Annotated in this window: 51 protein-coding genes and 2 tRNA genes (2 of these 53 only partly in view); 20 read left to right on the forward strand and 33 right to left on the reverse strand. The window is 64.6% G+C overall.

The window, feature by feature from the left end:
* From odhB to AC3WJR_RS11595, 9 genes are all read right to left on the reverse strand, one after another.
* On the reverse strand, window positions 1-663 hold the 5' portion of the coding sequence (odhB, locus tag AC3WJR_RS11555) for a 2-oxoglutarate dehydrogenase complex dihydrolipoyllysine-residue succinyltransferase (protein ID WP_492725112.1). Its footprint begins 600 nt before the window's first position; only the first 663 of its 1,263 coding nucleotides appear in the window; its start codon is at window positions 661-663; the stop codon falls past the left edge of the window.
* Between the two features lie 131 nt (window positions 664-794).
* Window positions 795-3,728: a 2-oxoglutarate dehydrogenase E1 component gene (locus tag AC3WJR_RS11560; protein ID WP_492725114.1), complete on the reverse strand. Its 2,934-nt coding sequence runs from the start codon at window positions 3,726-3,728 to the stop codon at window positions 795-797.
* Between the two features lie 104 nt (window positions 3,729-3,832).
* Window positions 3,833-4,717, reverse strand: coding sequence for a succinate--CoA ligase subunit alpha (gene sucD, locus AC3WJR_RS11565; protein ID WP_492725116.1), 885 nt, complete (start codon window positions 4,715-4,717; stop codon window positions 3,833-3,835).
* 62 nt (window positions 4,718-4,779) lie between these two features.
* The gene (gene mdh / locus AC3WJR_RS11570) at window positions 4,780-5,742 is read right to left on the reverse strand and encodes a malate dehydrogenase (RefSeq protein ID WP_492725118.1); all 963 of its coding nucleotides are present in this window, start codon (window positions 5,740-5,742) and stop codon (window positions 4,780-4,782) included.
* Window positions 5,743-6,009: 267 nt separating this feature from the next.
* Window positions 6,010-7,119, reverse strand: a complete 1,110-nt coding sequence (gene zapE / locus AC3WJR_RS11575) for a cell division protein ZapE (RefSeq protein WP_492725120.1) — start codon at window positions 7,117-7,119, stop codon at window positions 6,010-6,012.
* Between the two features lie 7 nt (window positions 7,120-7,126).
* Window positions 7,127-7,597, reverse strand: coding sequence for a PaaI family thioesterase (locus AC3WJR_RS11580; RefSeq protein ID WP_492725122.1), 471 nt, complete (start codon window positions 7,595-7,597; stop codon window positions 7,127-7,129).
* Between the two features lie 57 nt (window positions 7,598-7,654).
* Window positions 7,655-8,440: a succinate dehydrogenase iron-sulfur subunit gene (locus tag AC3WJR_RS11585; protein WP_354281888.1), complete on the reverse strand. Its 786-nt coding sequence runs from the start codon at window positions 8,438-8,440 to the stop codon at window positions 7,655-7,657.
* 139 nt (window positions 8,441-8,579) lie between these two features.
* Window positions 8,580-9,152, reverse strand: a complete 573-nt coding sequence (locus tag AC3WJR_RS11590; RefSeq protein ID WP_354281886.1) for an ATP-dependent Clp protease proteolytic subunit — start codon at window positions 9,150-9,152, stop codon at window positions 8,580-8,582.
* A gap of 78 nt (window positions 9,153-9,230) precedes the next feature.
* Window positions 9,231-10,454: an alpha/beta hydrolase gene (locus tag AC3WJR_RS11595; RefSeq protein WP_492725125.1), complete on the reverse strand. Its 1,224-nt coding sequence runs from the start codon at window positions 10,452-10,454 to the stop codon at window positions 9,231-9,233.
* Window positions 10,455-10,711: 257 nt separating this feature from the next.
* On the opposite strand from AC3WJR_RS11595, the gene AC3WJR_RS11600 reads away from it, so the two are divergent.
* On the forward strand, window positions 10,712-12,784 hold the full coding sequence (locus AC3WJR_RS11600) for a catalase (protein WP_492725127.1): 2,073 nt from the start codon (window positions 10,712-10,714) through the stop codon (window positions 12,782-12,784).
* A 160-nt stretch (window positions 12,785-12,944) separates the two neighbouring features.
* Here AC3WJR_RS11600 and AC3WJR_RS11605 read toward each other — a convergent pair whose 3' ends face one another.
* Window positions 12,945-13,496, reverse strand: a complete 552-nt coding sequence (locus AC3WJR_RS11605; protein WP_492725129.1) for a TetR/AcrR family transcriptional regulator — start codon at window positions 13,494-13,496, stop codon at window positions 12,945-12,947.
* 69 nt (window positions 13,497-13,565) lie between these two features.
* Between AC3WJR_RS11605 and AC3WJR_RS11610 the strand changes: the two genes are divergently transcribed.
* Complete coding sequence (locus AC3WJR_RS11610) at window positions 13,566-14,255, forward strand: DUF1349 domain-containing protein (protein WP_492725131.1); 690 nt, start codon at window positions 13,566-13,568, stop codon at window positions 14,253-14,255.
* Window positions 14,255-14,836, forward strand: coding sequence for a sugar O-acetyltransferase (locus AC3WJR_RS11615; RefSeq protein WP_492725133.1), 582 nt, complete (start codon window positions 14,255-14,257; stop codon window positions 14,834-14,836). The genes AC3WJR_RS11610 and AC3WJR_RS11615 overlap by 1 nt, the downstream gene beginning before the upstream one ends.
* A 71-nt stretch (window positions 14,837-14,907) precedes the next feature.
* Here the strand turns inward: AC3WJR_RS11615 and AC3WJR_RS11620 are convergent, their stop codons facing one another.
* Window positions 14,908-16,872, reverse strand: coding sequence for an AsmA family protein (locus tag AC3WJR_RS11620; protein ID WP_492725135.1), 1,965 nt, complete (start codon window positions 16,870-16,872; stop codon window positions 14,908-14,910).
* Window positions 16,873-16,941: 69 nt separating this feature from the next.
* Window positions 16,942-18,123 carry a pyridoxal phosphate-dependent aminotransferase gene (locus AC3WJR_RS11625; protein ID WP_492725137.1) on the reverse strand — a complete coding sequence of 394 codons (1,182 nt, stop codon included), beginning with the start codon at window positions 18,121-18,123 and terminating at the stop codon, window positions 16,942-16,944.
* A gap of 663 nt (window positions 18,124-18,786) precedes the next feature.
* Here AC3WJR_RS11625 and rplJ point away from each other — a divergent pair.
* The 3 genes from rplJ to AC3WJR_RS11640 all read left to right on the forward strand — a co-directional run bounded on the left by rplJ (window position 18,787) and on the right by AC3WJR_RS11640 (window position 20,842).
* Complete coding sequence (gene rplJ, locus AC3WJR_RS11630) at window positions 18,787-19,320, forward strand: 50S ribosomal protein L10 (RefSeq protein WP_492726126.1); 534 nt, start codon at window positions 18,787-18,789, stop codon at window positions 19,318-19,320.
* Between the two features lie 70 nt (window positions 19,321-19,390).
* The gene (gene rplL / locus AC3WJR_RS11635) at window positions 19,391-19,768 is read left to right on the forward strand and encodes a 50S ribosomal protein L7/L12 (RefSeq protein ID WP_010217918.1); all 378 of its coding nucleotides are present in this window, start codon (window positions 19,391-19,393) and stop codon (window positions 19,766-19,768) included.
* A gap of 654 nt (window positions 19,769-20,422) precedes the next feature.
* Window positions 20,423-20,842 carry a hypothetical protein gene (locus AC3WJR_RS11640; protein ID WP_492725139.1) on the forward strand — a complete coding sequence of 140 codons (420 nt, stop codon included), beginning with the start codon at window positions 20,423-20,425 and terminating at the stop codon, window positions 20,840-20,842.
* Window positions 20,843-20,990: 148 nt separating this feature from the next.
* On the opposite strand, the gene AC3WJR_RS11645 is transcribed toward AC3WJR_RS11640, so the two are convergent.
* The 4 genes from AC3WJR_RS11645 to AC3WJR_RS11660 are packed head-to-tail and all read right to left on the reverse strand — an operon-like array spanning window position 20,991 to window position 23,851.
* Complete coding sequence (locus AC3WJR_RS11645) at window positions 20,991-21,815, reverse strand: hypothetical protein (RefSeq protein WP_492725141.1); 825 nt, start codon at window positions 21,813-21,815, stop codon at window positions 20,991-20,993.
* A complete protein-coding gene (locus AC3WJR_RS11650) occupies window positions 21,812-22,030 on the reverse strand; it encodes a helix-turn-helix domain-containing protein (RefSeq protein WP_131526802.1) in 219 nt (72 codons plus the stop codon). Before AC3WJR_RS11650 ends, AC3WJR_RS11645 begins: the two co-directional genes overlap by 4 nt.
* Window positions 22,030-22,554 carry a DUF2975 domain-containing protein gene (locus AC3WJR_RS11655; RefSeq protein ID WP_492725143.1) on the reverse strand — a complete coding sequence of 175 codons (525 nt, stop codon included), beginning with the start codon at window positions 22,552-22,554 and terminating at the stop codon, window positions 22,030-22,032. Before AC3WJR_RS11655 ends, AC3WJR_RS11650 begins: the two co-directional genes overlap by 1 nt.
* Window positions 22,555-22,606: 52 nt before the next feature.
* Window positions 22,607-23,851, reverse strand: coding sequence for a hypothetical protein (locus AC3WJR_RS11660; protein WP_492725145.1), 1,245 nt, complete (start codon window positions 23,849-23,851; stop codon window positions 22,607-22,609).
* A gap of 348 nt (window positions 23,852-24,199) precedes the next feature.
* Between AC3WJR_RS11660 and rpoB the strand changes: the two genes are divergently transcribed.
* The 3 genes from rpoB (at window position 24,200) to AC3WJR_RS11675 (ending at window position 33,460) form a co-directional block, all read left to right on the forward strand.
* Window positions 24,200-28,384, forward strand: coding sequence for a DNA-directed RNA polymerase subunit beta (rpoB, locus tag AC3WJR_RS11665; RefSeq protein ID WP_492725147.1), 4,185 nt, complete (start codon window positions 24,200-24,202; stop codon window positions 28,382-28,384).
* A gap of 129 nt (window positions 28,385-28,513) precedes the next feature.
* Window positions 28,514-32,806, forward strand: coding sequence for a DNA-directed RNA polymerase subunit beta' (gene rpoC / locus AC3WJR_RS11670; protein ID WP_354281862.1), 4,293 nt, complete (start codon window positions 28,514-28,516; stop codon window positions 32,804-32,806).
* 102 nt (window positions 32,807-32,908) lie between these two features.
* On the forward strand, window positions 32,909-33,460 hold the full coding sequence (locus AC3WJR_RS11675) for a pseudouridine synthase (protein WP_492725150.1): 552 nt from the start codon (window positions 32,909-32,911) through the stop codon (window positions 33,458-33,460).
* Between the two features lie 170 nt (window positions 33,461-33,630).
* Here the strand turns inward: AC3WJR_RS11675 and AC3WJR_RS11680 are convergent, their stop codons facing one another.
* From AC3WJR_RS11680 to AC3WJR_RS11695, 4 genes are all read right to left on the reverse strand, one after another.
* Window positions 33,631-34,410 (reverse strand): 3'(2'),5'-bisphosphate nucleotidase CysQ, encoded by a 780-nt coding sequence (locus tag AC3WJR_RS11680; protein WP_492725152.1) that lies wholly within the window; start codon window positions 34,408-34,410, stop codon window positions 33,631-33,633.
* Window positions 34,403-35,758 carry a TldD/PmbA family protein gene (locus AC3WJR_RS11685; protein WP_492725154.1) on the reverse strand — a complete coding sequence of 452 codons (1,356 nt, stop codon included), beginning with the start codon at window positions 35,756-35,758 and terminating at the stop codon, window positions 34,403-34,405. Before AC3WJR_RS11685 ends, AC3WJR_RS11680 begins: the two co-directional genes overlap by 8 nt.
* A 72-nt stretch (window positions 35,759-35,830) precedes the next feature.
* A complete protein-coding gene (ubiA, locus tag AC3WJR_RS11690) occupies window positions 35,831-36,757 on the reverse strand; it encodes a 4-hydroxybenzoate octaprenyltransferase (RefSeq protein WP_492725156.1) in 927 nt (308 codons plus the stop codon).
* Window positions 36,758-36,874: 117 nt separating this feature from the next.
* Window positions 36,875-37,189 (reverse strand): hypothetical protein, encoded by a 315-nt coding sequence (locus tag AC3WJR_RS11695; protein WP_354281852.1) that lies wholly within the window; start codon window positions 37,187-37,189, stop codon window positions 36,875-36,877.
* A gap of 341 nt (window positions 37,190-37,530) precedes the next feature.
* On the opposite strand from AC3WJR_RS11695, the gene AC3WJR_RS11700 reads away from it, so the two are divergent.
* Window positions 37,531-37,686: a hypothetical protein gene (locus AC3WJR_RS11700; protein ID WP_492725158.1), complete on the forward strand. Its 156-nt coding sequence runs from the start codon at window positions 37,531-37,533 to the stop codon at window positions 37,684-37,686.
* On the opposite strand, the gene AC3WJR_RS11705 is transcribed toward AC3WJR_RS11700, so the two are convergent.
* From AC3WJR_RS11705 to AC3WJR_RS11715, 3 genes are read right to left on the reverse strand one after another with little or no spacing between them, the layout of a single operon-like run.
* Window positions 37,673-38,074 carry a VOC family protein gene (locus AC3WJR_RS11705; protein ID WP_492725160.1) on the reverse strand — a complete coding sequence of 134 codons (402 nt, stop codon included), beginning with the start codon at window positions 38,072-38,074 and terminating at the stop codon, window positions 37,673-37,675. The genes AC3WJR_RS11700 and AC3WJR_RS11705 overlap by 14 nt on opposite strands.
* A 25-nt stretch (window positions 38,075-38,099) precedes the next feature.
* A complete protein-coding gene (locus AC3WJR_RS11710) occupies window positions 38,100-38,561 on the reverse strand; it encodes a hypothetical protein (RefSeq protein ID WP_492725162.1) in 462 nt (153 codons plus the stop codon).
* Window positions 38,558-39,238 (reverse strand): YoaK family protein, encoded by a 681-nt coding sequence (locus AC3WJR_RS11715; RefSeq protein WP_492725164.1) that lies wholly within the window; start codon window positions 39,236-39,238, stop codon window positions 38,558-38,560. The genes AC3WJR_RS11710 and AC3WJR_RS11715 overlap by 4 nt, the downstream gene beginning before the upstream one ends.
* Before the next feature lie 174 nt (window positions 39,239-39,412).
* Here AC3WJR_RS11715 and AC3WJR_RS11720 point away from each other — a divergent pair, with 174 nt between their 5' ends.
* Both AC3WJR_RS11720 and AC3WJR_RS11725 read left to right on the forward strand, forming a co-directional pair.
* Window positions 39,413-40,153 (forward strand): 16S rRNA (uracil(1498)-N(3))-methyltransferase, encoded by a 741-nt coding sequence (locus AC3WJR_RS11720; RefSeq protein ID WP_492725166.1) that lies wholly within the window; start codon window positions 39,413-39,415, stop codon window positions 40,151-40,153.
* 54 nt (window positions 40,154-40,207) lie between these two features.
* Window positions 40,208-41,581: a glutamate--cysteine ligase gene (locus AC3WJR_RS11725; RefSeq protein ID WP_492725170.1), complete on the forward strand. Its 1,374-nt coding sequence runs from the start codon at window positions 40,208-40,210 to the stop codon at window positions 41,579-41,581.
* Here AC3WJR_RS11725 and AC3WJR_RS11730 read toward each other — a convergent pair.
* Window positions 41,578-41,835 (reverse strand): hypothetical protein, encoded by a 258-nt coding sequence (locus AC3WJR_RS11730; protein WP_492725172.1) that lies wholly within the window; start codon window positions 41,833-41,835, stop codon window positions 41,578-41,580. The two genes, AC3WJR_RS11725 and AC3WJR_RS11730, sit on opposite strands and share 4 nt — an antisense overlap.
* A 117-nt stretch (window positions 41,836-41,952) precedes the next feature.
* Between AC3WJR_RS11730 and AC3WJR_RS11735 the strand changes: the two genes are divergently transcribed.
* A complete protein-coding gene (locus AC3WJR_RS11735; RefSeq protein ID WP_492725174.1) occupies window positions 41,953-42,660 on the forward strand; it encodes a PAS domain S-box protein in 708 nt (235 codons plus the stop codon).
* Between the two features lie 16 nt (window positions 42,661-42,676).
* On the opposite strand, the gene mmsB is transcribed toward AC3WJR_RS11735, so the two are convergent.
* From mmsB to AC3WJR_RS11760, 5 genes are all read right to left on the reverse strand, one after another.
* Window positions 42,677-43,555: a 3-hydroxyisobutyrate dehydrogenase gene (gene mmsB, locus AC3WJR_RS11740; protein WP_492725177.1), complete on the reverse strand. Its 879-nt coding sequence runs from the start codon at window positions 43,553-43,555 to the stop codon at window positions 42,677-42,679.
* A 132-nt stretch (window positions 43,556-43,687) separates the two neighbouring features.
* On the reverse strand, window positions 43,688-44,461 hold the full coding sequence (locus AC3WJR_RS11745; RefSeq protein WP_492725179.1) for an enoyl-CoA hydratase: 774 nt from the start codon (window positions 44,459-44,461) through the stop codon (window positions 43,688-43,690).
* Complete coding sequence (locus AC3WJR_RS11750) at window positions 44,458-45,501, reverse strand: enoyl-CoA hydratase/isomerase family protein (RefSeq protein WP_492725182.1); 1,044 nt, start codon at window positions 45,499-45,501, stop codon at window positions 44,458-44,460. Before AC3WJR_RS11750 ends, AC3WJR_RS11745 begins: the two co-directional genes overlap by 4 nt.
* Window positions 45,502-45,610: 109 nt before the next feature.
* A complete protein-coding gene (locus tag AC3WJR_RS11755) occupies window positions 45,611-46,756 on the reverse strand; it encodes an acyl-CoA dehydrogenase family protein (protein ID WP_492725184.1) in 1,146 nt (381 codons plus the stop codon).
* A 40-nt stretch (window positions 46,757-46,796) separates the two neighbouring features.
* Window positions 46,797-48,338, reverse strand: a complete 1,542-nt coding sequence (locus tag AC3WJR_RS11760) for a CoA-acylating methylmalonate-semialdehyde dehydrogenase (RefSeq protein WP_492725186.1) — start codon at window positions 48,336-48,338, stop codon at window positions 46,797-46,799.
* Between the two features lie 715 nt (window positions 48,339-49,053).
* Between AC3WJR_RS11760 and AC3WJR_RS11765 the strand changes: the two genes are divergently transcribed.
* Together AC3WJR_RS11765 and AC3WJR_RS11770 are read left to right on the forward strand one after the other, a co-directional pair.
* Window positions 49,054-49,127 (forward strand) — tRNA-Gly (locus AC3WJR_RS11765).
* A gap of 473 nt (window positions 49,128-49,600) precedes the next feature.
* A complete protein-coding gene (locus AC3WJR_RS11770) occupies window positions 49,601-50,281 on the forward strand; it encodes a hypothetical protein (RefSeq protein WP_492725188.1) in 681 nt (226 codons plus the stop codon).
* A 92-nt stretch (window positions 50,282-50,373) separates the two neighbouring features.
* Here the strand turns inward: AC3WJR_RS11770 and AC3WJR_RS11775 are convergent, their stop codons facing one another.
* On the reverse strand, window positions 50,374-50,925 hold the full coding sequence (locus tag AC3WJR_RS11775) for a dTDP-4-dehydrorhamnose reductase family protein (protein ID WP_492725190.1): 552 nt from the start codon (window positions 50,923-50,925) through the stop codon (window positions 50,374-50,376).
* Between the two features lie 243 nt (window positions 50,926-51,168).
* Window positions 51,169-51,255, reverse strand: a tRNA-Tyr gene (locus AC3WJR_RS11780).
* Window positions 51,256-51,444: 189 nt separating this feature from the next.
* Between AC3WJR_RS11780 and AC3WJR_RS11785 the strand changes: the two genes are divergently transcribed.
* Both AC3WJR_RS11785 and rlmB read left to right on the forward strand, forming a co-directional pair.
* A complete protein-coding gene (locus tag AC3WJR_RS11785) occupies window positions 51,445-53,067 on the forward strand; it encodes a M20/M25/M40 family metallo-hydrolase (protein ID WP_492725192.1) in 1,623 nt (540 codons plus the stop codon).
* Window positions 53,068-53,107: 40 nt separating this feature from the next.
* Window positions 53,108-53,854, forward strand: a complete 747-nt coding sequence (gene rlmB, locus AC3WJR_RS11790; RefSeq protein ID WP_492725194.1) for a 23S rRNA (guanosine(2251)-2'-O)-methyltransferase RlmB — start codon at window positions 53,108-53,110, stop codon at window positions 53,852-53,854.
* 166 nt (window positions 53,855-54,020) lie between these two features.
* On the opposite strand, the gene AC3WJR_RS11795 is transcribed toward rlmB, so the two are convergent.
* Complete coding sequence (locus tag AC3WJR_RS11795) at window positions 54,021-54,338, reverse strand: 2Fe-2S iron-sulfur cluster-binding protein (RefSeq protein WP_354281816.1); 318 nt, start codon at window positions 54,336-54,338, stop codon at window positions 54,021-54,023.
* An 81-nt stretch (window positions 54,339-54,419) separates the two neighbouring features.
* Here AC3WJR_RS11795 and AC3WJR_RS11800 point away from each other — a divergent pair, with 81 nt between their 5' ends.
* From AC3WJR_RS11800 to AC3WJR_RS11810, 3 genes are read left to right on the forward strand one after another with little or no spacing between them, the layout of a single operon-like run.
* Complete coding sequence (locus AC3WJR_RS11800) at window positions 54,420-55,043, forward strand: DNA-3-methyladenine glycosylase family protein (RefSeq protein WP_492725199.1); 624 nt, start codon at window positions 54,420-54,422, stop codon at window positions 55,041-55,043.
* Complete coding sequence (locus tag AC3WJR_RS11805) at window positions 55,043-55,393, forward strand: hypothetical protein (protein WP_492725203.1); 351 nt, start codon at window positions 55,043-55,045, stop codon at window positions 55,391-55,393. Before AC3WJR_RS11800 ends, AC3WJR_RS11805 begins: the two co-directional genes overlap by 1 nt.
* Window positions 55,390-56,259, forward strand: a complete 870-nt coding sequence (locus AC3WJR_RS11810) for an S-methyl-5'-thioadenosine phosphorylase (RefSeq protein ID WP_492725206.1) — start codon at window positions 55,390-55,392, stop codon at window positions 56,257-56,259. The genes AC3WJR_RS11805 and AC3WJR_RS11810 overlap by 4 nt, the downstream gene beginning before the upstream one ends.
* Window positions 56,260-56,498: 239 nt before the next feature.
* Here the strand turns inward: AC3WJR_RS11810 and AC3WJR_RS11815 are convergent, their stop codons facing one another.
* A protein-coding gene (locus AC3WJR_RS11815; protein ID WP_492725208.1) for an HpcH/HpaI aldolase/citrate lyase family protein crosses the window boundary here: on the reverse strand, window positions 56,499-56,675 show its final stretch. Its footprint extends 642 nt past the window's final position; only the last 177 of its 819 coding nucleotides appear in the window; the start codon falls outside the window, past its right edge; its stop codon occupies window positions 56,499-56,501.

A 56,675-nucleotide genomic window follows, 5' to 3' on the forward strand; every position in this document is an offset into this window, starting at 1 on the left:
GTTGAACGTCGTCAGCATCGCGGCGGTGTTCTGCGCTTCCTTGAGGCGCTTGGCGATCGTCTGGCGCAGGCGCGTCATGCGGACGCGCTCTTCCTTGCGCCCCGTCGACGCGGCGACCGAGGCCGCAACCGGCGGCGCAGCAGCGGCTGGCGCAGGCGCGGGGGTCGAAGCGGCGGCAGCGGCGACGTCGTCCTTGGTCAGGCGACCATCCTTGCCGGTGCCCTTGACGGTCGAGGGGTCGACACCATGCTCGAGCACCGCACGGCGCACCGACGGGCTGAGCGCGGCAGGGCCATCGCTCGACGAGGACGGAGCCTGTTGGCCGGCGGTCGCGGCGGGGTTCGACTGCTCGGCCGGTGCGCCTGCGGGCTCGGGCGAAGCGGTGACCGCAGGCTGGGGTGCCGGGGCCGAAGCCGCTGCGCCATCGCCCGAATCGATCGTCGCGAGCATCGCGCCGACCTGGACCGTCTCGCCGACCTTGACCGCATGTTCGCCCATGATCCCGGCGACCGGTGACGGCACCTCGACCGAGACCTTGTCGGTCTCGAGGCTGGCGATCGGCTCGTCTGCGGCGACCTTGTCGCCGGGCTGCTTGAGCCATTCGCCGAGCGTCGCCTCGGTGATCGATTCGCCGAGTACCGGTACTGTGACTTCGGTTGCCATATCAGCCTCTTTCTCTTCCCCGGCGAAGGCCGGGGCCCAGGTGCGCAACGCTTGCTGATCAAGCCCTGCGCGCAGTTACAAATGCCCCACCACGCCCCCCGGCTTGCGCCGGGGAAGCAGGGGGGATGAAATCAAACCTTCCGCGTGCGGCGGATTTCCTCGCGGACGCTGTGGCCGAGCGCATCGGCAACGAGCGCCGCCTGCTCGGTCTGGTGCCGCTTCATCAAGCCCGTCGCGGGCGAGGCCGAAGCCGCACGACCCGCATAGCGCGCGCGCGTGACCGGACCGCCGACCTCGGTGAGAACCTCCTCGATGAACGGCTCGACAAAGCTCCACGCGCCGTTGTTCTTCGGCTCTTCCTGCGCCCACACCACCGTCTCGAGGTTGGGCATCCGCTTCATGCGCTCGACCAGCGGCTCGCCCGGGAAGGGATAGAGCTGCTCGACCCGCACGATCGCGGTGTTGGTGTCGCCCGCTGCGTCGCGTGCCTCGATCAGGTCATAGGCGACCTTGCCCGAGCACAGCACGAGCCGCTTGACCTCGATGTCCGCGGGTGCGGACGGATCGCTCAGCAACCGCTTGAAGTGGCTGTCGCCGAGGAAGTCGTCGATCTGCGACACTGCCATCTTGTGCCGCAACAGCGACTTTGGCGTGAAGACGATCAGCGGCTTGCGGAACGAACGGTGCATCTGCCGGCGCAGCAGGTGGAAATAGTTGGCCGGCGTCGTGCAGTTCGCGACCTGCATATTGTCCTGCGCACACAGCTGGAGGAAGCGCTCGATGCGCGCGGAGCTATGCTCCGGCCCCTGCCCTTCGTAGCCGTGCGGCAGCAGCATCACGAGCCCGTTGGCGCGGAGCCACTTGGCTTCGCCGCTCGCGATGAACTGATCGATCATGATCTGCGCACCGTTCATGAAGTCGCCGAACTGCGCTTCCCACATGACAAGCGTCTTGGGGTCCGCGAGCGCGTAACCATACTCGAAGCCGAGCACGCCATATTCGCTCAAGGGACTGTCGAGCACCTCGAAGCGGCCGTGCGGGATCGTCTCGAGCGGGCGATACTTGTGCTCGTCGGTCTGGTCGACCCAGACGGCGTGGCGCTGCGAGAACGTCCCGCGGCCCGAATCCTGCCCCGACAGACGGACGCCATAGCCCTCCGACAACAGCGACCCGAACGCCAGCGCCTCGCCGGTCGCCCAGTCGAAGTTGCGCCCCGACTTGAACATCTCGCGCTTGGCATCGAGCACGCGGTTGAGCGTCTTGTGGACCGCCAGGCCCTCGGGGATCGTCGTCAGCGTGCGGCCGAGCGAGTCGAACAGCTTCTGCTCCATGCCCGTATTGACGTTGCGGCGCGCGGTCTCGGCATCGGCGGGGGCGTGAAGCCCCGACCAGCGCCCGGCGAACCAGTCCGCCTTGTTGGGCTTGTAGCTCGCGCCCGCCTCGAACTCGCCTTCGAGCAGCGTGGTGTACTGCTTGATGTTCTCGTCGATCCAGGCGGCGTCGATGACCTTCTGCTCGATCAGCTTCTTGCCATAGATTTCGCTGACCGGCGGGTGGTCCTTGATTTCCTTGTACATCAGCGGCTGGGTGAAGCCCGGCTCGTCGCCTTCGTTGTGACCGAAGCGGCGGTAGCACCACATGTCGATCACGATATCGCGGTGGAACTGCTGGCGGAATTCCATCGCCATCTTGGTCGCGAAGGTCACGGCCTCGGGGTCGTCACCGTTGACGTGGAAGATCGGCGCCTGGACGCCCTTGGCGACGTCCGACGGGTACGGCGACGAGCGCGCGAACTGCGGGCTGGTGGTGAAGCCGACCTGGTTGTTGATGATGAAGTGGACGCAGCCGCCGGTATTGTAGCCACGGATGCCGGAAAAGCCGAGGCACTCCCACACGATCCCCTGCCCCGCGAACGCCGCGTCGCCGTGGATCAGCACCGGGAGCGATGCCTTGTGCTCGGTCAGGTCGTTCGCGATCGTCTGGATCGCGCGGGTCTTGCCGAGCACGACCGGATCTTCGGCTTCGAGATGCGACGGGTTGGCAACCAGCGACATGTGGACGCTGATCCCGTCGAATTCGCGGTCGGTCGAAGTGCCGAGGTGATATTTCACGTCGCCCGAACCCGCGACGTCATCGGGATTGTCCGACCCACCGCCGAATTCGTGGAAGATGATGCGGAACGGCTTGGCCATCACGTTGGTGAGGACGTTGAGGCGCCCGCGATGCGCCATGCCGAAGACGATCTCCTTCACGCCGAGCGAGCCACCATATTTGATGACCGATTCGAGCGCGGGAATCATGCTCTCGCCACCGTCGAGCCCGAAGCGCTTGGTGCCGACATATTTCTTGCCGCAGAAGCGTTCCCACTGCTCGGCTTCGATCACCTTGTTGAGGATCGCTTTCTTCCCGAGGTCGGTGAACTCGATCGCCTTGTCCTTGCCTTCCATGCGCTCCTGCAGGAAGCGCCGTTCCTCGACGTCGGCGATGTGCATGTATTCCAAGCCGACATTGCCGCAATAATTGGCACGCAGCGTGTCGACGAGCTCGCGCACGGTCGCCCATTGCAGCCCCATCGTCCCGCCGAGATAGACCGGACGGTCGATGTCGGCATCCGAGAAGCCGTGATATTCGGTCTTGAGATCGGCAGGCATCTCGCGCTTGGAGAGACCCAGCGGATCGAGATTGGCGGCGAGATGGCCGCGCACGCGGTACGTGCGGATCAGCAGCATCGCGCGGATCGAATCGCCCGCCGCACGAATGATGTCATCCTGGCTGACCGCGGGGGCCGCCGCCGGAGCAGGCTTCGCGCCGCCCTTGGCGGGCTTGGGCGCGGGCTCCATCTGCGTCGGGTCGAGTGCGGCGGTAAGATCGTCGGTGGTCGACAGCGGCCATTTCGCCGACTGCCAGCTCGGGCCCGAGGACGTGCCTTCGAGGCCCTCGAAAAAGCCACGCCAGGCCGGCTCGACGCTGTCTGGGGAGGTGCGGAAACGCGCGTAGAGCGTCTCGATGAACGCGGGGCTGACGCCGCCTGCGATATCGCCGAAGTCCTGGTTCTCGTAGCCCATAGCGAGTCCTCGTCACCCCGGAACATTGGGGTCTTTAGTAGTGGGACACCGCCGCGTCCGACCGGACGCGGCGGCCCCGACCAACCGGCCGGGGCGACGTGCCTTTAACCCTTGAGCACTTCCAGCAAGGTCGTGCCCAGTTCGCTCGGCGAAGCAGAAACGCGAATACCCGCGCGCTCCATCGCCGCAATCTTGTCTTCCGCGCCGCCCTGGCCGCCCGAGACGATCGCACCGGCATGGCCCATGCGACGACCCGGAGGTGCCGTACGGCCCGCGATGAAGCCGGCCATCGGCTTCTTGCGGCCACGCTTGGCCTCGTCGATCAGGAACTGCGCAGCCTCTTCCTCGGCCGAGCCACCGATCTCGCCGATCATGATGATCGACTTGGTCGCGTCGTCCGCGAGGAACAGCTCGAGCACGTCGATGAAGTTCGTGCCATTGACCGGATCGCCACCGATGCCGACCGCGGTCGTCTGACCGAGACCAGCGTTCGATGTCTGGAACACCGCCTCATAGGTGAGCGTGCCTGAACGGCTGACAACGCCGACCGACCCCTGCTTGAAGATGCTGCCGGGCATGATGCCGATCTTGCACTCGCCGGGGGTCAGGACGCCGGGGCAGTTCGGGCCGATCAGGCGCGACCTGGAACCCGACAGCGCGCGCTTAACGCGAACCATGTCGAGCACCGGAATGCCCTCGGTGATCGTGACGATCAGCGGAACCTGCGCGTCGATCGCCTCAAGGATCGAGTCCGCCGCGAAGGGGGGCGGAACGTAGATCACGGATGCGGTCGCACCGGTCATCGCGACAGCCTCGGCCACCGTGTCATACACCGGCAAGTCGAGGTGAGTCGTGCCGCCCTTGCCGGGCGTGACGCCGCCGACCATCTTGGTGCCGTATTCCAGCGCCGCCTTGGTGTGGAAGCTGCCGGTTTCGCCGGTCATGCCCTGGGTGATAACCTTGGTGTTCTTGTCGACGAGGATGCTCATGCAGCACTCTTCCTAAATAAGAGAATGCGGGGATCGCGCTGTCGCGCGCCCCGCAGAGAATATCAGTTGAGCGACCCGTCGATCGCCTTGCACGCGACGAGGAGTTCCTTGACCGCATCCACCGACACGCTGAGGTTCTGCTTCGCTTCGTCGTCGAGCTTGATCTCGATGACTTCCTCGACGCCGCCCGCACCGATCACGACCGGGACACCGACATAGAGATTGTCGATGCCATATTGGCCGGTCAGGTGGGCTGCTGCCGGAAGGACGCGCTTCTGGTCGTACAGATAGGCTTCCGCCATCGCGATGCCGCTGGTGGCAGGCGCATAATAAGCCGAGCCGGTCTTGAGCAGTGCAACGATCTCGCCGCCGCCGCCGCGGGTGCGCTTGATGATCGCGTCGATCTTCTCCTGGGTCGAACGGCCCATCGCGACGAGGTCGGGTACCGGGATGCCCGAGACGGTCGAATAGGAAATGACCGGGACCATCGTGTCGCCATGGCCGCCGAGCACGAAGCTGGTGACGTCCTTGACCGAGACGTTGAACTCGTCCGCGAGGAAGTGGCTGAAGCGTGCCGAATCGAGCACGCCGGCCATGCCGACGACCTTGTTGTGCGGGAGGCCCGAGAATTCGCGCAGCGCCCACACCATCGCGTCGAGCGGGTTGGTGATGCAGATGACGAACGCGTCGGGTGCGTTGGCAGCGATGCCCTCGCCGACGGCCTTCATGACCTTCAGATTGATGCCGAGCAGGTCATCGCGGCTCATGCCGGGCTTGCGCGCAACGCCAGCGGTGACGATGATCACGTCCGCGCCTGCGATGTCCTTGTAATCGTTGGTGCCGGTGATGGTCGCGTCGAAGCCTTCGACGGGGCTGCACTGGCTGAGGTCGAGCGCCTTGCCCTGGGGAACGCCTTCGACGACATCGAACAACACGACATCCCCGAGGCCCTTGAGCGCTGCGAGATGGGCGAGCGTGCCGCCAATGTTGCCGGCGCCGATCAGCGCGATCTTCTTGCGAGCCATCCGGGATCCTTTTCGCTTAGGCCCGCCCAGGGCGTTAATAACTCAGGAGCGATCGGGCGAGCTCTGCCGGGCGTCGACTTAGGCGGGTTTTCGCATTTGGGCAACCCGTAAGACACAGACTTTCAGTTCTTATTGCAACTGGTTCGCAAGTGCAATAACGGTTTGCCTCGCTCCTGCGCGGGCAGAAGCCTAGAGCTACAGGGCGCGGCACCGGAAACCCCGGGTCCCCGCCTTCGCGGGGAAACAGTTCCTTACGACCCGCCGTCGTCAGTCCCCGCCATGTCCCGCAGCAAGATACCCTTCCGACCGCATCTCTTCCAGCCGGCTGATCGTCCGGTCGAACTCGAACCGCCCATCCCCGCTTTCATACAGGTCCTGCGGCTCGGCATCCGCAGCCGCGAGCAGCTTGACCTTCTGTTCGTACAGTGCGTCGATCAGCGCGACGAACCGCGCCGCCTCGTTGCGATTGTCCGGCCCGAGCTTGGGAATGCCGACCAAGATCACCGTATGATAGCGCCGCGCGATCGCGATATAGTCCGCGCTCCCGCGTGCCTCTTCACACAGCCGCTTGAAGCTGAACACCGCGACGCCCTTGAGCGCCTTGGGGACATGGACGCTGCGCCCCTGCACCACCAGATCCTCGGACGGGACATGCGCGCGGTCCTCGACCGGGAAATCGGTGAGGCGGAAGAAATCGCCCGAGAGCAATTTGGTCGCCTCGGGGCCATTGGGGACTAGCCACGTATCGATCGACCCCAGCCGGTCGCGGCGATAATCGACCGGCCCGTTGAGCGTGATCACGTCCATCCGCGCTTCGATCAACGCGATGAAGGGGAGGAAATGCTCGCGGTTCAGCCCGTTCTTGTAGAGATCGGCGGGCGGGCGGTTGGAGGTGGTGACGACCGTCACGCCCTCCTCCAGCAGCAACGTGAACAGCCGCGACAGGATCATCGCGTCGGGGCTGTTGGTCACCATCATCTCGTCGAACGCGAGCAGCCGCACCTCTTCCGCGATCGCCTTGGCGAGCGGCGGGATCGGGTCGCCCAATTCCTTGGCGCGCTCGACCGCGAGTCGCTGGTGAACCTCAAGCATAAATTCGGCGAAGTGGACGCGACGCTTGCACCGGATGTCGAGCGCATCGAAGAAAAGGTCCATCAGCATCGACTTGCCGCGCCCCACCCCGCCCCAGACGTACAGGCCACGCGGCGCCTTGGGCTTGCGGCCGAGCACACGCCACAGCATCGATCCACGCTTGGGCGTCGCTTCGAGTGCGGTGGCAAGATCGGCAAGACGGCGCGCCGCGGCGGCCTGTTCGGGGTCGGGCTTGAGTTCCCCCGAGGCGATCAGCGCGTCATAGCGCGCGAGGACATTGGTCATTCTGCAATTATACTCGTTCGGAGGCGCGATCGGGCGGCGGGGTCGATTTGCGCAATGTGCCCGTGAAGCTGGCGATGGTCGGCCTGTCGTCCTGGACGATCAGCCCGCGCAGGAAGAGCATGTTACGTGTTTCGCGCAACAGCTCGATCCGCGCTTCGAGCGGAATACCGATCGCGCCGCCGCCGATGAATTGCGCCGACAAGTCGAGCGTCACCGCCCCACCCGCCGACAGCACACCGAACCCGCGCGCCGCGGCGAACAATGCGACGTCCATGAAGCCGAGCAGCGCGCCACCGTGGACATCACCGCGCATATTGGAATGTTCGTGGCGCGGGCTCATCCGCACGCGGGCAATCTCGCCTTCAACCCTCACCTGCAACGGTTCGAGGAAGGCATTGTAGCGAGACGCATCGCGAAACTGCCACCGCTTCCATCCCGCCAGATCGGGATCGTCTTCGTAAGTAAAGGGTGCGGTCAAACGCGGCAGGTCCTCGTTTCCATCCCCGCCCGGACAATCCGGGCGGGGTGGCGATGGTCAGACGACGCGTTCGGCTTCCATCAGCTTGATCTCGGCGATCGCCTTGGCGGGGTTGAGACCCTTGGGGCAGACGTTCGCGCAGTTCATGATCGTGTGGCAGCGATACAGGCGGAACGGATCCTCGAGCTCGTCGAGTCGCTCGCCGGTCATCTCGTCGCGGCTGTCGGCGAGCCAGCGATAGGCTTGCAACAGGATCGCCGGGCCGAGGAACTTGTCGGAGTTCCACCAGTAGCTCGGGCAGGCGGTCGAGCAGCAGGCGCACAGGATGCACTCGTACAGACCGTCGAGCTTCTCGCGCTCGGCGGGCGACTGGAGCCGTTCCTTGCCCGCAGGCGGCGGCGTGACCGTCTGCAGCCACGGCTTGATCGACGAATATTGCGCGTAGAAGTGCGTGAAATCCGGAACGAGGTCCTTGATCACTTCCATGTGCGGCAGTGGCGTGATGCGGATGTCGCCCTTTACGTCCTCGATCGCGGTCGTGCAGGCGAGGCCGTTGCGACCGTCGATGTTCATCGAGCACGATCCGCAAATGCCTTCGCGGCACGACCGACGGAAGGTGAGCGACGAATCCTGCTCGCCCTTCATCTTGATCAGCGCATCGAGCACCATCGGGCCGCACGAGTCGAGATCGACCTCGAACGTGTCGTAATGCGGGTTCGCGTTCGCATCCGGATCGTACCGATAGATCTTGAATTTCTTGATTCGTGTCGCTTCAGGTGCCGCTTTATGAACCTTGCCACCCGACTTGGGCTTGGAGTTGGCGGGGAGGAAGAATTCGGCCATCGCTTGCTCGCGTTTTCCATCCAGGAGGGCGGGTTACCGCCGGGTTGTGCGGGTAGCCGTACACAAGCAAGGCCCGCCCCGCAAACCCTTGCGGCATCGAATTGCTGCAACTGCGATTGCGGGGGCCGGCATCATCCGATCAGATGACGTCGAGCACGAGCCCACGATCGCGCGCTTCCTCGGCCTCGATATACCAGTTGGACGGCGCCTTCTCGCGCAGTTCCTCAAACGTCACCTGGCTGTCGCGGACGATCGCCTGGAAGCCCTCTTCCTCGATCTCGATCGAATGCTCGACTTCGTGCAGCGCCGCCTTGATCGATGCAACGACCATCCGCAGCGGGCCGTTGAGATCGATCTGCTTGGTGATCTGCCGCTCGTGCAGCATCAGCCGGGTATGGCGCGTGAGAAAGCGGCGCGCGACCGGGAAGGCCGACATGAAAGTCGCGCCCGCGGAATAAACCGCGACCTTGCCGAGAAACAGGATCTCGCGCCCGTCATGATCCTCGAGCAGCCGGATATCATCCGCCATCGTCCGCGCGACTTCGGGGTCGCCCCCGAGCGTCGTCAGTGCGATGACGATCGTGCCTTCGGACGGGCAATTGCCGAGCTGCGCCCGGAAATTCTCGTACATCAACTGGTCCACGGTGCCCGACAGGCGGATGTGGGGATTGGCGAGCAGCGGATAGCGCGTAGGATCTGAGGTCTGGGTCATGGCCGCCGAAACCCGCATCCGAAGCCTACGGTTCCTCCCGATCATAATTAACCATGGTCCAGTACAATCATACCGGGTTCACGATGCGGCCAGCGCGGCCTTGCGCTTCCGGTCCGCCGCCCTCTGGCGGATTCCCTGCAACGTCATGATGTCGAGGATCGTCCAGGCGTGCCGTGCCAGGCGATATCGCAAAAGCTTTCGGCGATAGCGTCGTTCTGTCGGATTGAGCGCGACCGCCCGCGCCATGTGCGCCACGGCCGCTGCGCGTTCCCCGCGCTGCCACAGCATCGTCGCAAACCAGTTCCGCAAATGGCCGACGTCGGGCTCGGCATCCACCACTTCCCCGGCCACCGCGATCGCCTCCTCGCCTTCCCCCGCATCCACCAGGGCATTGGCGAACGGGACGAGATAGATCGGCAGACGATTCACCTTGATGGCGATCTGGCGATGGATCGCCAGCGCTTCGTCGTGATGGCCGGTCCGCGTCAGGATGCGCGCGAGGCTGAGCATGCCGAGGTCGGAATCAGGCTTCACCATCCGCGCCTTGCGGGCAAGCGCGATCGCGGTCCGTGGACGGACCGCCGGTTGCCGTTCCGCCAGCGTGCCCAGATAGACCGAACTGGTCGCGCGTCTCGCCCGGATCTCCGTCGCCATCGCGTGCGCGTCGAACCGGTCATAGAGCAGGTCCTCGAGCAACCCGCGCAGCAGGCTCACTTCGCCGAGGAACGTGCTGGCAGGGTGCAAACAATGCGCCACCGGTAAGAGGTGCGATCCGGTTTGCTCCGCGATCAGCAGCGCATGGCGGCGGTCGAGCGGCAAGTGCGGATCATAGACCAGCACGCTCGACGGGGCGGGGCGCAGTGGTACGGCCATCGTGCTCAACCAGCGGATGCGATGCGCGTCCTGCGACCAGCGATTGTCCCAACTCGCGATTGCCGGATCGATCGACCATTGCGGCGAAAGCGCCAGCACGGCATCGGCCCCGATTGCGTCGGCCAGCCGAACCGCGGCATATCCCCCCATGCTGGATCCATAGGCAACCCGGCGCACCGCACCGCTGGTCGCGGCGCGAACGACCGCGGCCGCCGCAAAGATGTCGTCATATTGATACCAGTCATTACCACGGCCGAGCACGTGGATCGCCGATATGCCGTTTGCCTGCAGGAAGCTTTCGCCAAAACCCTTGCGGTCGAACCCATCGCCGATACTGTGGTGATCGAACGTGATGACCCATCGGTCACATCCCTCGATCGCCACCTGCCGGACTAGCAGTGTGTCGCTACGATAAAGCTCGATCGGCACTCCATACCCCCCGCCTTGCCCCGGCCATTCCGGGGGGTCCTAGTCCATTTGAAGGCGCGGTGGAAAACCTTCCTTGATCGTCCGCCATCGGGAAATCGTTTGCCGGCAAGGTCATGCGCTGTTCGGCGCAGCGACGACCGGCAGCCTGCCGGCCTCCGATCGTTCCATCGGCCCATTACGATCTAGATCAACCATAATTAACGGAACCTACCCGCCCCGCGTTCGTCGTCTGCCCGAACCCCCAAGAAGGCTCCCACATGGCAGATTTCGACACGGTCACCGGCAACGGTGGCGAGACGCACCAGCAGGCGCAAGGCGATGCGCCGGTCCTGACGACAAACCACGGCGTGCCCGTTTCCGACAACCAGAACAGCCTCAAGAGCGGCTCGCGCGGCCCGACGCTGCTCGAGGACTTCGTCCTGCGCGAGAAGATCTTCCACTTCGACCACGAGCGGATCCCAGAGCGGATCGTCCACGCACGCGGTTCGGGCGCACACGGCTATTTCGAAGCGACCGACGATATTTCGGACCTGTCGCGCGCGGCAGTGTTCAAGAAGGGCGAGAAGACCGAGGTTTTCGTGCGCTTCTCGACCGTCGCGGGCGGTGCAGGCTCGGTCGACACCCCGCGCGACGTGCGCGGCTTTGCGGTCAAGTTCTACACGACCGAAGGCAATTGGGATCTCGTCGGCAACAACATCCCGGTGTTCTTCATCCAGGACGCGATCAAGTTCCCCGATCTGATCCATTCGGTGAAGATGGAAGCCGACCGCGCCTATCCGCAGGCCGGCAGCGCGCACGACACCTTCTGGGACTGGGCATCGCTGATGCCGGAAGCGACGCACATGCTGATGTGGGCGATGTCGGACCGTACCCTCCCCCGCTCGCTGCGGATGATGGAAGGCTTCGGCGTCCACACCTTCCGCCTCGTCAACGCCGAGGGCAACAGCAGCTTCGTCAAGTTCCACTGGAAGCCCAAGCTCGGCCTCCAGTCGACGATCTGGGACGAGACGCTCAAGCTTCAGGCCGCCGACAACGACTATCATCGCCGCGATCTGTTCGAGGCGATCGACACCGGCGATTTCCCCGAGTGGGAACTCGGCATCCAGGTGTTCGACCAGGCGTTTGCCGAAGCGCAGCCGTATGACGTGCTCGATTCGACCAAGCTGATCCCGGAAGAGGACGTCCCGGTCCGGATCATCGGGCGGATGGTGCTCGACCGCAACGTCGACAACTTCTTCGCCGAGACCGAGCAGGTCGCCTTCTTGCCGACCAACGTCGTGCCGGGGATCGATTTCTCGAACGATCCGCTGCTGCAGGGTCGCCTGTTCAGCTATCTCGACACACAGAAGTCGCGTCTGGGGACGACCAACTTCCACCAGATCCCGATCAACAGCCCGCGCTCGCCGGCCGGCAACTTCCAGCGCGACGGGATGATGCAAACCAAGGTCCCCAAGGGCCGCGCGAACTACGAGCCCAACAGCCTTGCCGCACACGGCGAGGATGGCGGACCGCGTGAGAGCGCGACCAAGGGCTATGTGACGACCAACGCCGCGACCGGCGACAACGAGACGGGCGACAAGCTCCGTGTCCGTTCGGAACTGTTCGCGGATCACTACAGCCAGGCACGGCTGTTCTTTAACTCGGCGACCGAAAACGAGCAGGCGCATATCGCGTCGTCGTTCGTATTCGAGCTGTCGAAGGTCGGCCTGCTCGATCAGGTCCCGCCGCGGATGGTCGCCAATCTGCGCAACGTCGATGAGGGTCTCGCGCAGCGTGTCGCGGACGGCCTCAACATCGATCTCCCTGAAAAGGCGAAGGCCGCGCGCGAGCCGGTCGACATGAAGCCTTCGGACGCCCTGTCGATCCAGAAGAACATGAAGGAGACGCTGGAAGGCCGCGTCGTCGGCATCCTGATCGCGGACGGCACCGATGCCGCCGAGCTCGACGCGCTGGTCGCGTCGATCAAGGACGCCAAGGGCAAGGCCGTGCTGGTCGCGCCCAAGGTCGGCGGCGCAACGCTGTCGGACGGCAGCAAGCGCAAGGCCGATGGCCAGCTCGCGGGTACGCCGTCGCAAATCTTCGACGCGGTCGCGATCGCGCTGTCGGCAGAGGGTTGCGCGATGCTGCTCAAGCAGGGCGCAGCGGTCCAGTTCGCAATGGACGCGTTCGGGCATCTCAAGGCGGTCGGTGCGAGCGCAGCGGCACAGCCGTTGCTCGACAAGGCCGGCGTCGAGAAGGACGAAGGCGTGACCGATCTGGGCGCGGGTTTCGTCAAGGCAGCAGCGAAGCGCTTCTTCGCGCGCGAGCCGAACGTGCGCGATCTCGCCTGATTGCTGAGGCGGTAGGGTAATGGGAAAGGCCCGGTGCGCTTTGCACCGGGCCTTTTTTGTGTTCTGCCGGAATGTCGGGCTGCGGGTATGGACCTAGATCGTAGGACTATGAAGCTATCGTTCCGCTCCCGCCGAACTGCGGATGGGGGGGGCCTCGTCTTCAGGCTGTAGCGATGCGTTCGACGATGATCCGGATTGCTTCCCGGTCAAGCGGCGCTCGGTCGATCGAATTATGAATGCCGATCCCTTCAACCAGGGCATCCAGCGCCCGTGCCGTCAGCGGATCGAAAAAGCGCTCCAGCGATCTGCGGCTGTTGTCCATCCACTGTTGCATCACAGCGCTGACCGCTGGGTGCCGCGCCGCAAAGGCATAAAGTTCGTAGCTCAGGAGCAATGTGCGTGGCTTCGCCCAGATCGTGCCTGCGATGATATCGATCACCGCATCGATCGCCGCGGAACGATCTTCAGCCGATTCCAGACGGGCACTGAAAAGCGCAGAGGACTGCGCCGCCAACTGGAGGAAAGCGGCGCCTATCAGCGCTTCCAACGACTCGAAATAATAGGTCACCGAGCCCAACGGCACGCCCGCCTCGCCCGCGATCCGGCGATGGGTCGTCGCTGCCACACCATAAGCGGCGATCACTTCCAACGTTGCGTCGACGATGCGCTGCCGCCGCGTCGGGTCGTTTTGCCTGCCTTTCCCGGTCGTCATCAATTCATCCGCTTGCGGTAATGTGTACGTATGTACATATGGGTCCAAACATAGATAGGCCTGTTGCACATGAGCGAGGATTTGGTGAACCGCAGAACAATCCTGGGTGGTGCAGCTGCACTGGTTGCCGCGAGTACGGCAGGCACGGCGCAGGCACAGCGTACGGGCAAGCCGGCGCTGGGGCGCCGAGACGGTCGCTGGCTCAACGAGCCTCGCGTCTGGTCGGTCGATCCCGCAGGCGACCTGTCGATGGTCACCGACAAAGGCACCGATTTCTGGCGAGAGACGCATTACGGCTTCACCCGCGACAGCGGGCATTTTCTCGGGTTCACCGCCCCCGCTGCGTTCACCGCGCAACTGCGCATCCGTGGCCAGTATCAAAAGTTATATGATCAGGCCGGGATCATGGTCCGGGTCGACGAACGGCGTTGGGTCAAAGCGGGAATCGAATTGTCGGATGGCCGTGCGATGCTGAGCAGCGTCCTCACGGACGGTAAATCCGACTGGGCGACTGGCCCCTACGAGCATGACGCGCAGGATTTCTGGATGCGCGCGACCGTTGCAAAGGGGGTGCTGCGCCTTCAGGTTTCCGCCGATGGCAAGACATGGCCGCTGGTACGGCTCGCACCGTTCCCGGTTGCCCCATCTTACCAGGTCGGACCGATGGCTTGCACGCCTGAACGGGATGGTTTGGCGATCCGCTTCTCGGACCTGCGGATCACCCCGCCGCTTGGCAAGGACCTGCACGACCTGAGCTGATGACGATGACCGAGAAGCAGAAGATGCTCGCCGGAGAGCTCTACACCGCGGACGATCCCGAGTTGGCCGCCGATGCGGCGCGGGCACGGGACTGGATGGCTCGGTACAACGCCGCATCGGCGGCCCCTTCGGACACTAGGTATGCGATGCTGACCGAAGGGCTCGGCTATGTCGGTGCGGGGGTTACGGTCCGGCCCCCGTTCCACTGCGATTACGGTTATAACGTCCATCTGGAAGACGGGGTTTTCCTCAATTACGGTTGCGTCGTTCTCGATGTCATGCCGGTGCGGATTGGCGCGGGCACGCAGATCGGACCCGGCGTGCAGATTCTCACGGCCGACCATCCTCGCGAAGCATCGGTCCGCGCCCAGATGCTTGAAATCGGTCGGCCGATTGTCATTGGGCGCAACGTCTGGATTGGCGGCGGCGCCATCATTCTGCCTGGCGTCACTATCGGTAATGACGCGATCATCGGTGCTGGCAGCGTCGTTACACGAGATGTTCCCGTGGCGGCGACCGTTGCCGGCAATCCTGCACGACGCTTGGCCTCGAGAATGATTCAAAAGCCGCCGACCGTATGACCGGTCCGCTGCGGGACGGACATCGACAGAAGGTAAAACCGTCCCGCCCCCTACCCCAGCACCCCCCGCCGCTATCGCAACGCCAGCGCCACAGCTGCCGAGCAATTGACCGTCGTCGGCGGACGACCCGCCGCCGAGGGGGGCGTCTTGGTAATCCCCAGCGCCTGCCCGATCGACCGCCCCAACACCCGCAGCACGCCGCCAGCGGTCGGCTTCTCCGTCGCTCCGAGCCCCGCGACGGTCACCGTCGGCGACCCCAGCGTGCCCCGGACGTGGATCGGGTCTGCGATCCGCAGCAGCGCATTGCTCTTGCTCGCCCCCGCCAGCGTCAGCTCGAGCCGCTCGCCGTCGAGAAGGATCCGCCCCGACCCGCGCCCGACCGAAGCCCCCGTATCGATCGCCAGCGGATTGGGCGTCAGCACGCCGCCGCTCGCGCGGAAATTGGCGACGAGGCAGCGCAGCGGCACCGTCTCGCTCGGGCCGTCGATCGCATGCGCGACCGCGCCGCTGAGATTCTGCCCGAGCACATCCGCGACCATCCGCTGGACATGCCCGTCGGTCGCGACGATCGCGGCCTTGCCGCTCGCATGCGCCATCGCCTCGCGGACCGTGTCGCCCTGCCCGGTCATCACGATATGCCCGCGCACCGGCCCCGAGATCATCTTCGGCTGCCCGACCAGCGCATCCAGCGTCAGCCCCGCCAGCCGCAGGTCGATCGCGAGCTTGGGGGTGCCGCTGCGGTGATCGACCTTGACCGTCCCCGTCATCCGCCCGCTCGCCAGCGTCGCGACGACGTTGCGCACCGTGATGACGCGGTGATCCAGCGTCAGCGATCCGGACAGGCTCTTGAACACCGTCCCCCCGCTCGACAGCAGCCGATGCGCGACGAAGACCAGACGCCCGTCGGTCTTGCCCATCTTCGACAGGTTGATCCGCGTCGGCGGGATCACGCGCGGCCCGATCGCCGCCTTGCGCGCGGCCGATCTGGCACGGCCCTCGGCGTCGGCGAGATCGTCGAAGTCGAACTGGCGCGCATCGACCTTCGCGTCGATATTGGTGCGCCCGCCGTCCTTGTGGATCGTCGCCACGCCGCTGAACAAGGACCGCCCCATGCTCCCGGCGATCTTGTCGACATACCAGTCGCGCCCGTCGTGGCGGATCTTGCCCGCGAGGTTGATCGGTTGCGACCCGAACAGCCCCGCCTCGATGATCCGGTCGAGGTTCTTGAGCGTCGGCGCCCGTGCGGTGATGTCCGCGCTGAAATGCCGCGTGTCGAGCACCCCGCGCATCTGCCCGTTGACCGCCATCCGCAGCGCAGGCGAGGCGAGCGTCGCCTTGAACGGATAGGGCGCGGTCGGGTCGATCCCGGTGATCTTGCCGCCGGTCAAATCGAGCGTGGCGGGGGTATCCTGGAACGTCCCCGTCGCGGCATAGCGCAGGCCGTTCCGCGCATCGACGCTGAGCGGCCCGCCGACGATCAGCCCGCGCTTCGCGTCGCTGATCACGACCTGGCTGTTGGTGATCGTCAGGTCGGACAGGCTCGGGCGGGTGTCGCCCTCACGCTTTGGCTTCTTGCGCGCGGGCTTCCAGTTCTCGCGCCCCGTCGCGTCGCGCACCAGCGCGATCCGTGCGCCGTCGATGCTGACCTTGTCCGGGCGAAACTTGCCGAGCAGCAGCGACAGCACCGGCACGCGCACGCTTGCGGTTGCCACGCGGACGAGATCGCCCGGCCCGACCCACGCCGGCTGCGCGATCCGCACGTCGTGGACCGACACCATCGGCGTGTACGAAAACACGCTGTCACGCGTCACCGATCCGACCTGCACCTTCGTGTCGAGCGCGACGGACAGCCGGTTTTCGATCGTCCCGCGCAACAGCCCGAACGGAAACGCCCCCAATGCGACGACCCCGACCACCACCAGCGCGCTCCCCACGACTGCGCTTACCAGCAACCGCGATCGCAGGCGCGACCGCGGCTTTGGCGTGGGAGAGATCGCAGGCTGCTCGGACGGGGCCGGAACGGGAGGATTGGTCACGCCGGATCAACCCGAAAACCGCCCGATGGTTTCACTCGCGTATCATTATGTGTCCAGCGCTAGCCTGCGTCAGGCAATTACCCGGTCGAGCGCGGTACAGAACGCCTTCATCTCCGCTGTCGACCCCACGGTCACCCGGCTGACCGTCGGCCAGATCGGCCACGACCGACCGATCTCGACGCTCTGCTTGCGGAACGCGACCTGCATGTCTTTGGCTTGCTTCGTCTTCCAGTCGACCATGAACATGTTGGCATTGGTCGGCTTGACGCTGATCCCCCGCGCCTTGAGATGATCGAGCGTCAGACCGCGCGCCGCCTCCATCTGCGTGCGCCGCGCGACGATCAGCGACGCCGCGCTCAGGCTGGCAGTGGCGCAGGCGATGCTCGTCACCGGCAACGCGCCCGACTGCATCCCGCCGTCATAGCGCATCATCTTGGCGATATTGGTCGGGTTAGTGACGATATAGCCCATCCGCAGCCCCGCCATGCCGAACAGTTTGGAGAAAGTGCGCAGCACGATCACGTCGGGATGTTTCACCGCCAGATAGGAGGCGACCGGCACGCCCGCGAAATGGGTGTACGCCTCGTCGATCAGCACCATCGACCCGGCGGGCTTGTTCGCGATCAGCCATTCGATGTCGGCAAGCGGGGTGATCGTGCCTGTCGGGTTGTTGGGGGTGCAGATGTAATAGAGCCCCGCGTTTGGATCGGCGGCGAGCATCGCCTTGACGTCATGGGTATACTCCGCGGTCAGCGGCACCGCCTTGACCGGCGCGCCGAGCCACGCCGCGGTGCGCCCGGCGAGCTCGAACGTCGGATCGGCGGTGACGAGCCCCCTGGTCGGCGAACAGAAGCTGACCACCGCGCGACACAAAGGGTCGCTCGATCCGGGCCAGGGCGCGACATGGCCGGCGGGAACGCCTTCCACCGTCACCACCGCCTTGATGAAATCGCCGCGCTGGTCCTGCGGCGAATAGCGGTTGCCCTGCTCGATCATCTGCGCCGCCGCGGCCGCCCCCGGCGCGAGCGGGCCGGTCCAGCATTCGTTCGCGCCGATCCGTACCCTGGGTGGCACTTCCGGAGCGGGTGCAGCAGCGACACCGCTTCCCGCCGCCCACGCCGGACGCCCGAGCGTCGTGGCGGTCGCACCGACCCCGAACACCGCAGCGATTCGCGCAAGATCACGCCGGGCAAACCCGCGGGTCAGCAAATCGTCGTCGGCTTCGTGGTTTAGAACAGCATATTGTGTCATCGGTCGGCCCCCCGTCGTGAACAAGTCCGTCCCGTCCTGGTCAGGCTCGCCGGCCCTTGGTGATAGAGTGTTCCGCACAACGGATGTGCGCGCTATTGGTCAAATGGCGCAGGCGCAAAGGATAGTGGGATTGTACTTTCCTTCCGTCATCCCCGCGCAGGCGATAGGAGGTTGGTCGTCACCCCGCGCCCTAAAGCTGCCGTCATGCTGAACTTGTTTCAGCATCCACCGCGCAACAGGGATAGTCCGGACTCGCGGAGGGCTGGATCCTGAAACGAGTTCAGGATGACGGATGGTTTTGTAGAACTGCCGCCGTCGCGGCAATGACGGCTAGCGGGCAACGCCATCACGCCCCCCGTTGACTTTCCCCCACATCCAGCTATCAGCGCCGCTCTCCCGACCCGAGTTCGCTTGGGGAAGGACCGTCCGAGACAGCAGGTGGCCGAATTCCGTCGGTCTTAATGCCCTGCCGAGACGGGGACAGGATTTCCGCCGATACCGGGTTCGCCCGCGTTCCGGCTTGCCGCCCTCCGCATCGCCCCCGTGGCGAATGAGCGGGCGTCGCTCCCATTCCCCATCGCTGGACACTTCCGGGGTGCATCTGCGCCCTGGTTCGTAACCGGTCGTGCCGTTCGCGGTGCGGCCAAAAAAGTGGAGAATGGCATGGATCGTGCTCAAAAGACCGAGCTCGTTGCAGAGCTGAACCGCACTTTTGCCGAAGTCGGCGTGGTGGTCGTCACCCGCAACCTCGGCATGACCGTTTCGCAGTCGACAAAGCTGCGCAACGCGATGCGGGATGCTGGCGCGAGCTACAAGGTCTCGAAGAACAAGCTTGCCAAGATCGCTCTGGACGGCACCGACTACACCCCGCTGGGCGACATGCTCACGGGTCCGGTCGGTCTCGCCAGTTCCATCGACCCCGTCGCGGCTGCCAAGGTGGCCGTGGAATTCGCGAAGACGAACGACAAGTTCGAAATCGTCGGTGGTGCGATGGGTGCGACCGTCCTCGACGTGGACGGCGTGAAGGCACTTGCGACGATGCCGTCGCTGGACGAACTGCGCGCGAAGATCGTGGGCCTCCTGGTTGCTCCTGCAACCAAGCTCGCGACGATTGCCCAGGCGCCTGCGGCTCAGCTCGCTCGTGTGCTTTCGGCCTATGCCGAAAAGGACGCCGAACAGGAAACGGCGGACGCCTGACATCTGTCGGGTATTCGAGATCTTTTGAACTGAAACCATGGGGCGATGCCCCTGTTACTGGAGACTACACATGGCAGACCTCAACGCGCTGGTTGACCAGCTTTCGGCCCTCACCGTCATCGAAGCAGCAGACCTGTCGAAGATGCTCGAAGAGAAGTGGGGCGTTTCGGCCGCAGCAGCAGTCGCAGCAGCTCCGGCAGCTGGCGGCGGCGCAGCAGCACCGGCTGCTGAAGAGCAGACCGAATTCGACGTCATCCTCACCGGCGACGGTGGCAAGAAGATCAACGTCATTAAGGAAGTCCGCGCGATCACCTCGCTCGGCCTGACCGAAGCGAAGACGCTGGTCGAGTCGGCTCCCAAGGCCGTTAAGGAAGGCGTTTCGAAGGACGAAGCAGCCAAGATCAAGGCGCAGCTCGAAGCAGCTGGCGCGACCGTCGAAGTCAAGTAAGGCAGGCGAAGGGCGGCGGGCAACCGACGCCCTTCCCTTCCGGACCTTGGTTCGAACCGAAAAGGGCGGCCCCTGCGAGGGGGTCGCCCTTTTTGCGTTTGGGGGGTGACGGGCCTGTGCGGGACGAGCCTCAAGCCCCCCCTTCAGGAGCGTCGGGTGAACAGCGCCCCGCGCTATTCAGGTCATGCCGGGGACATGGCCGACCCGAAGCTGGGTTGGGGTGGGGAAGTGCCTCGCAGAGAATAGCGCCCGCATTGCCCCGCGACCCAAACCCTGCCCTTCGAAGGGCCTGCCGACGCCGAATACTACACCATCCGTTCGGGCCTAGACGACAAAGCCGATGCCGCTAGGGAAAGCCTCGCGCAAGGGCACAGCGGCCGGCTCAAGCGCCAAGATTGCAGGCAACCGGACGCCAACGCGCTGCGGTAACATTACCAGCTAGCCGCTCGACGCCATCGCTGCACTGTGGGTCTGTTCCTTGCACGTCGCCATCCCGCCCCCATTCTAACAATTAATCACACGGCCGACCTCCCGATGGGCTCGTATAGAGTTGCCACGTGCTGCCTTATTGACCTGTCGCTTTGGACTATTGTTGACAGTTCAGAATCACGATACGCTACCGATACGAAATACTGGTCAGCCTGGGAGGAAGGAATGCGTGGAGCTTTTCTTGGTATGATCGCGTCTATTCTCGTTCCGACACCCCCTGCCGAAGCTCAACAAGGGCCTTCAGGACAAGGAAATGGGCCGAACAACAGCGGCACGAGGGATTTCAACCAGCAGCAAAATTTCCGAGATTTCTACGTCGGCGTCGCAGACTCGGACCGATCGACGATGCGTGCGGTCCCGGCGTCGCCCAAGGACATCGTGCAAGGGTTAGAGGTCCATGACGAAAAGGGCCTTCTCGTCGGCAGAATCGAGACGGTCGGCAAAGGCTTTGCGACCGTGGCAAGCGCGGTCGGTAGCGTCGAGGTAGATTTTTCATCCGTTGCAAAGAACAAGAACGGGCTTTTGATCAACATGCCAAAGAGCAAGATCGACGCGTTGATGACGCCCGCTCATCCAGCACCGTGAGGTTTCGACCGGCTAAGACGCGATCGACGGGACTATCTATGGTCGCTCGTCCCGGTACGCTGAACCAGACGTCCGTTGCTGACTTTCCGCCGGACCTCCCCATGCCACTCCAAGCGGAGCAAGTGCTCATTTCGTTCCGACCCGTGCCTCACCGCGATCGAAGAGGCGGCGCATTTGCGATGACAGGCTGGGGCTGCTCGGCCAGCATCCGCACCCCCCGCCGCTCCGCGACAAACCGCGCCGCGCGCAGTTGCACCGCCGCGATCATCACCACCATGATGCTGACCAGCACCGCGTCGAGCGCGAGCATTCCCCACATCACGCCCGCGGACTGCCCCATCGCGTAGCGATTGAGCCCCTGATGTACGGCACTGAACGGCAACCGAGTGACGAAAACCATCGGCAAGACGGCGAAATACCACCAGCCGGTCGCGCGCGCAGACTCGAGCGGACCGAAGCCGGTCGTCCCGATCGCGGCGTTGACGAACCACAGCAGCAGCAGCGGCTCGAGCAGTTGCTGGCCTAGCCCGAAGACGAGCCGCACCCCCATCACCGCCTGCCCCGTACCCGCCTGCCCGCCTGGCGCAGCCCCGAGCGCCGCGAGGATCGGCTCGGCATAGATGATCGCTAGCGCGGGGACCAACTGGAACAGCACCACCCCCGCATAGCGCCGCCACGCCAGCGCGGGCACGCGCAACGCCGCGCGCGCATCGCCCAGCACAAGGAAGCGCACCACGAAGAACGCGAGGCCCCATGTCGCGAACATCTTGGGCCAGCCGAGCGCCATCCGCACCGGCGTCAGGCTCGCCGCCTTGCGCACCGCGCGATCGGTCGAGAAGAAGCCGGTGCGGACTTCGATCACGTGCTGCACCAGCTCGATCGCGATCATCCCCGCGACGAGCCACGGCAATGCGCGCATCGCCTTCGTGCCATCGACGAACCCGCCCGCCCAATTTGCGAAAAAGCGTTTCATGCTGTTTCCCCTTCTGCTTCGAACCGCAAGATATCCCCCGGCTGGCAGTCGAGCGCCGCGCAGATCGCCTCGAGCGTCGAGAAGCGGATCGCACGCGCCTTGCCCGTCTTGAGGATCGACAGATTGACGACGGTCAGGTCGACCGCGGCGGCGAGCTCCGTGAGCGTCATCCGCCGTTCGTGGAGCATCGCGTCCAATGTGACGACGACCGGCATCAGACCGTCATCGCCAGATCGTCGCGCATTTCCGTGCCGCGCCGGAATACGCGGGCAAGCACGAACAGCATGAGCACGGTGATCCAGCCGCTGAACGACGGGTTCCAGTCAACGAAATCGAACCGCATCAGCCGTGCCCAGCCGGTGAACGCCCCCAGTCCGAGGTCGAGCACTTGCAAGACCAGCATTCCCCAGGCGATCGTCTGAAGCCGTACGGCGTTGGCCTCGGTAAACGGGTCGCCTGCGCGCACCGTGTCGACGATCGCGAGCAGCGCCAGGAAGATCCGCCGCAGCACGACAGCGGCACCGATCGACGCCAGCATCAGCAGCCGTATCCCCCACACAATCGCCGCGACATCCATCGTCGGCCCGTATTTGTATGTCAGCCGTGCGAGCAGCGCGCCGCTCATCGGAAACGAGACGAGGATCGCGACCGCGAACAACACCCCCGCCGCGACGTTGATCAGGAGAAAGCCGCGCAGGATCAGTCGTGCTGCACTCAGAACCCGGTCATGTCCCACCATATGCCACCCATATCGTTTATCGATGTATAGATTATCGATAAACGATATGTGGTCAAGTGGTAACACCGTCTGTGTACGCGATGATCGCAACGTTCTGGACCATCCGCGCGGCGGCATCGAGCCGGAACGGCTGGAGCCTGCCCCCCGTCCCCGGGTCGATCCCGATGACGAACGGCCGCGCAGTCTGCCCCTCGCCGCCCCCCGTCGCGTCATCGGGCCAGCCATAGCGCAGGTTGACCGACAGCAGCGGCACCACCATCCGCCGCCCGCCGATCTCGACCGTCTCGATCGTGTCCTTGGGGTGCATCGCCATACCGCCCAGATCGACCGCGGTCCCCGGCGGCAGGTCGAACGGCGCGGCGATCGACTTCTCGATCGGCATCGCAAACAGCGCGCTCAGCAGCGCATCATGCTGGGTCCCCATCCCAAGCAGCCGGATATCGACCCGGATCCCGGTTGCCAGCGCATCTCCGACGTTACGGACGATAATCCGGTAATCAACCGCCACGCTCAGCAGGTTGGTCCCGCCACGGGTCGCGACGCAATCGATCTCGATCCGCGCGCGTTGCGCCTGGGGGGCATCGGTGCGCGGGGTCGGTACCGCACGCGGGGCGGGAGCAACGTCAACCGGGTCGTGCGCCGCGTCATCGGTTACGATGGCCCTGGCGTCCTCCGAGTTTGAAGCCTTCGGTTCGCCCCTCCGCCGTCGCCACAGAAACACCGCCCCGGCCCCGAGCGCAACTGCAATGCCCCCCGCTACGAGGGCGAACCACGATGACCGCGCATTGCCCTGCCCTGCGGGTTGCGGCGTTGCCGTAGCAACCGGTGTCGAACTGGCCGCGACAGGCTCGGGCGAGGCTACCGGCTGCTGGGTGGAGATTGCGGTTGGGACCGGTTCGGGCGCCGCGGGCGTCGGTAGTGGTTCGGGCGCGACCGGTGTCGGCCTCGGCGCCTGGACGGGCGTAGCGACCGGCGCAGGGCGGTCGGGCACCGTCACGCGTGGCGCAGTCGTCGGACGCGGTACGGGCGTAACCCGCACGGTCGGTACGACGCGAGGCGGTTGCGCGGGTGCGGCGACCACAGGTGCGGATGGCGTCGGAGTGGGCGCTGGACGCGGCGCGGTGGCACCGGTGGTCGGCTGCGCATCCGGGGCAATCCGCGGCGTCGGACGCGAGGAAGGGAGGCTGAATCCGTCGAGATCGGGAAGCGGGGTCGCGGGCGCAGACGTCTGCGCGACCGCTGCGGGTGCCAGAAGGAGCGCGAACGCGACGGGAGCGGTGCGGGAGATGGTTTTCACAAGATCGCCCATAGCGACAATCGCGCAACCGCCAAAGCGGCGCTTCGAATTGGCCCGCCCAACCCGCCGCACGCGATGTTCCGTTCACCGCCCGGTCGGACTAGACGCCTTGTCACCCCACGATTTGACAGGCTCGGACCCCGTCCCTATATGGCGCACTCCACCACAGTCTTCGGGAAATGACGTGCCGTCGCGCAGCATGTCGATCGTATTGGGATTGTGGTTTCACGAGACGCATGAAAGCTGCTGTCGTTCCACCCCTGTGGAGGACATGCGGCTTTTTGCGTTTTGGGCGTGCCCGCCCGGGCGTTTCCGGGCACGAATTTAGAGCTTGAGGGCAAAAACTCCATGGCGACCAAGGCAACCAACGAGGGCACGGCCAAGCCGCGCGCAGCAGAAAGCGGCACTGCCAAGCGCCGCATCCGCAAGGTTTTCGGCAACATCCACGAAGTCGTGCAGATGCCGAACCTGATCGAGGTCCAGCGCGAGAGCTACGAGCAGTTCCTGCGGTCCGACCCGTCGATCGGTTATGTCTCGGGTCTTGAGAAGACTCTGCGCAGCGTTTTCCCGATCCGCGATTTCGCCGGCACCGCCGAACTCGACTTCGTCAATTACGAGCTCGAGCCCCCCAAGTTCGACACCGACGAATGCCGCCAGCGCGGCATCACTTATGCGGCGCCGATGCGCGTCACGCTGCGCCTGATCGTGTTCGAGGTGGACGCCGACACCGATTCGCGTTCGGTCCTCGATATCAAGGAGCAGGACGTCTACATGGGCGACATGCCCCTGATGACGGGCAACGGCACCTTCATCATCAACGGCACCGAGCGTGTCATCGTCTCGCAGATGCACCGTTCGCCGGGCGTCCTGTTCGACCATGATCGCGGCAAGACCCACGCATCGGGCAAGTATCTGTTCGCTGCGCGCGTCATTCCGTATCGCGGCTCCTGGCTCGATTTCGAGTTCGACGCCAAGGACATCGTCAACGTCCGCATCGATCGCAAGCGCAAGCTCCCGGTGACGGCGCTGCTCTATGCGCTCGGCATGACCGGCGAGGAGATCCTCAACCACTTCTACAACCGCGTGACCTTCGTCCGCGGTCAGGGTGGCTGGATCATCCCGTTCCAGCCCGAGAACTGGCGTGGCCAGAAGCCGATGTACGACATCATCGACGCCAAGACCGGCGAGATCGTGTTTGCCAACGGCCAGAAGATCAGCCCGCGCGCAGCCAACAAGGCAGCCAAGGACGGCCTGACCGACCTGCTGATCCCGACCGAGGAAATCTTCGGCCGCTACAGCGCCTATGATCTGATCAACGACAACACCGGCCAGATCTATATCGAGGCGGGCGACGAAGTGTCGGCCGAGAACCTCGAACTGCTCGACCAGGCCGGGATCGACCGGATCGAACTGCTCGACATCGATCACGTCGCGACGGGTCCGTGGATCCGCAACACGCTCAAGGTCGACAAGGCCGAGGAGCGCGAGCAGGCGCTGTCCGACATCTACCGCGTCATGCGCCCGGGCGAGCCGCCCACGCTCGAGACCGCAGAGTCGCTGTTCAGCGGCCTGTTCTTCGATCCCGACCGGTACGATCTGTCGGCCGTCGGTCGCGTAAAGCTCAACATGCGTCTCGACCTCGACGTCGAGGACACCGTGACCACGCTCCGCACCGAGGACATTCTCGAGGTCGTCAAAACGCTCGTGAACCTCAAGGACGGCAAGGGCGACATCGACGATATCGACAACCTCGGCAACCGTCGTGTCCGTTCGGTCGGCGAGCTGCTCGAGAACCAGTATCGCGTCGGTCTGCTCCGCATGGAGCGCGCCGTGAAGGAGCGTATGTCGTCGGTCGACGTGTCGACCGTGATGCCGAACGATCTGATCAACGCGAAGCCCGCGGTTGCCGCGGTCCGCGAATTCTTCGGCTCGTCGCAGCTGTCGCAGTTCATGGATCAGACCAACCCACTGTCGGAAGTCACCCACAAGCGTCGCGTGTCGGCACTTGGACCAGGTGGTCTGACGCGTGAGCGCGCCGGCTTCGAAGTCCGCGACGTTCACCCGACGCACTATGGCCGCATCTGCCCGATCGAGACGCCGGAAGGCCCGAACATCGGTCTGATCAACTCGCTCGCGTCGTTCAGCCGCGTCAACAAGTATGGCTTCATCGAGACGCCATACCGCAAGGTCGTCGACCACAAGGTCACCGACGACGTTGTCTATCTGTCGGCGATGGAAGAGGCCAAGCACACGATCGCGCAGGCCAACGCCGATCTGACCGCGGATGGTGGCTTCACCGAGGAGCTCGTTTCGTCGCGTCAGGCGGGCGAATTCCTGATGGCGATCCCGAACAACATCACCTTGATGGACGTCAGCCCCAAGCAGCTCGTTTCGGTCGCAGCATCGCTCATTCCGTTCCTGGAAAACGATGACGCCAACCGCGCACTGATGGGCTCGAACATGCAGCGTCAGGCGGTTCCGCTCGTTCAGGCGGAAGCGCCGTTCGTCGGCACTGGCATGGAAGAGACCGTAGCGCGCGACTCGGGTGCTGCGATCTCGGCCAAGCGCGCTGGCATCGTCGACCAGGTTGACGCGGCGCGTATCGTCATCCGCGCAACCGGCGAGATCGATGCCGGCCAGTCGGGCGTCGACATCTACACGCTGATGAAGTTCCAGCGCTCGAACCAGAACACCTGCATCAACCAGCGTCCGCTGGTGAAGGTGGGCGACGTGATCACCGCAGGCGACGTCATCGCCGACGGCCCGTCGACCGAGTTCGGTGAGCTCGCCCTCGGCCGCAACGCGCTCGTCGCGTTCATGCCGTGGAACGGGTACAACTATGAGGATTCGATCCTCATCTCCGAGCGCATCGTCAAGGACGACGTCTTCACCTCGATCCACATCGAGGAATTCGAAGTCATGGCGCGCGACACCAAGCTCGGGCCGGAAGACATCACGCGCGATATCCCCAACGTCGGCGAGGAAGCACTCCGCAACCTCGACGAAGCTGGCATCGTGTACATCGGTGCAGAGGTCGAGCCAGGCGATATTCTCGCGGGCAAGATCACGCCGAAGGGCGAAAGCCCGATGACGCCGGAAGAAAAGCTGCTCCGCGCGATCTTCGGTGAGAAGGCGTCGGACGTGCGCGATACGTCGCTCCGCCTGCCGCCGGGTGTTGCCGGTACGGTCGTCGAGGTCCGGGTATTCAACCGCCACGGCATCGACAAGGACGAGCGCGCGATGGCGATCGAGCGCGAGGAAATCGAGCGCCTGAAGAAGGACTCGGACGACGAGCGCACCATTCTCAACCGCGCGACCTGGTCGCGTCTGCGTGAGATGTTGATCGGCCAGACGGCAACTGCCGTTCCAAAGAACGGGCCGAAAAAGGGCGTGGTCATCGACCAGGACGTCCTCGACAGCGTCGATCGTCACGAGTGGTGGAAGTTCGCGGTTGCCGACGACAAGATCCAGAGCGATCTGGAAGCGGTCAAGACGCAGTATGACGATGCCGCCAAGCTGATCCTCGACAAGTTCCACGATCGTCGCGACAAGCTCGAGCGTGGTGACGAGCTGCCGCCAGGCGTGCTCAAGATGGTCAAGGTCTTCGTCGCGGTGAAGCGCAAGCTGCAGCCGGGCGACAAGATGGCCGGCCGTCACGGGAACAAGGGCGTCATCTCGCGGATCCTGCCGGCGGAGGACATGCCGTTCCTCGCCGACGGCACGCCGGTCGATCTCGTGCTCAACCCGCTGGGCGTGCCGTCGCGCATGAACGTCGGTCAGATCTTCGAGACGCATCTCGGCTGGGCTGCCCGTAACCTCGGTCAGCAAGTCCACCGTGCACTCGAGGAATGGCGCGATGCCAACCCCGAACCCAAGGCGGGCGACATGCCCGACGCGGTCAAGGCACGGCTGCTCGAAGTCTACGGCGATCACTATGCCGCAGACATCGAGGCGCGGACTGCCGAGCAGATCATCGAGCTGACGGACAATCTGAAGACCGGCATCCCGATGGGAACGCCCGTGTTCGACGGGGCCCGTGAAGCCGATGTCTCGGCGATGCTGGAACTGGCGGGTCTCGATACGTCGGGTCAGTCGGATCTGTTCGACGGGCGCACCGGGGATCAGTTCGACCGCAAGGTGACCGTGGGCATTATCTACATGCTCAAGCTCCACCATCTGGTCGACGACAAGATCCACGCCCGGTCGATCGGGCCGTACTCGCTCGTCACGCAGCAGCCGCTGGGTGGTAAGGCGCAGTTCGGTGGCCAGCGCTTCGGCGAGATGGAGGTCTGGGCGCTTCAGGCGTATGGTGCTGCGTACACCTTGCAGGAAATGCTTACGGTCAAGTCGGACGACGTCGTCGGGCGCACCAAGGTCTATGAGGCGATCGTCAAGGGTGACGACACGTTCGAGGCCGGCATTCCGGAGAGCTTCAACGTTCTCGTCAAGGAAATGCGCTCGCTGGGTCTGAACATCGAGCTGACCACGACCGAGCATTTCGACAGCGACGGCGTCGCGATCGCGGCAGAGTAAACGGATAGCTCCCCTCCCCTTCAGGGGAGGGGTTGGGGGTGGGGCCGTGCAGCACACGCCTTCGCCCGAAAAACATAACGGCCCCACCCCAACCCCTCCCCTGAAGGGGAGGGGCTAAGGAGTTCAGATATGAACGAACTGACCAATTTCGCGAACCCGGTCGTCAAGGCCGAGACCTTCGACCAGATCCAGATCGGCATCGCCAGCCCGGACAAGATCCGCAGCTGGTCGTTCGGTGAGATCAAGAAGCCCGAAACCATCAACTATCGCACGTTCAAGCCCGAGCGTGACGGCCTGTTCTGCGCGCGCATCTTCGGTCCGATCAAGGATTACGAGTGCCTGTGCGGCAAGTACAAGCGCATGAAGTATAAGGGCATCGTCTGCGAGAAGTGCGGCGTCGAAGTCACCGTCTCGAAGGTCCGGCGTGAGCGCATGGGCCATATCGAGCTGGCCGCCCCGGTCGCGCACATCTGGTTCTTGAAGTCGCTGCCGTCGCGCATCGGCCTGCTGCTCGACATGCAGCTCAAGCAGCTGGAGCGCGTGCTGTACTTCGAGGCGTATATCGTGATCGAGCCGGGTCTGACTCCGCTCGAGAAGTACCAGCTGATGACCGAGGACGAACTCCTCGACGCACAGGACGAGTATGGCGAAGACGCCTTCTCGGCCGGCATCGGCGCGGAAGCCGTCCGCATCATGCTCCAGGACCTCGATCTCGAGGGCGAGCGCAAGGAGCTCCTTGAGGAGCTCGCGGTCACCAAGTCCGAGCTGAAGCCCAAGAAGATCATCAAGCGCCTCAAGGTCGTCGAGAGCTTCATCGATTCGGGCAACCGCCCCGAGTGGATGATCCTCGAGGTCGTTCCGGTCATCCCGCCCGAGCTGCGCCCGCTGGTGCCGCTGGACGGTGGTCGTTTCGCGACGTCGGATCTGAACGATCTGTATCGCCGCGTGATCAACCGCAACAATCGCTTGAAGCGTCTGATGGAGCTCCGCGCGCCGGACATCATCGTCCGCAACGAGAAGCGCATGCTCCAGGAGGCCGTCGACGCACTGTTCGACAACGGTCGCCGCGGTCGCACGATCACGGGCGCCAACAAGCGTCCGCTCAAGTCGCTGTCCGACATGCTCAAGGGCAAGCAGGGCCGCTTCCGCCAGAATCTTCTCGGCAAGCGCGTCGACTATTCGGGTCGTTCGGTCATCGTGACCGGGCCGGAACTCAAGCTGCACCAGTGCGGCCTGCCGAAGAAGATGGCGCTCGAGTTGTTCAAGCCGTTCATCTACGCACGTCTCGATGCTAAGGGTCTGTCGATGACCCTGAAGCAGGCGAAGAAGTGGGTCGAGAAGGAGCGCAAGGAAGTCTGGGATATCCTGGACGAGGTGATCCGCGAGCATCCGGTCATGCTGAACCGTGCGCCAACGCTTCACCGTCTCGGCATCCAGGCGTTCGAGCCCGTTCTGATCGAAGGCAAGGCGATCCAGCTTCACCCGCTGGTCTGCTCCGCGTTCAACGCCGATTTCGATGGCGATCAGATGGCGGTCCACGTGCCGCTGTCGCTGGAAGCACAGCTCGAAGCGCGCGTCCTGATGATGTCGACCAACAACATCCTGTCGCCAGCGAACGGCAAGCCGATCATCGTGCCGTCGCAGGACATGGTGTTGGGTCTGTATTATCTGTCGATGCTCAAGGAAGGCGAGCCCGGCGAGGGCATGATGATCTCCGACATGCAGGAGGTTCATCACGCGATCGAGGCTGGCGCGGTCACGCTCCACACCAAGATCATCAGCCGCGTTCCGCAGACCGACGAGGACGGCAAGCAGTATCTCAAGCGCTATGAGACCACCCCCGGTCGCATGCTGCTCGGCGAGTGCCTGCCGCAGAACCACAAGGTGCCGTTCGACATCGTCAACCGCCTTCTGACCAAGAAGGACGTCGGCGACGTGATCGACGAGGTCTATCGCCATGCCGGCCAGAAGGACACGGTGCTGTTCGCCGATGCGATCATGTCGCTGGGCTTCAAGCACGCGTTCAAGGCGGGCATTTCGTTCGGCAAGGACGACATGATCATTCCGGACGCCAAGATTGCTTTGGTCGACGAGACCAAGGGCCTGGTGAAGGACTTCGAGCAGCAATATCAGGACGGCCTGATCACGCAGCAGGAGAAGTACAACAAGGTGATCGACGCCTGGAGCCGTTGCGGCGATCAGGTCGCGAACGCGATGATGAACGAGATCAAGGCGGTCAAGCATTACGACGACGGTCCCAACAAGGGCCGCGAGAAGCCGATCAACTCGATCTACATGATGGCCCACTCGGGTGCGCGTGGTTCGCAGGCGCAGATCAAGCAGCTTGCCGGTATGCGCGGCCTCATGGCCAAGCCGTCGGGCGAGATCATCGAAACGCCGATCATCTCGAACTTCAAGGAAGGCCTGACCGTCCTTGAGTACTTCAACTCCACCCACGGTGCCCGTAAGGGTCTCGCGGATACGGCGCTGAAGACCGCCAACTCAGGCTACCTCACCCGCCGTCTCGTCGACGTGTCGCAGGATTGCGTCATCATCGAGGAGGATTGCGGGACGACCCGTGCGCTCGAAATGCGCGCGATCGTTCAGGGCGGTTCGACCATCGCGTCGCTCGGTGAGCGCATCCTCGGTCGTACGACCGCGGAAGACATCGTGGACAGCAAGACCGGCGAGATAGTGATCCCGTCGGGCACGCTGCTCGACGAGCCGATGGTTGCGCGGATCGAGGCAGTCGGGACGCAGTCGTGCAAGATCCGCTCGCCGCTGGTCTGCGAGACCAAGATCGGTGTCTGCGGCAAGTGCTACGGGCGCGATCTCGCCCGCGGTACGCCGGTGAACATCGGTGAAGCGGTCGGCGTCATCGCAGCGCAGTCGATCGGTGAGCCGGGCACGCAGCTGACCATGCGTACCTTCCACATCGGTGGTGCGGCACAGCTCAACGAGCAGTCCAACCTGGAGGCAGTGGCCGACGGCACGATGGAATATCGTGATCTTCGCACCATCACCGACCAGCGTGGCCGCCGCGTCGTGCTCAGCCGCTCGGGTGAAATCGCGATCGTCGACATGGACGGTCGCGAGCGTGCGGTGCACCGCATTCCGTACGGCGCATACGTGCTGTTCGACGATGGCCACATCGTTGAAAAGGGCGATCGTCTGGCGGAGTGGGATCCCTTCACCATGCCGGTGATCACCGAGAACCCGGGTGTCGTGAAGTATCAGGATCTGATCGAGGGCAAGACGCTCACCGAGCAGGCCGATGAAGCGACCGGTATCTCGCAGCGTGTCGTCATCGAATATCGCGCCACGACCAAGGCCAAGGAGGATCTTCGTCCGCGCCTCACCCTTACCGGTGCAAGCGCAGAAGAAGCCGGCCGTTACATGCTGGTTCCGGGCGCGACGCTCTCGGTCGAGGATGGAGCGACGGTTTCGGGCGGTGACGTTCTGGCCCGTGTCAGCCGCGAAAGCGCCAAGACGCGCGACATCACCGGCGGTCTGCCGCGTGTTGCCGAGCTGTTCGAGGCGCGCAAGCCGAAGGAGAATGCGATCATCGCAAAGGTCTCCGGCCGCGTCGTGTTCGGCAAGGATTACAAGGCGAAGCGCAAGATCGGTATCCAGCCCGAGGACGGCGGTGATGTCGTCGAGTATCTGGTGCCGAAGTCGAAGGTCATCGACGTGCAGGAAGGCGATTACGTCAAGCGCGGCGACAACCTCATCGGCGGCTCGCCTGATCCGCACGACATTCTCGAAGTGCTCGGCATCGAGCCCTTGGCCGAATATCTCGTGTCGGAAATCCAGGAGGTTTATCGCCTCCAGGGCGTGAAGATCAACGACAAGCACATCGAGACGATCGTTCGTCAGATGCTGCAGAAGGTCGAGATCACCGACGGCGGCGACACCACGCTGCTCGCCGGCGAGCAGGTCGATCGCGACGAGATGGACGAGATCAACTCGAAGATCGACAAGAAGGAGCGTCCGGCCCAGGGCAAGCCCGTCCTGCTCGGCATCACCAAGGCGTCGCTGCAGACCCGCAGCTTCATCTCGGCGGCGTCGTTCCAGGAGACCACCCGAGTCCTCACCGAGGCTTCGGTGCAGGGCAAGAAGGACACGCTGACCGGTCTCAAGGAGAACGTGATCGTGGGTCGCCTGATCCCGGCGGGTACGGGTGCGGGGATGAACCGCCTGCGTGTCACCGCCTCGTCGCGCGATGCGGCGCTGCGGGTTCAGCAGCGGCGTCTCGCCGAGGTTGCGATCGTCGCGCCAAACTCGGCGAAGGAAGAACATGACGCAGAGCTCGCACGATCCACGCGCGACTCGGGCGGCATCGGCAGCGATCCGCTCGCGGCCGTTACCACCAGCGGTCATGGCACCGATGCCGACGCGGGCGAGTATCTGAACAAGGAGTAACCTCCGCGTTCGGGTCTCGCGCCTGATCCGAAAAAAAGCCGCCGTCCCGGACAGCCCCGGGCGGCGGTTTTTTTATGCGCGCCTTGCGCGTAAGGCACGGCGATGGCCCGCCTGATCCTGCTCAACAAACCCTATGACGTCCTGTCGCAATTCACCGACGCGAAGTCCCCAACCCCGCGCGCGACGCTGTCCGACTATGTCGCGGTGCCGGGGGTCTATCCCGCGGGGCGGCTGGACCGCGACAGCGAGGGGCTGATGCTGCTGACCGACGACGGGCGATTGCAGGCGCGGATTGCGGACCCGAAGTTCAAGCTGCCCAAGACCTATCTGATCCAAGTCGAGGGCGACCCGGACGACGCTGCGCTGGCGCCGCTGCGCAAGGGGGTGGCGCTCAAGGACGGGATGACGCTGCCGGCCGAGGTCGAGCGGATTGCCGATCCGGCGTTATGGCCGCGGGATCCTCCGGTGCGGTTTCGCAAGAGCGTGCCGGATGGGTGGATTTCGCTGACGATCCGGGAGGGGCGTAACAGGCAGGTGCGGCGGATGACCGCTGCTGTAGGGTTTCCGACCTTGCGGCTGGTGCGGTGGCGGATCGGGGAGTGGACGATCGAGGGGCTGGCGCCGGGGGAGATGCGGGAGGTTTCTGTCTTTTAAGTGCGCTCTCGGTGAGACACGGCCCCACCCCAACCCCTCCCCTGAAGGGGAGGGGCGAGCGTGTTGCTCAGGCCGCTACCCTACAAGCACAGGGAGATTCTTTTTCAAGCCCCTCCCCTTCAGGGGAGGGGTTGGGGTGGGGCCGTGCAGCAAAGCCCCCCTCAGCCATCTCAACCAGAAAGCGCCACAGCCCGCTCCCGCAACCGCTCGATCGCAGCAGCATGGATCCCCGGCACACACGTCACCACTCCGAACGCCTGCGCTCGCGGCGTATTGAATGCGAGCGGCTGCCCCAGCGCATCGGTAACGCGCGCGCCCGCCTCAGCAGCGATCAGCACGGCGGCGGCAACATCCCATTCCCAGCCCCAGCGCAAGGTCGCGACCAGATCAGCCTCGTCCGCCGCAACCATCGCAATGCGCAGGGCAATCGAATTGGGTTTCGCCACCACGACCAGATCGCGATCGACCTTGGGCAAAGCGTCGGTCGGCACACGCGACCCGCTGAACGCCCGCCGATCCCCGACCGCGATCCGCGCATCGTTGCGCCACGCCCCCTGCCCCAGCTCCGCACGAAACACCTGCCCGCGCGCGCCCGCGTCGAGCACACCGATCACCGGACGCCCCGCATCGACCAGCGCGACAGACACCGCCCAACCGTCACGCCCGCGAATATAATCGCGCGTACCGTCGATCGGGTCGACCACCCACAGCCGCGTGCAGCCCAGGCGGTCGGCATTGTCCGCCGTCTCTTCGGAAAGCCACCCGGCATCGGGGAGCAGCGCGCTCAGCCGATCGCGCAACAGCGCATTCACTTCTAGGTCGACCGCACACACCGGATCGCCCGGGCTCTTCTCCCACCGAACGAAATCGGTGCGCCACTGCCGCAGCGCGAGCGCGCTCGCTTCCGCGACCACCGCGGCAACCGCGTCGGTCAGCCCCGCCTCAACCACTGGCGACGGTCATCCCCTCGACCCGGAGCGTGGGGACGTTCGTGCCATAACGGAACTCAAGATCATTGGCGGGCGTGAGGTTGCGGTACATGTCGCGCAGATTGCCCGCGATCGTGAATTCGGCGACCGGTCCGGCGATCTGCCCATCGACGATCCGGAACCCGGCGGCGCCGCGCGAATAATCGCCGGTCACGCCGTTGACGCCCATGCCGATCAGCTCGGTGACGAACACACCGCTCGCAATGTCGCCGATCAGCGTCTGCACCGGCATCTTCCCCGCGACCATGTGGAGGTTGCTCGGCGATACACCCGGAGCGCCGCCGACGCCGCGTGCGGCATGGCCGGTCGGCTCGAGCCCCAATTGCCGTGCCGATGCGCTGTCGAGCAGCCACGCTTCCAGCATGCCGTGCTCGATGATCGCGCACGGGCTGACCGGCAGCCCCTCGCCATCAAACGGGCGTGAGCGCAGCCCGTGCGGACGATGCGGATCATCAAGGATCGTCACGCCAGTCGAAAACACCTGGGTGCCCAGCGCGTCGAGCAGGAAGCTTGTCTTGCGCGTGATCGCGCCGCCCGAGATCGCGCCGACCAGATGCCCGAGCAGGCTCGACCCGACACGCGGATCGAACACCACCGACATCGGGCCACTGGCGAGCCGTCCGGGATTGACCCGCGCCACCGCGCGCTCGCCGGCCTTGGTGCCGATCGCTTCCGGGGCTTCGAGCGCGCGCCGGTGCCGCGCGGAGCTGTACGCATAATCGCGCACCATCTCGCCGCCGCCCTCGGTTGCGCCCGCCAGGACGCTGGCGGAGAGGCCGTAGCCCGTCGCCGCATAGGCCGCGGCGAACCCGTGGCTGGTCGCAAGCGCCCAGATCGACCGCGATCCGCTGGCCGAGCCGCCTTCGCTGTTGGTGACACCGGGCACCGCACGCGCCGCATCTTCCGCCGCACGCGCCGCTTCGCGCAAGCTCTCAGGCGATGCCTCGCCACCGTCGTCGAGGTCCAACATCGGCGGTGCGCCGTGCATCAGGCGTTCCTTGGGCGCGAGTCCGGCCCAGGCGTCCTCGGGGGCTTCCCGCGCCATCGCCACCGCTCGCTCGACCAGTGCTCTGATCGAGTCTTCCGAAAGGTCGGAGGTGGAAACGCTCGCCGAGCGCTTGCCGACGAAGACGCGCAACCCAAGGTCCGCGCTTTCAGACCGTCCGACATCCTCAAGCGCACCAAGCCGGACGGATATGTCGAGCGACATATCCGCGGCATAAACGGCGTCGGCGGCGTCAGCGCCCGCAGCAGCGGCGCGGGCAACGATATCGGCAGCGCGATCCTGCGCTTGTTCGGGTGTCAGCATCAGCCGGACTTAAGGTGTCCCACCGCTCGATGCTAGAGCGGTTTCGCGCGACGCCACCTTCCCCTCCATGCTTCAGACGGTTGTCCCTACGACGACGCAGGCAAGGAACACCAACAACCCCGCGAACCGGTTCGACCGGAACCGCGCAAGCGCACCGGCGCCGTCATCGGGCGACAGCGTCGCCACCTGCCAGACGAAGTGTACCGCCACCGGCAGCAATGCCGCGACCGCAAGCCAGTCCGGGCGCAAGGCCCAGATCGCGCCACCCCACAGCGCGAGTGCGGCCCCGTAAAATCCGGCCACGCCTGCGCGCACCTGGCTTCCCATCCGCAAGGCCGACGAGCGGACACCAATCAACGCATCATCCTCGCGATCCTGCAGCGCGTAGATCGTATCATAGCCGACGACCCAGCAGATCGATCCCGCGTACAGCAGCAGCCCCGGCAGCGAGAGCGTCCCCGTGATCTCCCCCCAGCCAACCAGTGCCGCCCAGGAGAAGACCAGCCCGAGCCAGATCTGCGGCCACCACGTGATCCGCTTCATAAAGGGATAGGCAGCAACCGGCGCGAGGCTGCTCAGCGCAATCACTGCCGCGAACCAGTGCAGTTGCAGCAGGACGACCAGCCCGATGAGACACAGCAACACCAGCCAAACCGCCGCCGCCTTGACCGACACGGCCCCGCTGGCCAGCGGCCGACTGCGTGTGCGCGCAACTTGGCGGTCGAGGTCGCGGTCGACGATATCGTTGAAGACGCACCCCGCACCGCGCATCGCGATGCTCCCGAGCAGTAACCACAGGATCAAGTCCCACCGCTCGATCGCCGCGCCAGCCAACGCGATGCTCCACGCACCCGGCCAGAACAGCAGCCACCAGCCGATCGGCCGATCGAATCGCGCGAGTAAAGCGAAGGGTCGTACGCTCGCGGGCAACACCCCGATTATCCCGCTATGTTCGGTGTCGGGGGTCAGATGCGGGGCGGAGGGATCGGGTACGGGCATTGCGCTGCCGTAGCGAAGAGTTCGGGACTGGGAAATGCGTGGCGGCGTCTGTACCACCACGAAAAAGGCCCCCGACCCGAGGGGCGGAGGCCTTTCGTACCGATCAAGCCGTATGGCTTACTTGTTGTCGTCCTTGACGCCGATCGTCGGGACCGAGACGGTCTCCTTCTCGGTCTTGACCTTGGGCACTTCGACGGTCTTCTCCGACGTGCCGACAACGACTTCCTTCGAGTCCATGTCGACCTTCGGCAATTCGCCACCCTTGACCGAAACCTCGGGGAGTGCACCGCTCTTGGTCACGTTCGCGCTCCAGAAGCCGGTCGCGAACAGCAAGCCAATGACGACCGCGATCACCACGAGGATGATGAGGATCGTGCGGCCCGCGCCGCTGCGCTTCTCGATGACAGGGTCGGTGCTGCGGTAGTCGGACATGGTTGGCTCCCTTTGGTAACGTTTTGTAATGACGACACTGAAACGAGATATGCGACGAGTGGTTCCGTGGAACTGACGAACGACCGCGCAACCGATCCCGCCTACCCCTTGAGCTGACGCGCATTTCTCCCCAAGCCTTGCTGCCCGGGGTGGCGCCGCGGGACATCCGCGGGCAACATGCCGCCTCGCTTTCGCCACCAGCGGTCGTCACAGCGGTCGTCACAGCGGTCGTCACAGCGGTCGTCACAGCGGTCGTCACAGCGGTCGTCACAGCGGTCGCACCGCGTTGACCGGCTTTCACCTAGTCGCAATCGATTTTACGATCCCGGAGAACCCTGCCCTTGGTCCATCTTTCCGTCGCGATCGGACGCTTTTTCGAAGCGTTGCTCTGGGCATTGGCGCGCAGCGTGGGAATGGTCGCGGCGTGGGTGGTTCTCGGCGCGATCACGGTCGCACTGTTAACGATGCTGATCCGCGCCGGGCTCAGGCGGCGGTAGGGCGCATCGGCTGGATCAGGTCCCAGCGATTGCCGTAAGGGTCCTCGAACACCGCAACGATGCCGTAAGGCTCATGTCGCGGGGCCTCGACGAAGCGAACGCCGCGATCGAGATAAGCCTGATGGTCCCGCGCGAAATCATCGGTTTCGAGAAACAGGAACACCCGCCCCCCGCTCTGCTCCCCGATCACAGCGCGCTGGCGTTCCGTCGCAGCCCGCGCCAGCAAGAGCCCGCCGCCTCCGCCGGAAGGCGCAACCACGACCCAGCGCTTGTCCGCGCTCAACCGTCGATCCTCGTGCAGCTCGAACCCCAGTTGACCGACGTAGAAAGCGATCGCGCTATCGTAATCGTCGACCAGCACGGCGGTCAGCGCGATTCGTTGCGGCATCAGGACATCCTTCCATGAGGGCGCATCACACCAGTGCCGCCAGTCGTGCTGCGCGAACACGGTCCTTGGGTCTGCCGAAGTCGCGCAATAGCACACCCAGTTCCGCCCGATCGGGAACGAAGACGCTGCCCCCTTCCACGTCCACCGCCAAGCGGGTCTGCGGTCGCACCGCCTGCCAGCCATGCGCCGTCCGGTAACGGAACCCCGCCATCAACTCGACCGGAAGCGGGGCAGCCATCCACGTCCCGAACAGGTCCGACCGGAACTGCGGATGGACGGCTTGAGGATGCGGTGTAATGTCGAGCGCAGAGAACAGCCGCCTGGCGTCGCCAATGCTCAGCAGCACGTCGACATCCGCGACATCGTCCAGATCCACGCCGTGAAGCGCCACTGCCGCACTGGCGATCACCCACCACGGATCGTGCGCGGCCTGCATCACCTCGCCGACCGCACGCAGGGTAAGCGTGAGCGCGGAACCGGGCGTCATCGGACGTTCCGGCCCGTCCGTCCGGACGCGACGTACGAAGGCTCCACCGGACCGAACGACAGTGCGAGCAGCGCAAGAGCGACCGCAAAACTAGCCGCGCCCCAGATGCTCGCCATGCCGAACAACCGATAGGCGACGCTCCCCGCCACCGCGCCGCCGACCAGCCCGAGCCATAGCGCAAGATACGGCACCCAGCCCCACCGGTCGCCGCCCAACAGCGCGTCGGCCAGCCGCTGTCCGAATTTGACCAGCGTTCCCGTCATGTAGGTCACCCCGATGCTGACTTCCCCCGCGCGCTGGAAGGTCGTGTTCACACACCCCATCGCCACCGCCATCAGCAGCGTCGCCCAGCCGTCCGCTTCCAGCAGGTCGACCCATGCCGCAAGCGCCAGCAATCCGCCGACCGCCAGCAGGACGATGGGTTTGCGCCACGATCCCGCCACCCTGGCAACCACCGTGCCCGCGACGACGCCACCGACGAACGAAGCCAACAGCCAGATCGCCATTCGGGCCACGGCAGGGTCGCCCGCCGATCCGACCGCGAACCGCGTCGAGTTCCCGCTCATGAACGAAACGAACAAACCGCCGAGTTTGAGGAAGCCGACCGCGTCGACATACCCCGCCATGGCCGACGTGGCGGCCGCTAGCAGCCAGATGCGCGCGCCATAGCGTGTCATGGTAGATTCCTCATCTTCTCCCCCGGCGATGACCGGCCCCCAGTAGCACAGCGTGCCGGTCAGGGCATTTCTCCCGATCTGCCGCACCTCGACTGGGCTCCCCGCTTTGCCGGGGAAGCGCTCTTGCAATGCGAGCGATTGTACTGCCCCCGCGAATCCCTCTACGACGCCGCCATGCCCGCTACGCCCGCCTGGCCCCCGCAATCCACCCCGCGCCTGTTCGTTGAGCATCCGCTCGCGCCCGGCCCTTTGCGCGTCGAGGGCGCGCAGGCGCATTATCTAGCCACCGTGATGCGGATGAAGCCGGGCGATCCGGTCAAGCTGTTCGACGGCACGTCGGGCGAATGGCTTGGCGTCGCGGCAAGCGTGGGGAAGCGCGACCTGCTGCTCGACGTCACCGAACAGCTGCGCGAGCGGGAGAACGTTCCCGACCTGTGGCTGTGCGCTGCACCGATCAAGAAGGGGCGGATCGACTGGGTCGCGGAGAAGGCGTGCGAGCTAGGCGTCGCGCGGCTGGTGCCGGTGCTGACTCGCCGGACGATCATCGACCGGTTGAACGGCGAACGCCTGCGCGCACACATGATCGAGGCGGCTGAACAATGCGGGCGCACCGCGGTTCCCGAACTCGTCGAACCCGTCAAACTGACCGCACTGCTACGCGACTGGCCTGTCGGACGGGCGCTGTATTTCGCGGACGAGACGGGCGGCGTGCCCGCTGCGGCAGCCATGCGCAACGGACCGGCAAGCGCCGCGATCCTGATCGGTCCCGAGGGGGGATTCGACGATGCCGAGCGCGAAGCGATCCGCGCCGTGACGGGCGCTGTGGCGATCACGCTCGGCCCCCGCATCCTCCGCGCGGACACCGCTGCGGCGGCCGCAACCGCGTTGTGGATGGCCGCGCGCGGCGATTGGTAGGTGGCGGATCGAAACCCGCTGGCGGGCGGCGCATCCCGGCGCTAAGGCGCGACGATGACGACGCGATCCGACACCATCAAGACCTCGCCTTTGATCGAATCGCGCGACCAGCTCGTCGCCAGTTTCGCAGCTGGGGAAAAGCCGCCCGAACGCTGGCGGATCGGCACCGAACACGAGAAGTTCGTCTACGCCGACAGCGATCATCACGCGCCGAGCTACACCGAAAAGGGCGGCATCCGTGACCTGCTCGATGCGCTGCAGGCGTATGGCTGGAAGCCGGTCGAGGAGAATGGCAACGTCATCGCGATGACCGGCAGCGACGGCTCGATCAGCCTCGAGCCCGCCGGCCAGTTCGAACTGTCGGGTGCGCCGCTCGAGAACCTCCACCAGACCTGCGCCGAGACCGGTCGCCATCTGGAACAGGTCAAGGCAATCGGCGAGAAGTTCGGGATCGGCTTCCTTGGCCTCGGCATGTGGCCCGACAAGACCCGCGCCGAACTGCCGATCATGCCCAAGGGTCGCTATGCGATCATGCTGCGCCACATGCCGCGCGTGGGCACGATGGGCCTCGACATGATGCTGCGCACCTGCACGATCCAGGTGAACCTCGATTACCAGTCCGAGGCCGACATGGTGCGCAAGTTCCGCGTGGGGCTCGCGCTGCAACCGCTGGCGACCGCGCTGTTCGCCAACTCGCCCTTCACCGAGGGTAAGCCCAACGGCATGCTCTCCTACCGCAGCCACATCTGGTCGGACACCGACCCGGCGCGCACGGGGATGCTCCCGTTCGTGTTCGAGGACGGCTTTGGATACGATCGCTACACCGACTATGCGCTCGATGTGCCGATGTACTTCGTTTATCGCGAAGGCCGCTACATCGACGCCGCCGGGCTGTCGTTCCGCGACTTCCTCAAGGGGGAACTATCGGTCCTGCCGGGCGAGACGCCGACACTCGACGACTGGAACGACCATCTGTCGACCGCCTTCCCCGAGGTTCGCCTGAAGAGCTTCCTCGAAATGCGCGGCGCGGATGGCGGACCCTGGGGGCGGATCTGCGCACTCCCGGCCTTGTGGGTCGGTCTGTTGTACGACGATCAGGCGCTCGATGCAGCGTGGGATCTGGTCAAGCACTGGACGATCGAAGAGCGCCAGGCATTGCGTGACTCGGTACCGCGGCTGGGGCTCGACGCGCCGATCGCGGGTGGCAGAAAGCTGCGCGACATCGCGGGCGAAGTCCTCGACATCTCGCATGCGGGTCTTGCCGCGCGGGCGCGGCTCGATGCGGGTGGAAGCAACGAGACGGGGTTCCTCGATCCACTGCGCGAGGTCGTCCGCAGCGGCAAAGTGCCCGCGGAAGTGTTGCTCGAAAAGTATCACGGGCCGTGGGGCGGCGACGTGTCGCGAGTCTACGAGGACCTGCGGTTCTAGTCTGTCGTGACGGATCGTTCGCGGATCACCGCGACGATCTGTCGCCAGCTCTCTGCGACCGTCGGCTGATCGGGCGTGGCGGCATCTACCTGTGCCTGCGCCAAGGAAAGCGCGCGAGTGCCAAAGGTTTCGATCATAACCGTCGCCATCGTTGCGATCTTGTCGATGTCAGTGGCAGCATTCCCGTCCGCGCCTGCGTCGGACGCGCCGCGTTCCGGATCGGTATTGGTCCCTCCGGACACGGCGGTGGGCATGGCGTGACACTCCCAACTAGGCGATGCACTGCCGGATACGCGCCGGATCGATGCCGCACCATAGCGCAAAAAGATCTATTAGCGTATTGAATCTGCACCCGAGATTGATGGAAAAAGATGACGTCGCCCTTTTTCGACCCTGTTGCGCCAATGGCGCATGTGCTGACGGATCTGGCGGGCACGTATCTATCGGTCGATGACGCCTATTGCGAAATCCTACGACGCGATCGGCGCGAACTGGTCGGCAAGGCCGCTGTCCAGTTCACCAGCCCGGTGGAACAGGCGCGGCACTTGGCCCTGATCGAACAGATGCGGGAAACCGGCGAGTCGGTCACGCTGAACAAGAGCTATGTCCGGTCGGATGGCAAGCTGAAGCGCGTGCAAAACCATGGATCGGTAATCTCGGACGGCATTGGCCCCCGTCGCCTGATCGTGACGGTGCGATCCCTGCGCGATGCTGCCCCGATCGGGACGCTGGAGAGCAATTTCATCACGGTTTCGCGCATGTTGCGGGCACGGCGCGGCAGGGAGGCGGCGTTCGGTGCGGACCGGTTCGCGGGCAGCCGATGGGACATCGCACTGGCTTGCTACAAGCTCGAATGCGCCGGTCCGCACATGACCGTGGGCGACATCTGCCGCGAAACCGCGATCGACGTGTCGCGTGGGATGTTGCTGGTGCTCGAAATGGTTGCGCGGGGCGATCTCGACATCGAGCGGGCGGGGCAGACCCTCGAAGACTCATCGATCCGCATGGCACCGCGGCTTCAGCAGGATCTCGGCGCTTACCTCGCACATCATGGCGGTCCGCCCAGCCGGTGCGGCTGAGCGGCGCCATCCCGTATTACCCGCGCAGCAGCTTGATGATCGCGGAGAAGTCCAGGCCGCCTTGCCCGGCGTCCGCGAACCGCTGGTAGAGGTCCGCCGCCTGCGCGCCCATCGGCGTGTTCGCGTCCGCGTCTTTCGCAGCTTCGGCCGCGAGCTTGAGGTCCTTGAGCATCAACGCGGTCGCGAACCCCCCCTGATAGTCATGGTCGGCGGGCGTATCGGGGCCAACGCCCTGCACCGGGCAATAGCGCGTCATCGACCAGCTCTGCCCCGACGACACGCTCGAAATGTCGTAAAAGGTCTGCGCGTCGAGCCCGAGCTTCTCGGCCAGCAGGAACGCCTCGCACGTCGCGACCATTGTCGCACCGAGCAGCATGTTATTGGCGATCTTCGCCGCCTGGCCGGTGCCATTGGTGCCCGCGTGGATCACCGCCTGCCCCATCGCCGCGAGGATCGGTTGGGCCTTGGCGAAGCCCGCGTCGGTGCCGCCGACCATGAAGGTCAGGGTGCCGGCGTTAGCAGCGCCGATTCCGCCCGACACAGGCGCGTCGACCGCAGTGACTCCGTTAGCGAGCGCGAGTGCCGCGACATGCTTGGCGGTGGCGACATCGATGGTCGAGCAATCGATCAGGATCGTCGCAGGCGAGACGTGCGCGGCGAACAGTTCGGCATAGACCGCCTCGACATGCCGCCCGGCGGGGAGCATCGTGACGATCGCCTCGGCCCCGTCCGCTGCCGCGGTGGCGGAACCCACCGGCGCGCAGCCCGCCGCCTTCGCGCGATCGAGCGCGTCCGCCGACAGATCGAACGCGCGGACGTCATGCCCCGCCTTCGCGAGGTTCGCGGCCATCCCGCCGCCCATGTTGCCGAGCCCGATGAATGCGATGCGTGCCATTGTCTCTCTCCTACTTCTTCTTACCCCCCTCCCGCTTGCGGGAGGGGTTGGGGGAGGGTAGTACCGCATGGCGCGCCGCTTGAGGCACGCCCCTCCCCTAGCCCCTCCCGCAAGCGGGAGGGGGACTTTGCGTTACTTCCCCGTCCACACTCCGGCGCGCTTTTCGACGAAGGCGGTCATGCCCTCGCTCTGGTCCTCGGTGCCGAACAACGCATGAAACAGCCGGCGCTCGAACTGCACGCCCATGCTCAGGCTGGTCTCGAACGCGGCGTTGACCATCTCCTTGTTCGCCAGCACCGCGAGCGGGGCCATGCCCGCGATCGTCGCGGCGACCTTGACCGCTTCCTCGACCAGATCGGCAGCGGGGATCACGCGCGAGGCGAGCCCGGCGCGCTCGGCTTCGGCGGCGTCCATCATGCGGCCCGTGAGGCACATCTCCATCGCCTTGGCCTTGCCGACCGCGCGGGTCAGCCGCTGCGACCCGCCCATGCCGGGCGAGACCGCGAGCTTGATCTCGGGCTGGCCGAACTTCGCGCTGTCGGCGGCGAGGATGAAGTCGCACATCATCGCGAGCTCACACCCGCCGCCGAGCGCATAGCCCGCGACCGCCGCGATGATCGGCTTGCGCGTGCGCGTGAAGCGGTCCCATCCGGCGAAGAAGTCATGCGCATACATGTCGGCGAAGCCCTGCGCCTGCATCTCCTTGATGTCCGCGCCCGCCGCGAACGCCTTCTCGCTGCCGGTGATGACCGCGCAGCCCTGCGACGGATCCGCATCGAACGCCGCCATCGCGGCGAGCAGGTCGGCGAGGATCTGGCTGTTGAGCGCGTTGAGCGCCTTGGGGCGGTTGAGCGTGATCAGCGTGACGCGGTCGCGCTGTTCGACGAGGATGGTTTCGTACGTCATGCCGGGGTCCATTCATCGGCTGGAGAGAGAGGCGCAAAGATCTGGTCGATCACGTGGTCGGTCACGTCCTGCGGCGTCGCCGGGTCCCAGCGCGGGGCGTTGTCCTTGTCGATGATCACCGCGCGGACCCCTTCGAGGAAATCGTGCCGCTGCACGACGCGCGAACCGATCGCATATTCCTGCCGCATTTCGTCCTCGAACGTCGCCATCATCTGGCCTTCGTGGAGCAGGCGAAGCGACACCTTCATCGTCTGCGGCGACTTGGTGCGGAGCGTGGCGAGGTGCTGCGTCGCCCAGTCCCCGCCGTCAGCTTCGAGCGCGGCGTAGATGTCCTCGAGCACGTCCGAGGCGAACAGCCGGTCGATCCCATCGCGCTGCGCGAGGATTTTTGCTTCGGGCGGGGTTTCGCCGATCGCGTCGAGGGTTGCCGCGATCGCCTGTGAGTCGGCAGCGATCCGGGCCTTCACATCGTCGAGCGTCGCGCTTGGCAAATAATGCGTCGCCAGACCCAGCGCGAGGCACTCCGCCCCGTCGAGCCGGTGCCCGGTCAGCGCGAGATACTGCCCGATCCGCCCGGGCAGCCGCGACAGATACCAGCCGCCACCGACGTCGGGGAACAGGCCGATCCCGGTCTCGGGCATCGCGAACTTAGTGTTCTCGGTGGCGATGCGGAAATCGCACGGGCAGGCGATACCGACGCCGCCGCCCATCGTGATCCCGTCCATGAACGCAACCGTCGGCTTGGCATAAGTGAACAGCCGGTGGTTGAGCCGATATTCGGTATGGAAGAACGCGCGCGCCGCGACGCCATCCGCCGCGCCGCTCTCGGCCAGCATCCGGATGTCGCCACCCGCGCAGAAGCCCCTGCCCTCGGCGTGGTCGAGCAGCACCGCCTCGATCGCGGGATCGGCGCGCCACGCGTCGAGCGCATCGAGCATCGCGGTGCACATGTCGGCGGTCAACGCGTGAAGCGCCTTCGGCCGGTTGAGCCGGATCCGGCCGACAGGCCCTTCAATCGAGGTCAGGACGTCGCTGGGCATGCACGGTCTCTCATCACTGTCTTCGTGTCTTTGTGGCTTCGTGCGCGAAGACTCTTTCTCGCACAAAGCCACGAAGCCACGAAGAGGAAGGGGGCTTCGCTTCGCGGGGTTACTGGCGCGTCAGTTCGCGCCCGATGATCATCCGCATAACCTGATTGGTCCCTTCGAGGATCGAATGCACCCGAAGGTCGCGCCAGAAGCGTTCGATCGGGTAATCCATCAGATAGCCGTAGCCGCCATGCAGCTGAAGCGCACGGTCGGCGACCAGCGAGCCGGTGTCGGTCGACAGCCGCTTCGCCATCGCCGCGAACTTGGTCTTGTCGGGCGCGTTCGCCGTCACCTTGGCCGCCGCCATGTACAGCAGCGCGCGCGCCGCCTCCAGGTCGGTCGCCATGTCCGCGAGCATGAACTGCGTGTTCTGGAAATCGCCGATCGCCTTGCCGAACTGCTTGCGATCCTTGGTGTAACCAATCGATTCATCGAGGCACCGCTGCGCGCCCCCGAGTGAGCACGCACCGATATTAAGCCGCCCGCCATCGAGCCCCATCATCGCGATGCGGAACCCTTCGCCCTCGCCGCCCACAAGGTTATCCACAGGGACATGCACATCCTCGAACACGACCTGCGCGGTCGGCTGCGAGTGCCAGCCCAGCTTGCGCTCGTTCGCGCCGAAGCTGACGCCGGGCATGTCCTTCTCGATCACGAGGCACGAAATGCCCTTGGGGCCATCCTCACCCGTGCGGACCATCGTGACATAGACTTCGTTCTCGCCGCCGCCCGAGATGAACTGCTTGGTGCCGTTGACGACATAATGATCGCCATCGCGGACCGCGCGCGTCTTGAGCGCCGCTGCGTCCGAGCCCGAGCCCGGCTCGGTCAGGCAATAGCTCGCGATCTGGTCCATCGTGACGAGCGAGGGAAGGTACTTGTCCTTCACCCCCTGCGCGCCGAACCGGTCGATCATCCAGCTCGCCATATTGTGGATCGAGATGAACGCCGAGGTCGACGGGCAGCCGTACGCCATCGCCTCCATGATCAGCGCCGCTTCGAGCCGACCGAGGTTGATCCCGCCCGATTCTTCGGAGACGTAGATCGCCGCGAACCCGAGCTCCGCCGCTGCCTTGATCGTGTCGCGCGGGAAGATGTGTTTCTCGTCCCACTCCGCCGCGAACGGCGTGATCCGGTCGGCGGTGAAGCGGCGCGCGAGTTCCTGGATCTCGCGCTGATCGTCGGTAAGGTCGAACTGGTCGGTCATTGCAGGCTTTCTTGTGCTGTCATCGGGAAGGCGAGACACCTCACCCCATCGTCGGAATCACGAACGCATCCTGAATACGGCTAGGCCCACCGTCCTCGCTGCCGCCCGGCAGCGTCGAGCCGTCAGGCCAGCGCTGAGTCACGGTCTTGACCTTGGTCCAGAACTTGACGCCTTCCATGCCGTGCTGGTTGGTATCGCCGAATGCGCTGCGCTTCCACCCGCCGAACGTGTGATAGGCGACCGGCACCGGGATCGGCACGTTGATCCCGACCATCCCGACATTCACTCGCGCCGCGAATTCGCGCGCCGCATGGCCGTTGCGCGTGAAGATCGCGACGCCGTTGCCATACTGATGCTCGCTTGGGAGCCGGACGGCATGATCGAAATCGTCCGCACGGATGATCTGGAGGACCGGGCCGAAGATCTCCTCCTTGTACGATTCCATCGACGGGGTGACATGGTCGAACAGCGACGGGCCGATAAAGAACCCCTTCTCATGTCCCTGAAGCGCGAACCCGCGCCCGTCGACGACCAGCTCCGCACCCTCGTCGACGCCGGTCTGGATCCACTGCTCGATGCGCGCGCGGTGCGCGGCGTTGACGACCGGACCGTAATGCGCGTCCTTGTCGGTTGAGACACCAACGCGAAGCGCGGCGATCGCGGGGATCAGTTTCTCGCGCAAAGCGATAGCGGTCTTCTCGCCGACCGGGACCACGACCGGCAGCGCCATGCAGCGCTCACCCGCCGAACCGAAGGCCGCACCCGACAAGTCGGCGACGACCTGGTCGAGATCGGCGTCGGGCATGACGATGCCGTGGTTCTTCGCCCCGCCCATCGCCTGGACGCGCTTCCCGGCCGCGACGCCACGCTTGTAGACGTAATGCGCGATGTCGGACGAGCCGACGAAGCTGACCGCGCTGATCGCGGGATGATCGAGGATCGCATCGACCATTTCCTTGTCGCCGTGGACGACCTGGAGGATACCCTCGGGCAACCCCGCCTCGCGGAACAGCTCGGCGAGCCGCACCGGCACCGACGGGTCACGCTCGGAGGGTTTCAGGATGAACGCATTGCCCGTCGCGATCGCGACGCCCGACATCCACAAGGGGATCATCGCCGGGAAATTGAACGGGGTAATGCCGGCACCAATGCCGAGCGGCTGGCGCATCGAATAGACGTCGATCCCCGGGCCCGCACCCTGGGTGTACTCGCCCTTGAGCACATGCGGGATGCCGCAGCAGAATTCGATCACCTCGAGCCCGCGCTGGATATCGCCCTTCGAATCCGCGATCACCTTGCCGTGCTCGGACGACAGCAGCTCGGCGAGCTCGTCCATGTGCAGTTCGACCAGCCGCTTGAACTCGAACATCACGCGCGCCCGGCGCTGCGGATTGGTCGCGGCCCAACCCGGCTGCGCCTTCTGCGCGGCAGCGATGGCCGTATCCAGGTCGGCTTGCGTGCCGAGCGTCACGGTCGCCTGGACTTGCCCGGTGTTGGGGTCGAACACGTCGCCGCTACGCGCTGCACCACCGCTGGTGCCGCCATCGGCCCGCCCGGCGATGTGATGATCGATAATCCGCATGGCATCCTCTTCCGCTTGTTTTCCCGGCCTGTCGCCGATTCCGCAACGCACGCCAAGGGGCTATGACGCCAGAGATGGTTACAGGGGAAACTTTTTGCGATGGGTCGGGAGCGGTGACGGCCAGGTCGCGCGCGGGCGCATTCGGCGTCCTCATACCGCGCGCGCCGACATACGACATGATCGTCTCGTTTTGAAGCAAATGGCGGCAACCAATGCTTAACGCTGTATTAACCCGCATTGCGATTCTTACGTGCTCTTATAAACTCGGCAACGTTGGAGGGGGTGATGCTCGCATTGCCGATCAACGACGTCGGCGCGCCTGTCTTTTGCAGCTGCGACGACGGTGCGCATTCATCGCTCACGTCGAACATCGGCGGAGCGAGGGTCAGTTGTCAGAGTGAGAGGATCGTCGCTTGGTCATGTTGAAACGCGCTGTGGGAACGCTCGAACCCGTTGCGATCGCGCTGGTCGTGATCCTTCTCTTCCTGGTCGCCTTTGCAGGATATTGGCTGGATAATCCCAAGTCGAGCGTCTGATCGGCCGGCACGGCACATCGGCCGACGGCAAGCCAATACGCACCCGAATGTCACCAAATCGACCGCAGGATATTGACCCGCGGTGCGCGATCATGCGAATGGCCGGTCGGTCGACGATGTGGTGCGCCAGCCAACGCAGCCCCGCCTCAGCCGACACTAGCGCATGACGCCGGTGCGTCGCGGGTATAGTACAATGGTAGTACAGCAGCCTTCCAAGCTGAATACACGGGTTCGATTCCCGTTACCCGCTCCACCGCCAGCACGTTCGGCAAATCGACGGCTGTCCGCCAAGCTCCCCATTTCGGACAGTGTGGATCTGCGTCAAATTTACCCGCGTAGAGCGGCCGCGGCGATGGTTCCGGAAGAGCCGGTGCACCTCCCGCAAACTTGACCCTAACAATCGCCGCAGTGAACACCGCGACGGCATTTGGGTCTTTCGGATGCTTGGACTGGGTACGCGGTCGACCCTATCGCCCGGCACGCATAGCGCCATCCCGAAGCGGCAATTGCTTTTCGCCTTATCCGTATTCTCGAAGTTCAAACTAACAACATGCAAGCTTGGTTCGTGCCGTAGCATTCAAGAATGCGACGTTTCGGCCCTAAGCGCCAATAAGAGCCACCGATAGGGTATCATGCCTCGCCAACCAGAATTGTCTTCCCGACGTACTGTTGAGATGCGTGACCATAACGTGCTAACCACCATGTTAGTCCTTCAAGGAACTGAGCATGTCCGATGACGTTTTTCCAAAACGCGAATATATGCACAACAGTGTTGACGATTTAACACCAAAGCTTGTTCATGGTTTAGTAGGCATCTTACTCCTAGAGTTCACACATCTGGAAAATTCGTTTGATAGTTTGATTCGGCATTTAGCTTTCGTTCCCTACCTGCGCGCTCGTGGGTTCACTGGATTTTCAGACACCGGGGAATCTATATTTCATTTGACGACGGGAAAATTCAATTCGCAAGATTTCGAAATAGGTGACGTCAAGGACATCGCACAGGCTAAAGCAAAAGCTTTTGTGGCGTTATGCAAACAGCTTCTCGATCCTGAGAAACATAGACACATTTCTCACTGGCAAGATATTTTTGATAACGTTCGTAATCATAGGAACAACATTGCGCACCTTACCGCCCATTTTTGGCTGCCCGAACAAGATCACATTCTAGAATTGTCTAATGATGAGAGATTCTACAAATGGAAGAAAGATCAAAAAATCGGTAAAAAACCAGAAAGGTTGTTTAAGTACACCGAAAAAGACCTTAGAAATGTCATCGGAGATATAAGGTGGCTTGACGCTCATGCGCGCAACTTCAGTGCGTGTTCCGGACCCGGGGCCAAGGACCCGCTTACTTTACCAAAGAGCGTACAGAAGAAGCCCGAGCTGGACGGGTCAAAAGAATAGGGCACCGACCTTGTAGAAGGGCTCTGTACAAGCCCACGGCGTAGCCACAGCAACCTCAACCAGCTTGCTGCGCTGGTCCCGAACGCCTGGACTCACGCTGTCGTGGCCGCGCAGACCTCCGCCACGTCATCCGCCCGCCGTGCGGGTTTCGCCACGCTGCCCACGGGGTGTCCCGTCCCCGCCAGCAGACGCTCCATCACGCGCGCATACAACACGTCGCCCGTCACCAGCTCGTGATAGAAGGGGTTGGCCGGATCCCCCGCAACTCCGTCGCCGGGAAAATAGCCGACCCGGTCCGTCACCACATTGGCACCCTCGCCGCGGTAGAAGACGACGAGTTGCTCGATCACCAATTTCGCGCGCCCATAAGCAGTGTCGGTTCCGATATGCAGCGACGAGGGGATGAAGATCCCGGCCAGGCGCCGCCATTCCGCAAGATGCTGCACCGCGCGCTGGACGTGACCCGCCGGATCCTCATGCTGATACGCGCAATCGAACAGATAGGCGCGCGCGCCGACCATCGGCCACTCCAGCTGCGCGATCGCATCGCCGGTGACCACCTCAAGGCCGTCCCGCGCAAGGCGTGCCGCAAACGCACTTCCGACGCGACCTTCATGGCCGTGAACAATCGCAATACGGCGCATGTCAATTCCTTGGCAGTTGGCCGATCGACCGGGGTGACGGGCGATGGCGACCTGCCACTTCCCCAGGAGAATAACGCTAGCGGTGAAGGAGCGTAGCCAGCGCCCTGCTCTTACCTCGGCGAGCATAGGCAAATGCGCGCTACCGTCGCAAGCGGCGCGTGGTGGCCCGTGCCGACCCGAGGGCGGGTCGAGCAAAACCGCGTCGTGATGATTGAACGTGCTTCCGGAAAAGCCGGAAGACGATGGTGGACAGGGTAGGGTTCGAACCTACGTAGGAGAAACTCCGGCAGATTTACAGTCTGCTGCCTTTAACCACTCGGCCACCTGTCCCCAGGCTCGCTCCCCGAAAGGATCGTCGCTCCGAAAAGCGAGGGCGTCCAATGCCGATCACCGGGCGTGCTGTCAACGCCCCCGATACGCAATTTTGCGCAAACCGCCCGGGCTTGCACGCTCGCCCCGCCCCGCATACCGGTAGACCGTCGTCCGGCCGGACGACATCAGACAACCGGGGGGTTTATCATGCGTCGAGTCCTGCTTCTGTCCAGCGCGGTCGCGCTCGTCTCCACGCCCGCGTTCGCGCCCGTGTTCGCGCAGAGCGTCGATCGCGTGGCGGTGACCCGCATCATTGACGAAGGCATGGCGCATAGCGACGTCATGCCGATCGCGGCGCACCTGTCCGATGTGATCGGCCCGCGGATGACCAACTCCCCCGCAATGCGGCAGGCCGAGGCGTGGACGCAGGCGAAGTTCAGCGAATGGGGCCTGCGCAACGTCCACAAGGAAGGATTCGATTTCGGTCGCGGATGGTCGATCGTCAGTTCGAGCGTGCGGATGCTGACCCCGCGCCCGATCGCGCTGACCGCGATCCCGATCGCGTGGACGCCCGCGACCAACGGCCCGCTCCGCGCGCCGGTCATCGTCGCGCCGATGAAGCGCGAGCGCGACTTCGCCAAATGGCACGGCCAGCTTTCGGGCAAGATCGTCATGGTCACGCTGCCCGACAGCGGATCCGAACCGAAGGAGGCCGCATTCCAGCGCTACAGCGCGGACGAACTGCGCAAGCTCGACCAGTATCAGCAGCCGACCTACGATCCCGACGCGATCGACCGGCGGGTCAAGCGGCTCGACTACGCCAAGAAGCTCGACGCGTTCCTCAAGGCGGAAGGCGCAGTCGCGATGGCGACGATGGCGTATCGCGACGGGAAGCTCGTCAGCGGCGAAGGCTACACGTTCGGGGTCGGTGACACGCCGTCGCTCCCCGCGGTGCAGATTGCGGCGGAGGATTACCGCCGGCTTGCGCGCCTCGCCAAGGTCGGCCCCGCCCCGACGCTCGAGATCACCAGCGACGTGCGCTTCGATGACGCGGACACGCAGGCGTACAACGTCATCGCCGAAATCCCCGGGACCGACCCCAAGGCGGGCTATGTCATGGCCGGCGCGCACCTCGATTCGTGGGTCGCGGCCGACGGTGCTGCCGACAATGGCGCAGGCTCGGCGATGGTGATGGAAGCCGCGCGGATTATCGCCAAGACCGGCATCCGTCCCAAGCGGACCATCCGCTTCGCGCTTTGGGCAGGCGAGGAACAGGGGCTGCTCGGTTCGCTGTCCTATGTCGAGAAGCATCTCGCCACGCGCGGCAACCCCGCCGATCCCAAGCTGACCGGGCTCAAGCTCTACACCGGCTGGTCGAACCGGTGGCCGATTACGCCGCAGTCCGGCTGGGGCGATCTCGCGGCCTATTTCAATCTCGACAATGGCTCGGGCAAGATTCGCGGCATCTATGCCGAGAACAGCCCTGCGGTGGTACCGATCTTCCGCGACTGGCTCGCGCCGTTCGCGCCGATGGGTGCGACCGAGGTGGTGATCCGCAAGACCGGCGGGACCGATCATGTCTTCATGCAGGCGGTCGGCGTGCCGGGGTTCCAGTTTATTCAGGATCCGCTCGATTATGGCAGCCTGGTGCATCATTCGAGCATCGACACGTTCGATCACCTGAAGGGCGACGACATGCGGCAGGGCGCGACGATCCTTGCATCGTTCCTGGTCAATGCGGCAAATGCGGACAAGGCCTTGCCTCGCCCGCCATTGCCGACCAAGCCCGTCGCGACCGACCCCTTCGCTTATTCGGACGAGGAAGAATGACCGTGACTGTAGTGCGTATGATGAAGTTGGAGCAGCGTTGATGGCAGCACGTCGTGGACATCGTCCGTCCCAGGCCCCCGCGGGCCGCCCGCGGTTCTGGGGGCGGCATGCCGTCGCCGCTGCGTTTGAGAACCCCGAGCGCGTCGTCCGCAAGATCTGGGCGACGCGCGAGGCGAGCGCCGCGCTAGACATCCCCGCGGATGTGCCGATCGTGTTCGCCGAAGTGACCGATCTTGCGCGGCTGGTGCCGGGCGACGCGCCGCATCAGGGGATCGTGATCGAAGTCGATCCGCTCGAAGACATGTGGCTCGCCGACCTGTTACAGCAGGGGCAGGACGACAAGCGCCCGCTAATCGTGCTCGATCAGGTCACCGACCCGCACAATGTCGGCGCGATCATGCGTTCGGCGGCGGCGTTCGATGCGTTGGGCATCGTGACGCCCGACCGGCACGCGCCCCCCGAATCGGGCACGATCGCGCGTGCGGCTTCGGGCGCGCTCGAGATCGTACCGTGGGTGCGCGTGGTCAATCTGGCACGCGCGCTCGACGAGATCGCGGAAGCGGGGTTCTGGCGGGTCGGGCTGACCGGCGAGGCGACGCAGACGCTCAACCAGGCAATGGGCACGCAGCGCGTCGCGCTGGTGCTGGGCGCCGAGGGCGAAGGCATGCGGCAGAATACCGCATCGCATTGCGATGAACTCGCGCGCCTGCCGATTTCGCCGAAGATGGAGAGCCTCAACGTGTCGAACGCAGCGGCGATCGCGCTGTATGCGGCGGCGAGCCGGTAGCAGTTTCTCCTAAGCCCTTCCCCTTTCTAAGCCTCTTCCCCGGCGAAGGCCGGGGCCCAGGAGCGAGCCGATCGTAGTTCGCGCGCTGCGCAAGATTACCTCGGCCATCACGACTGGGCCCCGGCCTCCGCCGGGGAAGGGGTTAAGGGGGTTAGAGGAATACCAATCAATCCTCGGCGGCGATCGTCACCTTGAGGCCATCGAGATCATCGGTGAACGCGACCTGGCACGACAGACGCGACGTTGCGTTGCGATCCGCCGACGAATCCAGCAAATCATCTTCGTCGGCGCTCATCTTAGGAAGTTTGGCGACAAAGTCCGGGTCGACATGCACGTGGCACGTCGCGCAGGAGCAGCAGCCACCGCACAAGGCGAGCAGTTCATCGATCCCGGCGTCACGAATGACTTCCATCACCGAAAGGCCGGCCTCTCCCATGATCTCGCGTTCTTCTCCTTCACGAGTCACGACGATAAGCTTGGGCATAGGTGAATCCTTGTATCACTGCGTCACCCTTGCCATGCCCAGCCGGAAGCCGCGACGCAAGCGGCAAGCACGGGGTTTCCTATGGGCTTGACGACCGAACAGTTGACCGAGGCGATGGACGCGCTCGCCGCACGCGAGCCTGCGTTCGCGGTGGCGCTGGAGCGCATCGGCTATCCGCCGCCCCGGATCAGCGAACGCGGCTTCGGCACGCTGCTGCGCACGATCATCGGGCAGCAGGTGAGCGTGACCTCGGCACAATCGACCTACCGGAAGCTCGAGGGGATCGTCGGCAGCCTCGACGACCCGGCGAACATCATCGCCGCGACCGACGAACAACTGCGCGCCGCCGGCCTGTCGCGCCAGAAGGCAAGCTATGCGCGCAGCCTCTCCACGCTCGTCACCAGCGGGGAGCTCGATCTCGCCAATCTCCCCGAGGATGATGAGGAAGCGATCGCCAAGCTGGTCGCGGTCAAGGGCATCGGGCGATGGTCCGCCGAAATCTACCTGCTGTTTGCCGAAGGTCGCACCGACATCTGGCCGGCGGGCGATCTTGCGGTGCAGATCGAGGTCGGGCGGCTGCTCGGTCACGAAGCGCGACCGAGCGAGAAGCTGGTGCGCGAACTTGCTGAAGCCTGGCGCCCCCATCGCGGCGCGGCGGCGATCTTTGCCTGGTATCACTACCAAAGCGACATGAAGGTCATCTGATGGCGCGTGCCGACCGCCTCGCCCGGATCGATGCCGACCGCATCGAGCATGAAACCGACTATCGCGCCGCGCTGATCGCCGCGTTGCAGACCACCGCCAAGGGCCGCTGGGGGCTGTTCGGGCATCAGGGCAAAAAGGGGGAGACCCCGGCGTCGGTCGCGACCGTCACAGCGTTGATCGAATTGGGCGAGACGATCGACGATCTCCGCGACACGCTGGGAATGGAGCCCTTTGCATTGCATGCGGACTTCGTTGCGGCGCGCGGACCGGTGCGCTCCGATGCGGTGGGTGAACCCAAGCAGGCGCAGGCGTGGCTTGCGCGTCTGGAACAGGAATCGGGAACGGCATGAGCGGACAGTGGACAATCGGGATCATCGGCGGCTCCGGCCTGTATGCGATCGACCAGTTGGAAAATCCGGAGTGGCGGCGCGTCGATACGCCATGGGGGTCGCCGTCGGATGACTTGCTGTTCGGCAATATCGGCGCGGTTGAACTCGTGTTCCTTCCCCGCCACGGTCGCGGGCACCGGATCAGCCCGTCCGAACTCAACGCGCGGGCCAATATCGATGCGCTGAAGCGGGCGGGCTGCACCGACATTCTGGCGATCTCGTCGATCGGGTCGTTGCGCGAGGAACTGGAGCCGGGGCGGTTCGTCGTGGTCGACCAGTTCATCGATCGCACCACGCAGCGCGACCCCAGCTTCTTCGGCACCGGCATGGTCGCGCACGTCTCGATGGCGGAACCGGTGTGCCCGCGCCTGTCCGCCTTTGCCGCGGAAGCCGTGGCGAGCGCGGGCGGCAGCGTGACCAAGGGTGCAACCTATCTCGCGATGGAAGGCCCGCAATTCTCGACCCGCGCGGAAAGCCTGATGTATCGCCAATGGGGCGCTGACGTGATCGGCATGACCGCGATGCCCGAAGCCAAACTCGCGCGCGAGGCGGAGATGCCCTACGCGCTGATCGGCATGGTGACCGACTATGATTGCTGGCGTGAGGAAGCGGCATTCGTCGAGGTCAGCGAGGTCATCAAGCAGATGGGCGCAAACGGCGCGATCGCACGGCAGACGGTCGCGGCGCTGGTCGCGGCACTCCCTGCCGAGCGCACCCCCTCCCCGCTCGACACGGTGCTCGACCACGCGCTGATCACCGCGCCCGACACCCGCGACCCGGCGGTGCTCGCCAAGCTGGATGCAGTGGCAGGACGCGTGCTCCGCTAACAGCGCCGCAGGCTTCCGCTACTCTCTTCTACCTTCGTGGCTTTGTGTCTTTGTGCGAGAAAAAGACTTTCTCACGCAAAGGCGCAAAGGCGCGAAGTTAGAAGAACAGGAAGATGCGGACCAAGGAACGCAACCCTTTTTCTCTTCGCGGCTTTGCGCCTTTGCGTGATCAGAATTTCTCGCACAAAGACACGAAGCCACAAAGGTAGAAGAAGGGCTACTGGCTTCGCCGGTTTGGGTCAGGCGCCCGCCACGATCTGCTCGGCTTGTGCAAGATGCAGCCGCTCGACCATTTCGCCGTCGACGCGGATCGCGCCCAGCCGCGCATTCTCGGGCAAGGCGAATGCGGCAATGACCGCCTCCGCCCAGCGCACCTGATCCGCCGACGGCGCGAAGGCGCGGTTGGCGGGAATGAT

This window comes from Sphingomonas sp. FW306-05-A (genome assembly GCF_058782275.1).

Bases quoted from the DNA above. Each gene is read 5' to 3' on its own strand.
- AC3WJR_RS11745 (WP_492725179.1), bottom strand. From the start codon at position 44,461: ATGACGTACGAAACCATCCTCGTCGAACAGCGCGACCGCGTCACGCTG.
- AC3WJR_RS11715 (WP_492725164.1), bottom strand. From the start codon at position 39,238: ATGACACGCTATGGCGCGCGCATCTGGCTGCTAGCGGCCGCCACGTCG.
- sucD (WP_492725116.1), bottom strand. From the start codon at position 4,717: ATGAGCATCCTCGTCGACAAGAACACCAAGGTTATCACCCAGGGCATG.
- AC3WJR_RS11585 (WP_354281888.1), bottom strand. From the start codon at position 8,440: ATGGCCGAATTCTTCCTCCCCGCCAACTCCAAGCCCAAGTCGGGTGGC.
- AC3WJR_RS11755 (WP_492725184.1), bottom strand. From the start codon at position 46,756: ATGACCGACCAGTTCGACCTTACCGACGATCAGCGCGAGATCCAGGAA.
- AC3WJR_RS11610 (WP_492725131.1), top strand. From the start codon at position 13,566: ATGAGCGAGGATTTGGTGAACCGCAGAACAATCCTGGGTGGTGCAGCT.
- rplL (WP_010217918.1), top strand. From the start codon at position 19,391: ATGGCAGACCTCAACGCGCTGGTTGACCAGCTTTCGGCCCTCACCGTC.
- rplJ (WP_492726126.1), top strand. From the start codon at position 18,787: ATGGATCGTGCTCAAAAGACCGAGCTCGTTGCAGAGCTGAACCGCACT.
- AC3WJR_RS11605 (WP_492725129.1), bottom strand. From the start codon at position 13,496: ATGACGACCGGGAAAGGCAGGCAAAACGACCCGACGCGGCGGCAGCGC.
- ubiA (WP_492725156.1), bottom strand. From the start codon at position 36,757: ATGCCCGTACCCGATCCCTCCGCCCCGCATCTGACCCCCGACACCGAA.
- AC3WJR_RS11785 (WP_492725192.1), top strand. From the start codon at position 51,445: ATGCGTCGAGTCCTGCTTCTGTCCAGCGCGGTCGCGCTCGTCTCCACG.
- AC3WJR_RS11720 (WP_492725166.1), top strand. From the start codon at position 39,413: ATGCCCGCTACGCCCGCCTGGCCCCCGCAATCCACCCCGCGCCTGTTC.
- AC3WJR_RS11675 (WP_492725150.1), top strand. From the start codon at position 32,909: ATGGCCCGCCTGATCCTGCTCAACAAACCCTATGACGTCCTGTCGCAA.
- AC3WJR_RS11615 (WP_492725133.1), top strand. From the start codon at position 14,255: ATGACGATGACCGAGAAGCAGAAGATGCTCGCCGGAGAGCTCTACACC.
- AC3WJR_RS11710 (WP_492725162.1), bottom strand. From the start codon at position 38,561: ATGACGCCCGGTTCCGCGCTCACGCTTACCCTGCGTGCGGTCGGCGAG.
- AC3WJR_RS11810 (WP_492725206.1), top strand. From the start codon at position 55,390: ATGAGCGGACAGTGGACAATCGGGATCATCGGCGGCTCCGGCCTGTAT.
- AC3WJR_RS11640 (WP_492725139.1), top strand. From the start codon at position 20,423: ATGCGTGGAGCTTTTCTTGGTATGATCGCGTCTATTCTCGTTCCGACA.
- AC3WJR_RS11775 (WP_492725190.1), bottom strand. From the start codon at position 50,925: ATGCGCCGTATTGCGATTGTTCACGGCCATGAAGGTCGCGTCGGAAGT.
- rpoB (WP_492725147.1), top strand. From the start codon at position 24,200: ATGGCGACCAAGGCAACCAACGAGGGCACGGCCAAGCCGCGCGCAGCA.
- AC3WJR_RS11795 (WP_354281816.1), bottom strand. From the start codon at position 54,338: ATGCCCAAGCTTATCGTCGTGACTCGTGAAGGAGAAGAACGCGAGATC.
- AC3WJR_RS11560 (WP_492725114.1), bottom strand. From the start codon at position 3,728: ATGGGCTACGAGAACCAGGACTTCGGCGATATCGCAGGCGGCGTCAGC.
- mmsB (WP_492725177.1), bottom strand. From the start codon at position 43,555: ATGGCACGCATCGCATTCATCGGGCTCGGCAACATGGGCGGCGGGATG.
- AC3WJR_RS11705 (WP_492725160.1), bottom strand. From the start codon at position 38,074: ATGCCGCAACGAATCGCGCTGACCGCCGTGCTGGTCGACGATTACGAT.
- mdh (WP_492725118.1), bottom strand. From the start codon at position 5,742: ATGGCTCGCAAGAAGATCGCGCTGATCGGCGCCGGCAACATTGGCGGC.
- AC3WJR_RS11590 (WP_354281886.1), bottom strand. From the start codon at position 9,152: ATGACCCAGACCTCAGATCCTACGCGCTATCCGCTGCTCGCCAATCCC.
- AC3WJR_RS11770 (WP_492725188.1), top strand. From the start codon at position 49,601: ATGTCCGATGACGTTTTTCCAAAACGCGAATATATGCACAACAGTGTT.
- AC3WJR_RS11685 (WP_492725154.1), bottom strand. From the start codon at position 35,758: ATGCTGACACCCGAACAAGCGCAGGATCGCGCTGCCGATATCGTTGCC.
- AC3WJR_RS11725 (WP_492725170.1), top strand. From the start codon at position 40,208: ATGACGACGCGATCCGACACCATCAAGACCTCGCCTTTGATCGAATCG.
- AC3WJR_RS11695 (WP_354281852.1), bottom strand. From the start codon at position 37,189: ATGTCCGACTACCGCAGCACCGACCCTGTCATCGAGAAGCGCAGCGGC.
- AC3WJR_RS11650 (WP_131526802.1), bottom strand. From the start codon at position 22,030: ATGCCGGTCGTCGTCACATTGGACGCGATGCTCCACGAACGGCGGATG.
- AC3WJR_RS11645 (WP_492725141.1), bottom strand. From the start codon at position 21,815: ATGAAACGCTTTTTCGCAAATTGGGCGGGCGGGTTCGTCGATGGCACG.
- AC3WJR_RS11730 (WP_492725172.1), bottom strand. From the start codon at position 41,835: ATGCCCACCGCCGTGTCCGGAGGGACCAATACCGATCCGGAACGCGGC.
- rpoC (WP_354281862.1), top strand. From the start codon at position 28,514: ATGAACGAACTGACCAATTTCGCGAACCCGGTCGTCAAGGCCGAGACC.
- AC3WJR_RS11600 (WP_492725127.1), top strand. From the start codon at position 10,712: ATGGCAGATTTCGACACGGTCACCGGCAACGGTGGCGAGACGCACCAG.
- AC3WJR_RS11655 (WP_492725143.1), bottom strand. From the start codon at position 22,554: ATGGTGGGACATGACCGGGTTCTGAGTGCAGCACGACTGATCCTGCGC.
- AC3WJR_RS11760 (WP_492725186.1), bottom strand. From the start codon at position 48,338: ATGCGGATTATCGATCATCACATCGCCGGGCGGGCCGATGGCGGCACC.
- rlmB (WP_492725194.1), top strand. From the start codon at position 53,108: ATGGCAGCACGTCGTGGACATCGTCCGTCCCAGGCCCCCGCGGGCCGC.
- AC3WJR_RS11750 (WP_492725182.1), bottom strand. From the start codon at position 45,501: ATGCCCAGCGACGTCCTGACCTCGATTGAAGGGCCTGTCGGCCGGATC.
- zapE (WP_492725120.1), bottom strand. From the start codon at position 7,119: ATGACCAATGTCCTCGCGCGCTATGACGCGCTGATCGCCTCGGGGGAA.
- AC3WJR_RS11625 (WP_492725137.1), bottom strand. From the start codon at position 18,123: ATGACACAATATGCTGTTCTAAACCACGAAGCCGACGACGATTTGCTG.
- AC3WJR_RS11805 (WP_492725203.1), top strand. From the start codon at position 55,043: ATGGCGCGTGCCGACCGCCTCGCCCGGATCGATGCCGACCGCATCGAG.
- AC3WJR_RS11735 (WP_492725174.1), top strand. From the start codon at position 41,953: ATGACGTCGCCCTTTTTCGACCCTGTTGCGCCAATGGCGCATGTGCTG.
- AC3WJR_RS11800 (WP_492725199.1), top strand. From the start codon at position 54,420: ATGGGCTTGACGACCGAACAGTTGACCGAGGCGATGGACGCGCTCGCC.